55 protein-coding genes and 2 pseudogenes (2 of these 57 only partly in view) are annotated in these 54,898 nt (G+C 73.4%); 26 read left to right on the forward strand and 31 right to left on the reverse strand.

Translation table 11 applies throughout. The features are described 5' to 3' along the window. Positions 1-398, forward strand: partial view of a hypothetical protein gene (locus tag ACIPEQ_RS00520; RefSeq protein ID WP_402713411.1) — the 3' portion only. Its footprint begins 925 nt before the window's first position; the window shows 398 of its 1,323 coding nt (coding positions 926-1,323); its start codon lies off the left edge, out of view; the stop codon is at positions 396-398. Further along, positions 395-703: an MTH1187 family thiamine-binding protein gene (locus tag ACIPEQ_RS00525; RefSeq protein WP_209823493.1), complete on the forward strand. Its 309-nt coding sequence runs from the start codon at positions 395-397 to the stop codon at positions 701-703. Before ACIPEQ_RS00520 ends, ACIPEQ_RS00525 begins: the two co-directional genes overlap by 4 nt. Before the next feature lie 10 nt (positions 704-713). Here ACIPEQ_RS00525 and ACIPEQ_RS00530 read toward each other — a convergent pair whose 3' ends face one another. Continuing rightward, positions 714-893 carry a hypothetical protein gene (locus ACIPEQ_RS00530; protein WP_209823496.1) on the reverse strand — a complete coding sequence of 60 codons (180 nt, stop codon included), beginning with the start codon at positions 891-893 and terminating at the stop codon, positions 714-716. A 98-nt stretch (positions 894-991) separates the two neighbouring features. On the opposite strand from ACIPEQ_RS00530, the gene ACIPEQ_RS00535 reads away from it, so the two are divergent. Together ACIPEQ_RS00535 and ACIPEQ_RS00540 are read left to right on the forward strand one after the other, a co-directional pair. After that, the gene (locus ACIPEQ_RS00535; RefSeq protein WP_402713413.1) at positions 992-1,210 is read left to right on the forward strand and encodes a hypothetical protein; all 219 of its coding nucleotides are present in this window, start codon (positions 992-994) and stop codon (positions 1,208-1,210) included. A 372-nt stretch (positions 1,211-1,582) separates the two neighbouring features. After that, a complete protein-coding gene (locus ACIPEQ_RS00540) occupies positions 1,583-2,848 on the forward strand; it encodes an MFS transporter (protein ID WP_209823498.1) in 1,266 nt (421 codons plus the stop codon). 54 nt (positions 2,849-2,902) lie between these two features. On the opposite strand, the gene ACIPEQ_RS00545 is transcribed toward ACIPEQ_RS00540, so the two are convergent. The 6 genes from ACIPEQ_RS00545 to ACIPEQ_RS00570 form a co-directional block, all read right to left on the reverse strand. Beyond that, complete coding sequence (locus tag ACIPEQ_RS00545) at positions 2,903-3,382, reverse strand: hypothetical protein (protein ID WP_402713415.1); 480 nt, start codon at positions 3,380-3,382, stop codon at positions 2,903-2,905. Positions 3,383-3,700: 318 nt separating this feature from the next. Further along, complete coding sequence (locus tag ACIPEQ_RS00550) at positions 3,701-4,372, reverse strand: response regulator transcription factor (protein WP_069710716.1); 672 nt, start codon at positions 4,370-4,372, stop codon at positions 3,701-3,703. 96 nt (positions 4,373-4,468) lie between these two features. Continuing rightward, positions 4,469-5,791 (reverse strand): hypothetical protein, encoded by a 1,323-nt coding sequence (locus ACIPEQ_RS00555; RefSeq protein WP_402713417.1) that lies wholly within the window; start codon positions 5,789-5,791, stop codon positions 4,469-4,471. Continuing rightward, positions 5,788-6,945 (reverse strand): ATP-binding protein, encoded by a 1,158-nt coding sequence (locus ACIPEQ_RS00560; RefSeq protein ID WP_209677377.1) that lies wholly within the window; start codon positions 6,943-6,945, stop codon positions 5,788-5,790. The genes ACIPEQ_RS00555 and ACIPEQ_RS00560 overlap by 4 nt, the downstream gene beginning before the upstream one ends. A gap of 203 nt (positions 6,946-7,148) precedes the next feature. Further along, positions 7,149-8,348: a homoserine O-acetyltransferase gene (locus ACIPEQ_RS00565; protein ID WP_402713420.1), complete on the reverse strand. Its 1,200-nt coding sequence runs from the start codon at positions 8,346-8,348 to the stop codon at positions 7,149-7,151. An 85-nt stretch (positions 8,349-8,433) separates the two neighbouring features. Further along, a complete protein-coding gene (locus ACIPEQ_RS00570; RefSeq protein WP_402713421.1) occupies positions 8,434-9,765 on the reverse strand; it encodes a bifunctional o-acetylhomoserine/o-acetylserine sulfhydrylase in 1,332 nt (443 codons plus the stop codon). Positions 9,766-9,958: 193 nt separating this feature from the next. On the opposite strand from ACIPEQ_RS00570, the pseudogene ACIPEQ_RS00575 reads away from it, so the two are divergent. Together ACIPEQ_RS00575 and ACIPEQ_RS00580 are read left to right on the forward strand one after the other, a co-directional pair. Beyond that, positions 9,959-10,039 (forward strand): annotated as a pseudogene (locus ACIPEQ_RS00575) (DivIVA domain-containing protein); the annotation flags it as partial. 39 nt (positions 10,040-10,078) lie between these two features. Further along, a pseudogene (locus ACIPEQ_RS00580) lies at positions 10,079-10,219 on the forward strand (DivIVA domain-containing protein); the annotation flags it as partial. Positions 10,220-10,226: 7 nt separating this feature from the next. Here ACIPEQ_RS00580 and ACIPEQ_RS00585 read toward each other — a convergent pair. Beyond that, complete coding sequence (locus ACIPEQ_RS00585; RefSeq protein WP_402713423.1) at positions 10,227-11,324, reverse strand: acyltransferase family protein; 1,098 nt, start codon at positions 11,322-11,324, stop codon at positions 10,227-10,229. Positions 11,325-11,395: 71 nt separating this feature from the next. On the opposite strand from ACIPEQ_RS00585, the gene ACIPEQ_RS00590 reads away from it, so the two are divergent. The 5 genes from ACIPEQ_RS00590 to ACIPEQ_RS00610 all read left to right on the forward strand — a co-directional run bounded on the left by ACIPEQ_RS00590 (position 11,396) and on the right by ACIPEQ_RS00610 (position 14,886). After that, positions 11,396-12,223 (forward strand): SDR family oxidoreductase, encoded by an 828-nt coding sequence (locus tag ACIPEQ_RS00590; RefSeq protein ID WP_402713424.1) that lies wholly within the window; start codon positions 11,396-11,398, stop codon positions 12,221-12,223. A gap of 67 nt (positions 12,224-12,290) precedes the next feature. After that, a complete protein-coding gene (locus tag ACIPEQ_RS00595; RefSeq protein WP_402713425.1) occupies positions 12,291-12,824 on the forward strand; it encodes a phosphoribosyltransferase in 534 nt (177 codons plus the stop codon). Next, a complete protein-coding gene (locus tag ACIPEQ_RS00600; RefSeq protein ID WP_402713427.1) occupies positions 12,821-13,540 on the forward strand; it encodes a Type 1 glutamine amidotransferase-like domain-containing protein in 720 nt (239 codons plus the stop codon). Before ACIPEQ_RS00595 ends, ACIPEQ_RS00600 begins: the two co-directional genes overlap by 4 nt. Before the next feature lie 5 nt (positions 13,541-13,545). Beyond that, a complete protein-coding gene (locus ACIPEQ_RS00605; RefSeq protein WP_402713428.1) occupies positions 13,546-14,226 on the forward strand; it encodes a uracil-DNA glycosylase in 681 nt (226 codons plus the stop codon). 51 nt (positions 14,227-14,277) lie between these two features. Continuing rightward, positions 14,278-14,886, forward strand: a complete 609-nt coding sequence (locus ACIPEQ_RS00610; protein WP_402713430.1) for a GNAT family N-acetyltransferase — start codon at positions 14,278-14,280, stop codon at positions 14,884-14,886. Between the two features lie 352 nt (positions 14,887-15,238). Here ACIPEQ_RS00610 and ACIPEQ_RS00615 read toward each other — a convergent pair whose 3' ends face one another. Next, complete coding sequence (locus ACIPEQ_RS00615) at positions 15,239-15,961, reverse strand: FadR/GntR family transcriptional regulator (protein ID WP_402713432.1); 723 nt, start codon at positions 15,959-15,961, stop codon at positions 15,239-15,241. 299 nt (positions 15,962-16,260) lie between these two features. Between ACIPEQ_RS00615 and ACIPEQ_RS00620 the strand changes: the two genes are divergently transcribed. Continuing rightward, positions 16,261-17,826, forward strand: coding sequence for a GntP family permease (locus ACIPEQ_RS00620; RefSeq protein WP_402713434.1), 1,566 nt, complete (start codon positions 16,261-16,263; stop codon positions 17,824-17,826). Then, positions 17,826-18,344 (forward strand): gluconokinase, encoded by a 519-nt coding sequence (locus tag ACIPEQ_RS00625; protein ID WP_402713436.1) that lies wholly within the window; start codon positions 17,826-17,828, stop codon positions 18,342-18,344. Before ACIPEQ_RS00620 ends, ACIPEQ_RS00625 begins: the two co-directional genes overlap by 1 nt. 6 nt (positions 18,345-18,350) lie before the next feature. Here the strand turns inward: ACIPEQ_RS00625 and ACIPEQ_RS00630 are convergent, their stop codons facing one another. Then, positions 18,351-19,268 (reverse strand): L,D-transpeptidase, encoded by a 918-nt coding sequence (locus ACIPEQ_RS00630; RefSeq protein WP_402713438.1) that lies wholly within the window; start codon positions 19,266-19,268, stop codon positions 18,351-18,353. Positions 19,269-19,341: 73 nt separating this feature from the next. Here ACIPEQ_RS00630 and ACIPEQ_RS00635 point away from each other — a divergent pair, with 73 nt between their 5' ends. Continuing rightward, positions 19,342-20,658: a cytochrome P450 gene (locus tag ACIPEQ_RS00635; RefSeq protein ID WP_402713439.1), complete on the forward strand. Its 1,317-nt coding sequence runs from the start codon at positions 19,342-19,344 to the stop codon at positions 20,656-20,658. Positions 20,659-20,835: 177 nt separating this feature from the next. Here the strand turns inward: ACIPEQ_RS00635 and ACIPEQ_RS00640 are convergent, their stop codons facing one another. Continuing rightward, a complete protein-coding gene (locus ACIPEQ_RS00640) occupies positions 20,836-21,576 on the reverse strand; it encodes a hypothetical protein (RefSeq protein ID WP_402713440.1) in 741 nt (246 codons plus the stop codon). Positions 21,577-21,664: 88 nt separating this feature from the next. On the opposite strand from ACIPEQ_RS00640, the gene ACIPEQ_RS00645 reads away from it, so the two are divergent. Continuing rightward, a complete protein-coding gene (locus ACIPEQ_RS00645) occupies positions 21,665-22,381 on the forward strand; it encodes a hypothetical protein (protein WP_402713442.1) in 717 nt (238 codons plus the stop codon). A 61-nt stretch (positions 22,382-22,442) separates the two neighbouring features. Here the strand turns inward: ACIPEQ_RS00645 and ACIPEQ_RS00650 are convergent, their stop codons facing one another. From ACIPEQ_RS00650 to ACIPEQ_RS00660, 3 genes are read right to left on the reverse strand one after another with little or no spacing between them, the layout of a single operon-like run. Continuing rightward, positions 22,443-24,107, reverse strand: a complete 1,665-nt coding sequence (locus ACIPEQ_RS00650) for an ABC-F family ATP-binding cassette domain-containing protein (protein WP_402713444.1) — start codon at positions 24,105-24,107, stop codon at positions 22,443-22,445. Positions 24,108-24,158: 51 nt separating this feature from the next. Further along, entirely contained in the window at positions 24,159-24,800 is a 642-nt protein-coding gene (locus ACIPEQ_RS00655) for a TetR/AcrR family transcriptional regulator (RefSeq protein ID WP_402713446.1), read from the reverse strand. 9 nt (positions 24,801-24,809) lie between these two features. After that, positions 24,810-25,562 carry an acetoacetate decarboxylase gene (locus tag ACIPEQ_RS00660; RefSeq protein ID WP_402713448.1) on the reverse strand — a complete coding sequence of 251 codons (753 nt, stop codon included), beginning with the start codon at positions 25,560-25,562 and terminating at the stop codon, positions 24,810-24,812. 78 nt (positions 25,563-25,640) lie between these two features. Here ACIPEQ_RS00660 and ACIPEQ_RS00665 point away from each other — a divergent pair, with 78 nt between their 5' ends. From ACIPEQ_RS00665 to ACIPEQ_RS00680, 4 genes are all read left to right on the forward strand, one after another. After that, on the forward strand, positions 25,641-26,504 hold the full coding sequence (locus ACIPEQ_RS00665) for a 3-hydroxyacyl-CoA dehydrogenase family protein (protein WP_250367231.1): 864 nt from the start codon (positions 25,641-25,643) through the stop codon (positions 26,502-26,504). Positions 26,505-26,603: 99 nt separating this feature from the next. Then, on the forward strand, positions 26,604-27,200 hold the full coding sequence (locus ACIPEQ_RS00670; protein ID WP_402713450.1) for an NAD(P)H-dependent oxidoreductase: 597 nt from the start codon (positions 26,604-26,606) through the stop codon (positions 27,198-27,200). Further along, positions 27,197-27,898, forward strand: a complete 702-nt coding sequence (locus ACIPEQ_RS00675; protein ID WP_402713452.1) for an HAD family hydrolase — start codon at positions 27,197-27,199, stop codon at positions 27,896-27,898. The genes ACIPEQ_RS00670 and ACIPEQ_RS00675 overlap by 4 nt, the downstream gene beginning before the upstream one ends. A gap of 20 nt (positions 27,899-27,918) precedes the next feature. After that, on the forward strand, positions 27,919-28,266 hold the full coding sequence (locus tag ACIPEQ_RS00680; protein WP_402713453.1) for a hypothetical protein: 348 nt from the start codon (positions 27,919-27,921) through the stop codon (positions 28,264-28,266). A gap of 135 nt (positions 28,267-28,401) precedes the next feature. On the opposite strand, the gene ACIPEQ_RS00685 is transcribed toward ACIPEQ_RS00680, so the two are convergent. The 3 genes from ACIPEQ_RS00685 to ACIPEQ_RS00695 are packed head-to-tail and all read right to left on the reverse strand — an operon-like array spanning position 28,402 to position 31,404. Further along, positions 28,402-29,070, reverse strand: a complete 669-nt coding sequence (locus tag ACIPEQ_RS00685) for a response regulator transcription factor (protein ID WP_250367227.1) — start codon at positions 29,068-29,070, stop codon at positions 28,402-28,404. Further along, on the reverse strand, positions 29,067-30,446 hold the full coding sequence (locus tag ACIPEQ_RS00690) for a sensor histidine kinase (protein WP_402713454.1): 1,380 nt from the start codon (positions 30,444-30,446) through the stop codon (positions 29,067-29,069). The genes ACIPEQ_RS00685 and ACIPEQ_RS00690 overlap by 4 nt, the downstream gene beginning before the upstream one ends. Further along, a complete protein-coding gene (locus ACIPEQ_RS00695; protein WP_402713455.1) occupies positions 30,433-31,404 on the reverse strand; it encodes a type II CAAX prenyl endopeptidase Rce1 family protein in 972 nt (323 codons plus the stop codon). The genes ACIPEQ_RS00690 and ACIPEQ_RS00695 overlap by 14 nt, the downstream gene beginning before the upstream one ends. Positions 31,405-31,539: 135 nt before the next feature. Between ACIPEQ_RS00695 and ACIPEQ_RS00700 the strand changes: the two genes are divergently transcribed. Further along, complete coding sequence (locus tag ACIPEQ_RS00700; protein ID WP_402713457.1) at positions 31,540-32,454, forward strand: NmrA family NAD(P)-binding protein; 915 nt, start codon at positions 31,540-31,542, stop codon at positions 32,452-32,454. An 11-nt stretch (positions 32,455-32,465) separates the two neighbouring features. After that, complete coding sequence (locus ACIPEQ_RS00705) at positions 32,466-33,905, forward strand: amidase (protein ID WP_402713459.1); 1,440 nt, start codon at positions 32,466-32,468, stop codon at positions 33,903-33,905. Between the two features lie 126 nt (positions 33,906-34,031). Here ACIPEQ_RS00705 and ACIPEQ_RS00710 read toward each other — a convergent pair whose 3' ends face one another. From ACIPEQ_RS00710 to ACIPEQ_RS00735, 6 genes are all read right to left on the reverse strand, one after another. Then, positions 34,032-34,814, reverse strand: coding sequence for an ABC transporter ATP-binding protein (locus ACIPEQ_RS00710; RefSeq protein WP_402713461.1), 783 nt, complete (start codon positions 34,812-34,814; stop codon positions 34,032-34,034). Further along, a complete protein-coding gene (locus ACIPEQ_RS00715) occupies positions 34,811-35,623 on the reverse strand; it encodes an ABC transporter ATP-binding protein (protein WP_402713462.1) in 813 nt (270 codons plus the stop codon). The genes ACIPEQ_RS00710 and ACIPEQ_RS00715 overlap by 4 nt, the downstream gene beginning before the upstream one ends. Further along, positions 35,620-36,555 carry an ABC transporter permease gene (locus ACIPEQ_RS00720; RefSeq protein WP_402713464.1) on the reverse strand — a complete coding sequence of 312 codons (936 nt, stop codon included), beginning with the start codon at positions 36,553-36,555 and terminating at the stop codon, positions 35,620-35,622. The genes ACIPEQ_RS00715 and ACIPEQ_RS00720 overlap by 4 nt, the downstream gene beginning before the upstream one ends. Then, a complete protein-coding gene (locus ACIPEQ_RS00725; protein ID WP_209677332.1) occupies positions 36,552-37,505 on the reverse strand; it encodes an ABC transporter permease in 954 nt (317 codons plus the stop codon). The genes ACIPEQ_RS00720 and ACIPEQ_RS00725 overlap by 4 nt, the downstream gene beginning before the upstream one ends. Positions 37,506-37,620: 115 nt before the next feature. After that, positions 37,621-39,144, reverse strand: coding sequence for an ABC transporter substrate-binding protein (locus tag ACIPEQ_RS00730; protein ID WP_402713466.1), 1,524 nt, complete (start codon positions 39,142-39,144; stop codon positions 37,621-37,623). A 59-nt stretch (positions 39,145-39,203) separates the two neighbouring features. Beyond that, entirely contained in the window at positions 39,204-40,148 is a 945-nt protein-coding gene (locus ACIPEQ_RS00735) for an alpha/beta fold hydrolase (RefSeq protein WP_250367219.1), read from the reverse strand. Positions 40,149-40,208: 60 nt separating this feature from the next. On the opposite strand from ACIPEQ_RS00735, the gene ACIPEQ_RS00740 reads away from it, so the two are divergent. Both ACIPEQ_RS00740 and ACIPEQ_RS00745 read left to right on the forward strand, forming a co-directional pair. Next, the gene (locus ACIPEQ_RS00740) at positions 40,209-41,138 is read left to right on the forward strand and encodes a siderophore-interacting protein (protein ID WP_250367218.1); all 930 of its coding nucleotides are present in this window, start codon (positions 40,209-40,211) and stop codon (positions 41,136-41,138) included. Between the two features lie 47 nt (positions 41,139-41,185). After that, positions 41,186-41,959 (forward strand): ABC transporter ATP-binding protein, encoded by a 774-nt coding sequence (locus tag ACIPEQ_RS00745; RefSeq protein ID WP_402714191.1) that lies wholly within the window; start codon positions 41,186-41,188, stop codon positions 41,957-41,959. Positions 41,960-42,177: 218 nt separating this feature from the next. Here ACIPEQ_RS00745 and ACIPEQ_RS00750 read toward each other — a convergent pair whose 3' ends face one another. The 5 genes from ACIPEQ_RS00750 to ACIPEQ_RS00770 form a co-directional block, all read right to left on the reverse strand. Beyond that, positions 42,178-42,534, reverse strand: coding sequence for a Fe-S oxidoreductase (locus ACIPEQ_RS00750; protein WP_402713468.1), 357 nt, complete (start codon positions 42,532-42,534; stop codon positions 42,178-42,180). Positions 42,535-42,536: 2 nt separating this feature from the next. After that, complete coding sequence (locus tag ACIPEQ_RS00755) at positions 42,537-43,940, reverse strand: dihydrolipoyl dehydrogenase family protein (protein WP_402713470.1); 1,404 nt, start codon at positions 43,938-43,940, stop codon at positions 42,537-42,539. A 151-nt stretch (positions 43,941-44,091) separates the two neighbouring features. Further along, entirely contained in the window at positions 44,092-44,913 is an 822-nt protein-coding gene (locus ACIPEQ_RS00760; RefSeq protein ID WP_402713471.1) for an arginase family protein, read from the reverse strand. 45 nt (positions 44,914-44,958) lie between these two features. Then, the gene (locus ACIPEQ_RS00765) at positions 44,959-45,684 is read right to left on the reverse strand and encodes a PspA/IM30 family protein (protein ID WP_402713473.1); all 726 of its coding nucleotides are present in this window, start codon (positions 45,682-45,684) and stop codon (positions 44,959-44,961) included. A gap of 94 nt (positions 45,685-45,778) precedes the next feature. Next, complete coding sequence (locus ACIPEQ_RS00770; protein WP_402713475.1) at positions 45,779-47,734, reverse strand: TPM domain-containing protein; 1,956 nt, start codon at positions 47,732-47,734, stop codon at positions 45,779-45,781. Between the two features lie 290 nt (positions 47,735-48,024). Between ACIPEQ_RS00770 and ACIPEQ_RS00775 the strand changes: the two genes are divergently transcribed. Both ACIPEQ_RS00775 and ACIPEQ_RS00780 read left to right on the forward strand, forming a co-directional pair. Further along, on the forward strand, positions 48,025-48,228 hold the full coding sequence (locus tag ACIPEQ_RS00775) for a hypothetical protein (protein WP_058729997.1): 204 nt from the start codon (positions 48,025-48,027) through the stop codon (positions 48,226-48,228). Between the two features lie 43 nt (positions 48,229-48,271). Then, entirely contained in the window at positions 48,272-48,913 is a 642-nt protein-coding gene (locus ACIPEQ_RS00780) for a 4'-phosphopantetheinyl transferase family protein (RefSeq protein WP_402713477.1), read from the forward strand. Here ACIPEQ_RS00780 and map read toward each other — a convergent pair. Further along, entirely contained in the window at positions 48,894-49,664 is a 771-nt protein-coding gene (map, locus tag ACIPEQ_RS00785; RefSeq protein WP_402713479.1) for a type I methionyl aminopeptidase, read from the reverse strand. The genes ACIPEQ_RS00780 and map overlap by 20 nt on opposite strands. A gap of 47 nt (positions 49,665-49,711) precedes the next feature. Here map and ACIPEQ_RS00790 point away from each other — a divergent pair, with 47 nt between their 5' ends. After that, on the forward strand, positions 49,712-50,023 hold the full coding sequence (locus ACIPEQ_RS00790) for a helix-turn-helix domain-containing protein (RefSeq protein ID WP_402713481.1): 312 nt from the start codon (positions 49,712-49,714) through the stop codon (positions 50,021-50,023). Here the strand turns inward: ACIPEQ_RS00790 and ACIPEQ_RS00795 are convergent, their stop codons facing one another. Both ACIPEQ_RS00795 and ACIPEQ_RS00800 read right to left on the reverse strand, forming a co-directional pair. Beyond that, positions 50,024-51,349, reverse strand: a complete 1,326-nt coding sequence (locus ACIPEQ_RS00795; protein WP_402713482.1) for a M1 family metallopeptidase — start codon at positions 51,347-51,349, stop codon at positions 50,024-50,026. Further along, a protein-coding gene (locus ACIPEQ_RS00800; protein ID WP_402713483.1) for a Pls/PosA family non-ribosomal peptide synthetase crosses the window boundary here: on the reverse strand, positions 51,346-54,898 show its 3' portion. The gene runs 413 nt beyond the window's last position; 3,553 of the gene's 3,966 nt are visible here — the last part of the coding sequence; its start codon lies beyond the right edge, outside the window — the gene reads right to left on this strand; it ends in the stop codon at positions 51,346-51,348. The genes ACIPEQ_RS00795 and ACIPEQ_RS00800 overlap by 4 nt, the downstream gene beginning before the upstream one ends.

A 54,898-nucleotide genomic window follows, 5' to 3' on the forward strand; every position in this document is an offset into this window, starting at 1 on the left:
TCGCCGTGAACAAGGTCGGGTCGCCGCAGTACGTGGGGTGGTACGCGGTCCCCGTCGTCTGGGGGCTGGTGGCCGGGTACCCGAGCGCGCGGCGCTTCCTGCCGGTGGCGATCGGACTGCTGCCCCTGGCACTGCTGACGCAGGTGATCTACCCGGGGTTCTACGACCAGCTGCTCGCGGTGCGCCCGTGGATGGTGTCCGTGCTCACGGTTCGGAACGTGCTCGAGGTCGCCGTGCTGGTGTGGGCGGTGGTCGTGCTGGTGCGGCTGGCTCGGCGTCCGTCGGGGCGTCCGTCGGGGCATTCACCGGGGCGTGCGTCGGGCTCGACGTCGACGTCGACGCCGGCGTCGGAGTCGTCGGTGCACGGGGGAGTCGACCGGGGCAGGATGGACGCATGATCGTCGCGTTCTCCGTCGCACCGTCCGGTGGTCCCTCGGCATCCTCGGACGGGTCCGTGCACGACGCGGTCGCCGCAGCGGTGCGCATCGTCCGTGAGTCCGGGCTGCCGAACCGCACCTCGTCGATGTTCACCGAGGTCGAGGGGGAGTGGGACGAGGTGATGGACGTCGTCAAGCGCGCCACCGAGGCCGTCGGCGCCCACGGCACGCGGGTGTCCCTCGTCCTCAAGGCCGACATCCGCCCCGGGCACACGGGCGAGATCGACGGGAAGCTCGAGCGGCTCGAGGCGGCACTCGGGGAGTAGCCGGTCGTCGTCAGGGGTACATGCGGCCGTTGTTGCGGTCGCGCTCGGCCTGCCGCAGGGCCTCGGCGATCTCGGGGTCACTGCCCTCGTACTGCCGCGAGCGTGAGCCGAGGTCCGTCAGGTGGTGCATCCACAGCCACAGCCCCACTGCGACGAGCAGGACGACACCGGTCACGATCCACCACCCCATGCGCCGAGCGTACGCCCGCTGTGAGGCACAGGACACGCCGCGCGCCTCCCGGTGTTGTCGGTGGTCGGGTGTCTCATGGTCCGCATCGAGCCGCACCGGTGGCTCGGGTCGACCCCGACGACGACGAGGAGCGCGTGATGATGCACGACGGCTGGTGCCCCGACTGCGACCTGCAGACGGTCGTCATCGACAGCGACGAGCAGGGCGGTAACGCCTGGGCGAGCTGCACCGAGTGCGGGTCGGGGTGGGCCCATCGTGACGAGCTGCCCGAGCCGGTGTCGATGGGGTCCGTGAGCCAGGAGCGCCGCGCGGCCTGAGGCCCGTCGAGCAGCGACGGCACTTGCCGCGCTGGCGCCTCCGGCGGGAGCCGGTCCCGCTCCACAGCGGTGTTTCCGGCTGATGTCGAATCGATTCGGCCCGTCGTCTTCCGTCGGCCGTTTGGAGCGGTCTACACTGCTGGGACGGGCCGCTGCAGGCGTGCTCGGACCGTTCGACGCCGAACACGGACCGACCCCGCTGCCGACTCCGCCGCCACAGGGGTGCCGCACCGCTGCCGTGGGCACACCGGGAGCAGCGGGACGTCGTGGGCACACAGAGCGTGCGGCGTGGCGGTCCGGTCAGGTCACGGCACGCATCCGGGTCCCGGCCCCTCGTCCCACCTCCGTTCCTCCCCGATCCAGACAGGTCGCATGACGCTCACCACGCCGACGCAGCGCGCGTTCGCCCTCATCGCCCTCGCCCTCGGTGGTTTCGCCATCGGGTCCACCGAGTTCGTCGCGATGGGGCTGCTGCCGAACATCGCCGAGGCCCTGCTGCCCGCGCAGTACGCCGCCGACCCCGCCGCCGGTGTCGCGCACGCCGGCTGGCTCGTCAGCGCGTACGCCCTGGGCGTGGTGGTCGGTGCGCCGACGATCGCGGCGATCTCGGCGACGTTCCCGCGCAAGGGCCTGATCCTCGTGCTGCTCGTCGGCTTCGTGGTCGCGACGGTCGCGAGCGCGGTGCTGCCGAACTTCGGCCTCGTGCTCGTCGCTCGCTTCGTCGCCGGTCTGCCCCACGGTGCCTACTTCGGCATCGCCTCCATCGTCGCCGGCGAGATCATGGGCCCGGGCAAGCGCGGCAAGGGCATCGCGATGGTGATGCTCGGCCTGTCGATCGCCAACGTGGTCGGTGTGCCCGCGATCACCTGGATCGGGCAGAACGCCGGCTGGCGCATCGCGTACGGCGTCGTCTCGTTGCTGTTCGCCCTGACCTTCCTGGCCGTCGCAGCGTTCGTCCCGCGCAGCGCCGCCGACGAGCACGCGACCATCGGCCGTGAGCTCCGGGCGTTCCGGTCGCCGCAGCTCTGGATCGTCATGGGCCTCGGGGCCGTGGGCTTCGGCGGGTTCTTCGCCGTCTACTCGTACATCTCGCCGCTCGTGCAGAACGTCACCGGGCTGCCCGAGTCCGCCGTGCCGCTCGTGCTCGTGGTCGTCGGTCTCGGCATGGTCGTCGGCGGGGTGCTCGGCGGTCACCTGGCCGACCACAGCGTCAAGCGCACGATCTACATCGGGATGCTCGCGCTCATCGGTGCCCTGCTCGTGACCGTCTTCACGGCGCAGTGGGTCTGGGGTGTGTTCCTCGGCGCGTTCCTGCTCGGTGCGACCTCCTCCGCGATCCCGCCGGCGGTCCAGTCGCGTCTCATGGACGTCGCCGGTGACGCCCGGACCATCGCGGCGGCGCTGAACCACTCCGCGTTCAACATCGGCAACTCGCTCGGCGCCGCGCTCGGTGGTGCGGTCATCGCCGCCGGCTTCGGGTTCCTCGCACCGGCGTGGCTCGGCATCGTGCTCGCGCTGCTCGGCCTGCTCGTGACGATGGTGAGCTACGGCGTCGAACGGCGGACGGACCGTCGTGCCTCCCTGCGGTCGTCGTCGCCGTCGACCGGACCGATCACGGCACCGGTGCCCACGGTCTGACCCCCAGCGGAGCCGGGCGCGGCACCGGTCGGCTCCACCAGGCTCGCTGACCGGTCACCGTCCGGACGTCGCGCTGCGACGCCGCCACCACCGTCGCAGTCGTGATGCGTCCCCCCACTGGAACACCAGGAAGGTCAGGACCGCGAGTCCGATCGCAGCGAAGATCGCCGGGCTGACCCAGGTCGAGTCGATGTCGTCTCCGTTCCACACGGTGCCCGGCTCGGCGTCGAGCAGGTCGGCGTCGCGGTAGCCGGTCCGGACGTCCCCGACGGGAGCGTCCTTCGGGTCGGAGGATCCGTTGTCGTACTCGACGTCGCGAACCGGCCGTGACCCGTCGACCGGGGTCCACGTGCCGTACCAGAGGCAGGTCTCCCCGCTGTACCGATTCGTCGAACAGTCGCGCTCGGTCAGGCGGAAGGTGCCCCAGTGCACCGGCTGGTCCCGTCCGGCGTAGCGTGTCGCCGCGGCGCCGGCCGTCCCGATCACGAGCGCGAGCACGACGGCGTACGCCGCCAGTGCCAGGACGGTGAGCACGAGCGGACGTCGATCCGAGGAGCGTCCTGCGTGTCGTCCGACCCCACGTGCGCGACGGGCTGCTGAGCGAGGGCGGGTCAGGTCGGACACCTGGACATCTTCCCGTGCCGACGCCGGTCCGCGCGCCGACGCTCCGCTGCGCCCTCGGCGCCGACTTGGTGAGCTCCGCGGAAGCGACAGAACGCCGCGAACGTTCCGTGTGAGCCTGTCGCTTTCGCGGAAGAGTCGCGGCAACCGGCGGGCACACGCGCCCACACGACGGACGGGAGGCCCGTGGCGGCGTCGCCACGGGCCTCCCGTCCGTCGTGTGGGTGCCGACTAGAGCCCGACCGGGCTGCCGTCCTGCACGATGATGCCGTCGGTGATCGCGCGCTTCCGCAGCGCGACCTTCGTGCCGACGTCGAAGCCCGCGACGCGGTACTTCTCGCGGATGCGCTTGAGGTAGCTCTTCGCGGTCTCCTCGGAGATGCCGAGCTGGTAGGCAACGCTCTTGACGGGCTCGCCGCCGCCGTACAGCGCCATCACGCGCCGCTCCTGCGCGCTGAGCTTCGGCACACCACCGACGTCGCCGCTGTTGATCGCCAGGTCGAGCTCGGCGGAGACGTACTGCTCGCCGCGCTGCGCCGCACGGATCGCCTCGACGATCATGTCGGCGTCCTCGCTCTTCACGAGGTAGCCGAGGGCGCCGGAGGCGAGGGCCTCGCGGACGACGTTCGGCTCCGAGTACGTGCTCATCACGACGGTCTTCACACCGGCGGTCTTGAGCGTCGAGATCTTGAGCGACACCGGGATGGAGTCCTTGAGGTCCAGGTCGAGCAGCACCACGTCGACCGGGAACGCCGGGCTCGTGAGGAGCTCCGGCCAGGTGGTGACGGCGGCGACGAGCGTGATGTCGTCGGCGGCGCTGCGGATCCACTCCGTGAGCGCGCCGAGCAGCATGCGGTGGTCGTCGACCAGTGCGAGTCGGATCGGTTCCTCTGGAGTCGCCATCAGGCGTCCTTTCTCGAAGGCAGTGCACGCCGATCCTAGGTGTCGGGACCGTCCGGGCTGGGGAGGTGTGCCGGGTGTCCGGCAGTTCGGACCCGTCTACATCGACGGGTGTCGGTCGACGACGCAGTGCGACACGACGCGGAGCGTCCCGTCGCGGAACGACTCCGTGTACGGACCGATGCGCTGCAGCGCGCTCCACGTGGTCGGGCCGAGGCGGCGGCGGGGGATCCCGCGGGACTCGAACACGATCGGGACGTCCATGCGCTCGTCGGAGACCGGGTGGCCGTCGGAGCCGATCGGGCCGAGCGTCACGGAGACGACGGGGACACCGGGCTGCGCCGGACGCCCGTCGCCCACCATCTGCCACAGGGCCTGCAGCAGGCCGTCCCGCTGGGCGGGGCCCAGGTGGCCGGCGAGGGACTGCGGGTCGGCCACGCTGACCGAGCGGCCGAGGTGGTCGGACTCCGTGATCGCGTGGTAGAGCCACGTCTCGCGGCGGCCCTCGATGAGGTGCAGCCGGAGCTCGGTCGCCAGCGACGCGGCGACCGATGCCGAGGCATCCGAGAGCGGCAGCGGGTCCGAGCCGTTCGCGACGGCGTCGAGGAGCTTCTCGGCGGCCAGGTCGAGCCGGGCGAGTTCGTCGGACGCCAGCATGCCGACCGCGAACTGCGGCGCCTGGACGTTGCTCTGCACGAGTACCCGGTCGAGCTCGCGCTGCACGAGCTGCCGGAAACGGTGGACCACGAACAGGGCGACCGACGGCGGCACGACCACCAGCGCGAGCAGCGAGACGATGCCCGGCAGTGTCGCCGGGGTGATCGGGGTCGAGACTGCCGCCATCACCGCGAAGCCGGCGCCGAGCACCGCGATGGCGGCGGCGACTTCGCGGGCGGGTCGGAGCGTGGCGACCGGCAGCAGCGCGAACCCGGCCGCCACCGAGGCGCTGGCGGTGTGCGCGATGTCGTGCTCGGGGAAGATGCCGATGAAGTCGAGGGTCACGACGCACGCGAGCACGGTGCAGATCAGCGCGAACGCGGTCCCGGTGAGTCGTTCGCCGTAGGTCATCAGGCTGAGGCCGACGCCGATCGCGGCGACCAGGTACAGCGCCCAGGCGGCCGTGGGCAGCCAGGGCTCGGAGTAGCCCGGCAGCCGGACCAGGAAGAAGACGATGCCGACGACGGCCTCGATGGCGGTGAGCACCGCGGCGCCGAGGCCGAGGTACCCGGCACCGAGCGATGCGCCTGGCTTGGCCGCCTGGCGGAGCGACCGGGCGCCGGTCGAGGTCGACGGGAGCCCGCGGGCCTGCCGCCGTTCGCTGCCCCGGTAGCGCTCGCGCGCCTCACGGCGCGTGCGGGGTGCCGGCTGCACCGTCTCTCCGGGCAACCCGCGGCTGATGGTGTCCTCGGGGATGCGGGTCATCGCGGGGCCTCCAGGACGACGGTCGTGCCCGAGCCCGGGGCGGAGAACAGCTTGGCGTCGCCGCCGACCTCGCGGAGCCGGTTCACGACGCTCTCCTTGAAGCCGAGGCGTTCGGCGCTCACTGCGTCGAGGTCGAAGCCGACACCGGAGTCGGTCACCATGGCGCGGACGGTCTCCTGGTCGTGGACGATGGTGACGTGGGCCTCGCCGACGCCCGCGTGGCGGCGGACGTTCTCCAGGCACTCGCCGAGGGCCAGCAGGAACGCGTCGAGGACGTGTGAGGGGAGCAGGACCTGCCCGGTGCCGTGCCAGCTGACCTCGAGCCCCATCCGACCGAAGCGCTGCTTGACCGACTCGAGGGTCTGACCGAGCGGCGATTCCTCTTCGCGGGTGAGCGAGTAGTCGCCGGACTGCTGCGGCTGCGGGGTGGCCCCGAGACGGAGGTGACGGAGGAGCCTGGCGTCCTCGGCGGCCTGCTCGCGCATCGCCTGCTCGGACACCCCGACGCCGGAGTGGGCGAGGAGCGTGAGGGTCGCGAGCACGGTGTCGTGCAGCAGCCGGGCGCCCTGACGGCGCTGTGCCTCGGTCTCGCTGGCCTGCCGCTCCGCGCGGTGTGCCGTGCCGATGCTCTGGATGCGCCGGGCGACGCGAGGGATGCTCCGGGCGATCCACACCGACACCACGGCGACGAGCACCCAGCCGAGCACCACACCGGTGGTCGGACCGGAGAGCGGGCCGCCGGAGGCCCAGACGACGGCACCGACGGCCGCGACCCCGGCGACGATCGTCATCGCGAGCCCGACCGGGGCGCCCCGCTGGGCCATCAGCGGTGCGGACAACGATCCGGCGGCCAGTGGCACCACGGCGCTGGCGACCACGGACCGCACGTCGGGATCGGCGCCGAAGAGCAGCAGTGCGAGGGCGCCGAGGCCCGACGCGAGTGCGAGCGCGGTCCACCACACCGAGCCGTTCGTGCCGAAGACCAGCAGCGCGGCGATGAGCACGGCGATGCACGCGAGCGCGCCGAGCAGGGGGACGAGCGGTACCGCGAACGAGGACACGATGCCCACGACGGAGACCAGCGCGCAGGTGACGCCGACGACACGGGTCGTCGACCGCAGCAAGCGGTCGCGTTCCTGTGCGATGAAGTCCATCGGTGTCCTGGTGGTGACGTCGGTTCGGTCGGGCCCGGTGGTTCGCCGGACCCCGCGGGCGGGGTACCCGTCGACATCATTCCACGCGGCCCACCCGTTGTGGGGTGTTCGGCACGCGGACGTGGACAGATCGGTCCGCGGGCGTGCCGGGCGCGCCGCGCCGGGCGCGCCGCGCACGTGCCGCGGGGACGCCGACGGGCCGTTCAGTCGAGCAGCCGTCGCAGGTGCGCCCCGACCGCCTCGTGCTCGATGAGGAAGCCGTCGTGCCCGAACTCGCTGTCGAGCACCGCCGCTCGGTCCCCGTCGAGCGTGTCGGGGATCCCCGCCGCGATCCGGTGCTGGTCCTCGAGCGGGAACAGCCGGTCGCTCGACACCCCCACGACGAGCGTCCGGGCGGTCACCGACGCGAGCGCTGCGGACACCCCGCCGCGCCCGGCCCCGACGTCGTGCGAGTCCATCGCCTGCGTCAGCGCGACGTACGAGGAGGCGTCGAACCGTCGCGTGAACCGGTTGCCGTGGAAGTCGAGGTAGCTCTCCACCGAGAACCGCCCGTCGTCGCCGAGCGGGGAGACGTCGCTCTGCCACGACCGCGCGAACCGCCCGTTCAGCTCGTCCGGCGCCCGGTAGGTCATCAGCGCCATCCGCCGCGCGAGCGACAGGCCGCGGTGCGGTCCCTCGCCGGCCTCTGCCTCGTAGTAGTCGCCGCCGGCGTAGCCGGGGTCGGTCTGGATCGCGGCGCGCTGCAGCGAGTTCGCCGCGATCTGGTCGGCCGTCGTCTGCGCGGTCGACGCCAGGACGGCGAGCCGCTCGACCCGGGACGGGTGCGTGACCGCGAACTCGAGGGCGTGCATGCCGCCCATCGATCCGCCGACGACGGCCGCGAAGACGTCGATGCCGAGCGCGTCGGCGAGCTGCACCTGGACGGCGACCTGGTCGCGCACGGTCACGAACGGGAAGCGCGAGCCCCACTCGACGCCGTCCGGGGCGACCGACGAGGGGCCGGTCGTGCCCTGGCACCCGCCGAGCATGTTCGGCGCGACGACGAACCACCGGTCGGTGTTGATCGCCAGACCCGGTCCGACGACGTCACCCCACCAGCCCGCCGTCCGGTGGCCGGGCCCGGCGGGACCCGTGACGTGCGAGTCCCCGGTCATCGCGTGCAGGAGCAGCACGGCGTTGTCGCGCGCCCCGTTCAACTCGCCCCAGGTCTCGTAGGCCACGCGCACCGACGGGATCCGTCCGCCGCGGACCCACTGCTCGCCGAGTGCGGCGAACTGCCGGGAGCCGGGGTGGTCACCGGGACGCCAGGCACCGGTCACGGGCGGCTTGCCGAGCGTCCCCAGTTCGGTGCCGGGCACGAGGGTGGACGGGACCGAGTCCTCGGGGATCGTCTGCCAGTCCATCGGGTCCAGTCTGCCGGGAGGCGCGCCCCGCCCGCGCCGTGTTACGTCACCTCGGGCGCGTGGCGGGGTTCCGTCCCGCGTCGCGCTAGGCGCGCTGGCCCTCCTGCGAGACCGCCCGGGCCGCCGCGAGCCCCGCCTCGAGGTCCGCACGCAGGTCCTCGACGTTCTCGATGCCGACCGAGAGCCGCACGAGCCCCGGGGTGACCCCGGTCGTCAGCTGCTGCTCGGGCGTGAGCTGCGAGTGCGTGGTCGACGCCGGGTGGATCACGAGCGAGCGCACGTCGCCGATGTTCGCCAGGTGCGAGAACAGCCGCAGCTCGTCGACGAACGCCCTGCCGGCCGCCACCCCGCCCTTCAGCTCGAACGACAGCACCGCTCCGACCCCGCGCGGCGCGTACTTGTTCGCCGCCGCGTACCAGGGCGACGTCGGCAGCCCGGCGTACGACACGGTCGCGACCTCCGGGTGCCGGTCGAGCCACTCCGCGATCTCCTGGGCGTTCGACACGTGCCGCTCCATGCGCAGCGACAGCGTCTCGATGCCCTGGAGGAGCGCGAACGCCGTGTCCGCCGAGTTCGACGCGCCGAGGTCGCGGAGGAGCTGCACGCGGGCCTTCACGACGTAGGCGAGCTCGTTGCCGACGGCCTGCGCGAACACCGCGCCGTGGTACGACGGGTCGGGGGAGTTGAACTCCGGGAAGCGGTCGGCGTGCTCCGACCAGGCGAACCGGCCGCCGTCGACGATCACGCCGCCGATGACGGTGCCGTGACCCCCGAGGAACTTCGTCGCCGAGTGCACCACGACGTCGGCGCCGTGCTCGAACGGGCGGATCAGGAACGGCGTCGCGATCGTGTTGTCGACGATGAGCGGCAGGCCGGACTCGTGCGCGACGCTGCTGACGCCCGCGATGTCGAGCACGTTGATCCGCGGGTTGCCGATCGTCTCGGCGAAGAAGAGCTTCGTGTTCGGGCGGACGGCGCGGCGCCACTCCTCGAGGTCGTCCTGGTCCTCGACGAACGTGGTCTCGATGCCGAGCTTCGCCAGCGTGTACTTGAACAGGTTGTACGTGCCGCCGTAGATCGACGACGACGAGACGATGTGGTCGCCGGCACCGGCGATGTTGAGCACCGCGTAGGTCTCGGCCGCCTGGCCGCTCGACACCAGCAGCGCACCCGTGCCGCCCTCGAGCGCCGCGATGCGCTGTTCGACGACGTCGTTCGTCGGGTTCATGATCCGCGAGTAGATGTTGCCCGGCCGCGCCAGCGCGAAGAGGTCACGGGCGTGGTCCGAGTCCTCGAACACGTACGACGTCGTCTTGTAGATCGGCGTGGCGCGGGCCCCGGTGGTCGGGTCCGGCTGCGCGCCGGCGTGCACCTGCGTGGTCTCGAACCGCCAGGCGGCTGCGTCGTTCGTGCTCATCGGGGCTCCTGTCGGGTCCGGTCCGTCAACTGGTCGCCGCGCTCCGGCCGGGAGGCCCTGGGCGTCGTCGCGACGACGGTCACGCTACGCAGGTGGCGGGCCGGGCACCAGCGGTGTCGCCTCGCGACGTAATGCGCCCGCGACTGGCAGGATCGGACCGGACGAGAGGGGGAGCGTCGTGCGCGCTCAGGACGTGGCGGAGAAGCGGTTCCAGCCGACGAAGTTCCGCAGGGGGTACTCACAGGACGACGTCGACGACCTGCTGGACCGGGTGCAGGCGACGCTCGCCGCCGCGGAGCGGGGCGACCGTCCGGTGACCGGAGGTCGGACGGTCACACCGGAGGACGTGGTCGCCGTCCGCTTCCGCGCGACGAAGTGGCAGGAGGGCTACGACCAGGACGAGGTGGACGACTTCCTCGACGAGGTCGTGGTCGCGCTCCGGGCACTCGGCCGCTGAGCCGTCAGCGCTCGACGGGCTCCCGGCGGAACAACCAGTCGACCTTCGGCTCGAGCAGCCACCGCATGCCGCGCCGCACGAACGGCTGCGCGAGGAACAGGCTCACCGCGCAGGCCACGACGACCATGAGCAGCACGTACGGCCACGCCGAGTGCTCCCCGGCCAGGATCCCGGATTCGCGGATCGGGTAGAGCACGAACGTGTGGAGCAGGTAGACGTACATCGTCGCGGCACCGAACCGGGTGATCCACACCGTCCGGCGGGGCACGAGCAGCAGGAACGACGCCGTCAGCACGGTGGCGAGCAGCACCAGGCCGAGCCGGACGCCGCCGGCCCACCAGGCGTCCTCGCCGAGTCCCGAGTACGAGTCGTCGTAGAAGAACCAGTGGTGCAGGTCGAAGCCCTTGAACTGCGGGATGAACAGCACGCACGCGGCCGCCCACGCCGCGAAGACGACGACGGCGGCCGTGCGGAGACGGACCACCACGCGGCGGGGTGCCTCGTACCAGCGGTCGAACACGCCCCACCGCTCGACCTGCCACCCGAGCAGGAAGAACGGCAGCAGGCTGATCGCCCGGCCGAGGGAGAACGTCGAGTCGACGTTGTCGAGGTACCCGACGCCGATGCTGAGCACCACGGCCCAGACGAGCGGCCACCGCAGGATCGCCAGGTACGGCAGGATCAGCCGGAAGATCCCCAGGGCCAGCAGGAACCACAGCGTCCAGGTCGGCTTCGTCGGGTTGAACTCCTTGCCGCCCTCGACGACCGCCTGCACCACCGTCCAGATCGTCTGCATGACGACGTACGGCACCACGATGTCCGTGAAGGTCCGCCGCATCCGCTCGGCCGTCGGCGTCGCAGCCGACGAGAAGTACCCGCTGATGACGCCGAACGCCGGCATGTGGAACGCGTAGATGAACGTGTAGAGCGCCAGGGCGTGCTCGCTGCCGGCCGTCTGCCGCTGGATCGCGTGCCCGATCACGACGAGCGTGACGGCGACGAACCGGGCCGTGTCCCACAACGGGATCCGTCGCGGCGACCGGCCCGGCTCGAGCGGCGTCGCCGGCGCCGAGGGCGCGGGGGGAGCGGCGTCCGTCGTCATGACCGGTCACGGTACCGGATCGTGTCCTCCGCGGATCGGTACGGTTGTGCCGACACCACCTGGAGGCACCCATGGCAGCACGTCCCGACACCGAGCGAACCGGCACGACCGAGCTGCCCAGCACCGCCGAGCGGCTCGCCGTCGTCACCGGCGCGAGCTCGGGCATCGGCGCAGCCACCGTCCGGCTGTTCCGCGAGCACGGCTGGCAGGTCCTCGCCGTCGCCCGGCGGCAGGAGAAGCTCGAGGCGCTCGCCGCGGAGACCGGGGCGTCGTTCCTGGTCGCCGACGTGACCGACGCCGGCGCCGTCGCGGCGTTGGCGGCCCGCGTGGACGAGCTCGGCGGTGCGGACGTGCTCGTGAACAACGCCGGCGGTGCCCTCGGTTCGGCGAGCGTCGAGGAGTCCGACGTCGACGACTGGCGCGCGATGTTCGAGGTCAACGTCATCGGTACGAAGCGCGTGACGGCCGCCCTGCTCCCGCAGCTCCGACGTCGCGCGGCCACGCACGGGGTCGCCGACGTCGTCACGGTCACGAGCACCGCGGGGCACGTGGCCTACGAGAACGGCGGCGGGTACAACGCCGCGAAGTTCGCCGAGCACGCGCTGGTCGGTGCCTTGCGGCTGGAGCTGAACGGCGAGCCGCTGCGGGTCGTCGAGATCGCTCCCGGACTGGTGAAGACCGACGAGTTCGCCCTGACGCGCTTCCGGGGCGACCGCGCGAAGGCCGACGCGGTGTACGCCGACGTCCCGGAGCCGCTCGTCGCCGACGACGTCGCCGAGGCGATCGTGCACGCGGTCGAGCTGCCGGCGCACGTCAACCTCGACCTGGTGACGGTGCGGCCGGTCGCGCAGTCGGCGCAGCACAAGCTCGCCCGCGGGCCGCTGACGCCCCGGAGCTGACGTCCCGGCGCGCGCGGTGTCGGGGCGCGGGTCGCGGCGGGTGGCTCCCTGCCGGTACCGTGGGCGGATGCCGATCAGCAGCGAACCCGGGCACGCCGAGCAGGCGCCCTCGACCGTGACCGTGACGAACGGGCCCGAGGTGCTCGGTTGGCTGGAGTTCGGCGATGCGGCACGGCTGCTCGCCAAGGACGTCCTGTCCTCCGGCTTCGAGCCCGAGGTCGTCGTCGCGGTCGCGCGCGGCGGTCTCATCATCGCCGGTGCCGTCGCCTACGCGCTCGGCACCAAGGAGTGCGGCTCGATCAACGTCGAGTTCTACACCGACGTCGAGCAGCGCCTGGACGAGCCGGTCATCCTGTCGCCCGCCCTCGACGCGCCGAGCCTGGCGGGCAAGCGCGTCCTCGTGGTCGACGACGTCTCCGACTCCGGCCGGACCCTGCGCCTGGTCGTCGACATCATCCGGAACGCCGGTGCCGACGTGCGGAGCGCCTGCCTGTACTCGAAGCCCGGCACCGTGCTCGAGCCCGACCACGTGTGGCGTCGTGTCGACGGGTGGATCACCTTCCCGTGGAGCGCCCTCGCCCCGGTGACGGCCGAGTCGTGAGCATCCACCTCGTCGGCGGGGGTCCCCTCGTCGCGGCGGACGTCGCCGCCCCGTTCCTGGCCGAGGCCACCGCGCGTTCCGCCGCCGTCGGCCGGAGTGTGCCCCGGATCGCCCTGCTCTCCGTGTCCGGTCCGTCCGGTACCGCTCCGTCGTCGACGGCCGACATCGCCGAGGTCCTCGGCGGTGCTCGGCAGGCCGAGGTCCTGGTGACCGAGGTCGCCGCGGGCGAGGTGTTCGCAACGACCGTCCTCAGTGACGTCGACGCGCTGGTGGTCGGGGGCGGGGTGACCCCGGCGTACCTCGACGCGATCCAGCCCCTCGTCGACCAGATCCGGCTCCTGGTCTCCGACGGACTCCCGTACCTCGGCTACTCGGCCGGCGCGATGGTCGCGGCCGACCGGGCGCTCGTCGGCGGATGGCGCATCGGCGGCGTCGAGGTCTGCCCGCAGGCCGCATCCGAGGGCCTGGACGAGGTGGAGCTCCGCGAGGGACTCGGGCTCGTCGACCTGACCATCGACGTGCACGCCGTGCAGGCCGGCACCCTGGCCCGACTCGTCGCCGCGGCCGAGGCCGAGTTCGTCACGGCCGGGCTCGCGATCGACGAGGACACGGCGCTGGTCGTCGGCGAGGGTGCGCTCGAGGTCCGCGGGACGGGCAGTGTCTGGCGCGTGGTCGCCGGGGACGAGACCGTCTCCGTCGCGACCATGGGCGCCTGAGTCCCGTGCGGCCGCACCCCCTCCGCGACCTCGTCGACCCCGGGTGGGCCGAGGCCCTCGCGCCGGTCGAGGCCGACGTGCACCGGATGGGGGACTGGCTCCGCGACGAGGTCGCCGCGGGCCGCCACTACCTGCCCGACGGCGAGGTCGTCCTGCGTGCCTTCACGCAACCCTTCGACGACGTGAAGGTGCTCGTCGTCGGTCAGGACCCGTACCCGACACCCGGCCACCCGATCGGGCTGTCGTTCGCGGTCGACCCGCACGTGCGGCCGGTCCCGCGGAGCCTCGCGAACATCTACCGCGAGCTCCGCGACGACCTCGGCGTGACGCCGCCGGAGCACGGGGACCTGCGGGCGTGGTCGGAGCAGGGCGTGCTGCTGCTCAACCGGGTGCTGACCGTCGAGGCAGGTGCCGCCGGCAGTCACCGCGGCAAGGGCTGGGAGGCCGTCACCGACCAGGCGGTCCGTGCGCTCGTCGCCCGGGGGAAGCCCCTCGTCGCCGTGCTGTGGGGCGCCCAGGCCGCGTCGGTCCGCCCGCTGCTCGGCGACACCCCGGTGGTGGCGTCCGCGCACCCGTCGCCGCTCAGCGCGTCGCGAGGCTTCTTCGGCAGCCGGCCGTTCTCGCAGGTCGACGCACTCCTCCGGGAGCAGGGCGCCGACCCGGTCGACTGGACGCTCCCCGCCTGACCCTCCGCCGGCTGACGACCGCCGCCGGGTCGCACCCCGTAGGCTCGGACCGTGCTCGAGGAGGAATACCAGCGCCGTCGTGTCCTGCCGCGACACCTGCGCGCGCCCGTGCCCGCCGAGGCGACCTTCTCGTACACGATCCGGGCCGCCGAGCCGCGTGACCTCCCCGACGTCCGCGAGATCCACACGCACTACGTCCGCAACTCCTCGGTGACGTTCGACCCGTCGGCCTTCACCTTCGCCCGGTGGAAGCAGCGCTACGACGAGGTCCGGCGCCGGGGGCTGCCGTTCCTCGTGGCGGAGAACCCGTCGGGGCAGATCCTCGGCTACGCGCTGGTCGACCCCTGGAACCCGCGCGACCGGTCGAACCACGTCGTCGAGGACTCGATCTACCTCGGTGCCGCCTCGGGTGGGAAGGGCCTCGGGCGCGCGCTCATGGAGGCGCTGCTCGACGAGTGCCGCGCCGCCGGCGTCCGCGAGGTCATCGCCGTGATCGCCGACCGGCAGGCCGAGGCCTCGATCCGCCTGCACGAGCGGCTCGGCTTCGAGGAGGTCGGCCGCATGGGCAAGGTCGGCTTCAAGTACGACCGGTGGCTCGGCACCGTCACGATGCGGCTCCGCCTTCGCGGCCCGCGGCTCTTCGCGCGCTCCCGGCGCTGACGCGCAACGTCGAGACCCCGGCGTCGGCGCGGAGCGCCCTCGACCCGTGCAGGACGCCGCCGGGATCGAGGCGTCTCACCGCCCCTGCGGCGTCTCGCCCTGGCCCCGGCGTCCCGCCCGGGGCGAGCAGGGCAGTCGAGGCGGGGCGGGGCCGGACGGGAGGCGCGTGGCGGGGCCGCCGCGAGCCTCCCGTCCGCCCGTTCCTTCCCATGACGCGTGCGATGGCTGGTGGTTCCGGGCGTACCTGGTGCTCTGGGAACGTCAGGTACGCCCGGTTCTGCCAGGTACGCCCGGTTCTGCTCGGTACGCCCGGTTCCGCCCGGTACGCGCACCGCACCGCGCCGCGCGCCCGTCAGGCGTCCGGGGCCTCGGCGATGAACTCGTCGCGGGTGACGCGCAGCAGTGCCGTGGCTGCCGCGCCGGCCGCGGCGGCGTCCCCCGCGACGACCGCGAGCGCGACCGCCTCGTGCCGGACCGCGGCGTCGCGGGTCCAGCGGGAGATGGTGTCGCGCGACTCCGAGGTCCGGGTCCGCAGCAGTGCCTCGACGGTGCCGGCGAAGTGGGTGAACACGGCGTTGCCCGACCCGGTCAGCAGCGCACGGTGGAAGCGGACGTCGGCCTCGAGGTAGGCGCGGCTGTCCTCCCGCGCCCAGGCATCGAGCATGTCCCGCGCCGCGAGCAGGACCGCGTCGCCGGGGGACCCGGCGGCTCCGGACGCGTCGCCGGCACCGGCGACGAGCGCAGCCGCGACGGGTTCGACCCCGAGCCGGAGCTCGAGCAGTTCCCGCTGCTGCACGAAGTACGCGAGCGAGGCTCCGCGCCACCGGATGACGGTCGGCGCGAGGAGCTCCCACGACGTCACGGGGAGCACCAGCGTGCCGACGCGCTGGCGTGGCTCGACCAGGCCGAGGGACTGCAGGACGCGCAGGGCCTCGCGCACGACGGACCGGGACACGCCGGACTCCGAGGCGACGAGCTCCGGTCGGACGACGGTGCCCGCGGGCAGCACCCCGTCGACGATGCGCTGCCCGAGCGTCTCGAGCACGTGGGCGTGGAGCCCGCGGGCGGTGGTCATCGGTGCTCCTCACGTGCGCTGGGTCGGTCCGAGCGTGATCTGGGTTCGGCCGGGCGTGCACTGCGCTCCGGCCGGCGTCGGAGAGCGGTCCCCGTGACGCGGTCTCCATCGAAGCGGCAGACTGCGCCGCAGGGTGGATGCCGCGCGGCAGATCGTTGTACAGTCTGATTTATCAGATTATTGGGCGGTCGAGAAGCCGCCCGGGTGGCCGTTCGCGAACGGCCGCCTGCGCGTCACCACCCACGGACGCACACGAAGGCGACGGAGCCGCGAGGCAGCGGCTCCAGGAAGGGGCACAGATGCCTCACGCACCCACCGGAGGAACCGCGCCGGCCGACGCGTTGCACGGGCTCACGGTCCTGGCGGCCGAGGGCGGCTCGACGCAGACGGTCGACCCGTCCGGCCCGATCGGGCAGCTGATCGTCGCCGCACTGCTCGGGATCGTCGTGATCATCGTGCTCATCACCTGGCTCAAGGTGCACCCGTTCGTCGCGCTGACGATCGGCGCGCTCGGGGTCGGCATCGGCGCGGGGCTCGCTCCCGACAAGACGGTGACGAGCTTCGGCAACGGCTTCGGCGCGACGATGACGAGCGTCGGCATCCTGGTCGGCCTCGGCTCGATGTTCGGTCGCATGCTGGTCGACTCGGGGGCCGCGGACCGCGTGGTCGACACCCTGGTCCGTCGATCGTCGAAGGCCGCGCTGCCGTGGACGATGGCGCTCATCGGCGCACTGATCGGCCTGCCGATGTTCTTCGAGGTCGGCCTGGTGCTCCTCATCCCGATCATCGTGCTGGTCGCCAAGCGCAGCGATGTCCCGATCATGAAGATCGCGGTCCCGGCCCTGGTCGGCCTCTCCACCATGCACGCCTTCGTGCCGCCCCACCCCGGCCCGCTCGTCGCGGTCTCCACGGTCGGCGCGAACCTGGGCACGACGCTCGCGTTCGGCATCGTCCTGGCGATCCCGGTGATCATCCTGGCCGGCCCCCTGTTCGCGCGCTTCGCCGCGCGCTGGGTCGACATCCCGGCGCCCGACATGTTCGGCTCGCGCGGGTCCGGCACCGGCTCGTCCGACGGCTCCGGCCCGTCGGACCCCGCGCACGCCGGCCGGGAGGCACGCCGCGGCCCCGCAACGCAGGACACCGCGTCCCTGCCGAACGGCAAGAGCGACTTCACCCGCGTGATCAGCGAACCGCGCAGCCCGTCGTTCACGACCGCGCTCGTCGGCATCCTGCTGCCGGTCGTGCTCATGCTCGCCCAGGCGGTCCGCGAGGCGGTCGCACCCGACGCCGCCGGCGGCTGGGTGTCGCTGCTCGACTTCCTCGGCACCCCGATGATCGCGATCGGCATCGCCACCGTCTTCGCCATGGTGTTCTTCGCGATCGGCGGCGGGATGGACCGCAGCGCCGTCGCGAAGTCCCTCGAGGACGCCCTGCCCCCGGTCGCCGGCGTGTTGCTCATCGTCGGAGCGGGCGGCGGCTTCAAGCAGGTGCTCATCGACACCGGCATCGGCGGGGTCATCGCCGACGCGGTGCAGGAGTCCGGCATCTCGGTGCTGCTCGTCGCCTGGGTGGTGTCCGCCCTCGTGCGCGTCGCCACCGGTTCGGCCACGGTAGCGACGGTCACGGCCGCCGGCATCATGGCGCCGATCGCCGCCGACCTGTCCACCCCGGAGACCTCGCTCCTCGTGCTCGCGATCGGCGCCGGCTCGGTGTTCCTGTCGCACGTCAACGACGCCGGCTTCTGGCTCGTGAAGGGCTACCTCGGGACGACGGTCGGGCAGACGTTCAAGACGTGGACGGTGCTCGAGTGCCTCATCTCGGTGATCGGTCTCGTCGGCGTGCTCATCGCGGGGGTGTTCTTCTGATGGCGGTCACCGCTCCGCGCGTCCTCGTGGTGATGGGCGTCTCGGGCTCCGGCAAGTCGACGCTCGCCGCGACCGTGGCCGAGCGTCTCGGGTGGGAGTTCGCCGAGGGGGACGACATGCACCCGCCGGCGAACGTCGCGAAGATGGAGGCCGGCACCCCGCTCACCGACGAGGACCGCTGGCCGTGGCTCGGGACGATCGCCGACTGGATCCGGTCGCACCTGGCCGACGGGACCCCCGGAGTCGTCACGTGCTCGGCGCTGAAGCGCTCCTACCGGGACGTACTGCGGGCGCCCGGGGTGGTGTTCGTGCACGTCGCCGGGGACCCCGCGCTCGTCGAGCAGCGGATGGCCGCCCGGGCGGGGCACTTCATGCCGACGTCGTTGCTCGCCTCGCAGCTGGCGACGCTCGAGCCGCCGCAGCCCGACGAGGCACACCTGACCGTGTCGGCCGAACGCTCGCCCGACGAGGAGAGCGCCGACGTCGTGACGCGGCTGGGGCTCGGAGCCGACCGCTGACGGCCGTCAGCTGAACCAGATCGCGGTCCCGACCGGCAGCTCGGACAGGGTCTTCGTCATCGCCGCGGAGATCCGGACGCACCCGTGCGAGCTGCCGTTCGGGTCCGGGTAGTAGTGCAGGGCCGTCAGGGCCGCGTTCCCGCCGTACTGCGGGATGCGCGACGAGTGTGCGCCGGTCAGGATGATCGGGTTCCCCTGCGTGTAGGTCACGCGGGCGTCGATGTAGGCGGCCTCCACGTAGGTCGCGGTCGAGGTGGGGGTCGGGTCGTCCGGGGTCCCGAGCCGTGCGGGCTCGGAGGCGGACACCGATCCGTCCTTCCCCACGACGGACACCGTCGACGCGGCGACGTCGACCTGGATCATCCGGTCGGTCGCCGCGATGGTGAAGTCGGCGGCGCGGGCCCAGGCGAAGGTCGCGCTCGGCGCGGTCGGGTCACCGCCGTCGCCGGGCGTGCGGTTCCGCGCCGGGGTCGCGACGAGGACCATGCCGCCGTCCTCCCCGTCCGACCGGCCCCACACCGCCGTCGCGGCGGGCGTCTCGATCGTGGAGACCGTCGAGGCGAGGGTGGCCACCGGCCGGGCGTCCGGCGAGGGGTCGGCGTAGAGCGCGACGAGGCGCTGCTTCGGTGTGGCGATCTCCCACCGGTTGTCCGGCCGGACGTGGCTGCCGTCGAGCAGCTCCGGGACGACGGCGTCGTGGTACGCCAGGGGAAGTGCGGCGAGTTCCGCTTCGGACGCCGCCGCCGGGATCGCGGGCAGCGTCGGCACCGGCGTCGGCGTGGCCGTCCGCACCGGTGTCGGCGTCGTCCGCGCGGCGGTCGTGGCCGCCGGCTCGGGCTGCTGCACGGCCGCGCCGATCCCCACCGCAGCCAGCGCCGCTGCCGCCACGGCGGCGATCGTGATGCCCCAGGTCCTGCGTCGCATGTCCCCTCCTGTGCACAGTCCACCAGATCCCGGCCGTGAGGGCACCTCGGGACGTGCTGGCACCATGGCGGGCATGGCGATCGACGACTCCCTCGGACTCCTCACCCGCGGCTACGGCTTCGGCGCCCACCTGTGGCGTCGGACCGCACCCGGCGCCCGCGCGGTGCCGTTCCGGCTGCTCGGTCGGCCGGCGCTGCTCGTACGCGGCAGGGAGGGCGTCGACCTGTTCTACGACGGTGACCGGACCAGGCGGCACGGTGCGATGCCCGCCCTGGTGCAGCGGACCCTGTTCGGTGCGGGGTCGGTGCACTCGCTCGACGGGGCGGAGCACCGACACCGCAAGGCGACCTTCGTCGACGTGGCGTACGAGGACGAGCAGGTCCGACGTCTCACGCCGTTCCTCGCCGAGGAGTGGGCACGCGAGCTCGACGCCTGGCTCGCCGGCGGCCGGCGGTCGGCGTACGACGCAGCGGTCGGCGCGATCGGACGGGCGGTCATGCGGTGGGCCGGGCTCCCGGGCACCCCGGCAGCGAAGACCCGGTGGTCGGCGAAGCTCGCGCAGGTCGTCGACGGCTTCGGGGTGCCGTACTCGCCCGAGTACCTGCTCGCCGTCCTGAACCGGCACTGGTCGGACCGGCACGCCGCCCGACTCGTCGAGGCGGTCCGCGGCGGACGGCTGCACCCCGCCGAGGGCACGGCACTGCACGAGTGGGCGTGGCACCGCGACCAGGAGGGCGCCCTGCTCCCGCCGCGGACGGCGGGCATCGAGCTGCAGAACTCGATCCGGCCGGCGATCGCCGTCGCCCGGTTCGTCGCCTTCGCCGCGAAGGAGCTCCACGATCGGCCGGAGTGGCGTGGTCGGATCGCCGAGGAGACCCTGACCCGCGGCTCGCTCGTCGACGGGCCCGTCGCGGTCGCCTTCGCGCAGGAGGTCCGCCGCACCGCGCCCTTCGTCCCGGTGCTCCCGGCGTGGGCGACCGAGGACGTCGAACTCGACGGCGAGCGCCTCCGCGCGGGCGGACGGGTGGTGCTCGACATCCTGGGCACGGACACCGACGACCGCTCCTGGCCGGACGCCGACCGGTTCGATCCCGCCCGCTGGCTGGACGTCACCAGCTGGGACGACGTCGAGGCCGTGGCGACCTTCGTGCCGCACGGCGGAGCGGACGTCGCGACCGGGCACCGGTGCCCGGGGGAGAAGGTCGCCGTCGCGGCCCTCGCCACCGCCGTCGCCGTGCTGAGCGACCCGCGGATCGAGGTGCTCGACGAGGGACTCGACGTCGACCGGCGGCGGATGCCGACGAAGCCCGCCTCGGGCGGTCGGGTGACGCGCCGCGGCGCGGGCACCGCGCGGGCCGGCGGGTGCCCGTTCCACCGGGCGGCGCACTGACCGACCAGTCGCTGTCCGTGAGCGCAGCCCCCGGGAAGCCCTCCGCGCTGGCCTCACGTCCTCATCGATCTCGGTGTCGGCGCTGCCGGATCGGACAGCCGCTCCGATGCTCCCCCTCAGCGCTCGTGAGGGACGACGGTCATGTCCGGAGGAGTCGAGCGAGCCGTCCGTTCGGGTTCATTCGTCGGGACCGCCCTCGACCCAGTGGTGGCTCTCGTCCCAGTCGTGTTGCTCGGTGATCACCATGGCGACACCAGGGACCGCCCATTCGAGGTCCAACAGTCTCGGGCGCATGTCGGCAGCAGTCGCGATGCGGATGCGATCGACGTGCTGCAGGCGGAGGATCGGTGACCAGTCGCGGTCGTCGGGCTCGACGCCGAAGTGCAGTTCGCGCAGCAGCGGCAGTTCCGCGAGGAAGTCCAGGTCCGGGGTGGTCGACCTTCCACGCTCGGTACCCGGGAGGACGGCGAGGTCTTCAAGGCGTTTGCAGGCGCCGATGGCGCTGTAGTCCCGCACGCGGAACGTGCCGGTCAGCACGAGCCTCCGGAGCGAGGGGATCTCGGCAAGGGGCGCCAAGTCGACCAGAGCTGGTGCGCTGTGGAGCTCCAGCGTGTCGAGCGATCGCATGCCGATCAACGGGCGGAGGTCGTCGTAGTCGCCCCACTTGGTGACGAGGGTCTCGAGTTGTGTCTGCCCCTCGAGGGACGCGAAGAGCCGCTTGGGGGTCCTGCTCGTGAACTCCAACTCGCGGATCTGGCTCGGACCCGCACCGAAGAAGTCGCACCACTCTGCGACGATCCGGGTGGCCATCGATCGCGGAACGTCGAGCTGGGTGGCCTGCACCGAGACGGCGAGATCGTCGTCGTAGTCCTCGGGCCGTTGCAGGACCACCCTCCCGTCGTAGCCGATCGATCGCATTTCGTCATCTTGGCAGAGCGGCGACCGGACGTGCTGACGGCGGACGACGTGGACGACATCACGCGCGTCGGTGCTCCAGGATGAACGGGTGCAGGATCACGAGGTCATCGACAGGGCCGCTGAACGATGGGCGAGCGGCGCCCGCGCTGATGCGCTGATGTCGTTGCGCACCCGTGTCCGGGCCGCGCCGGCAGCGCTCGAGGTGCGGCTCGCGTTGGTCGAGCGGTACCGCGAACTCGGCGCACCCGACCAGGCCGGCCGCTGGGGTCTCGCTGTCCCCGGTCTCACGACGTCCGAGGAGCAGGACCGAGCCGCCCGGCTGTTCGCTGCCTCCGGCGTCGACGAGTCCGGACTGGCGACCTTCCTGGTGCTGCCTGCGGGATCGGCCCTGCCGGCGGAGGTCGTCGCGCTGCTGCCGGAGATCGACCGCTACCGGCAGGTCTTCCAGCAGAAGGCGTACGAGCGGTGGCGCGGTGCGGATCGGTCCACGGACCGTCTCGGCGACGCGCTGGAGGGCGTGCTCATCACCCTCGTGTGCTCGTGGCTCGCGACGCTGGCGATCGTCTGGGGCGGCAGCATCCTCGGCGCGCAGATGACGAACGTCGCACGGTGGGCGTCCCTGCTGTCCCTGACGCTCTGCGGGTTGTTCAGCGGGATGATGGCCTTCCGGCGGGGCGCTGCACGGCGCCCGTGGGCGGCAGTCGGTTGGGGTGCGGCGTGTCTTGCGCTGTTCGTCGGCGTGCTCCGACTCCTCGCGCTCGCGACCGAGCACGACGGCGTGATCCGGTTCGCCTGGGAGCACTGACCGCGCCAGAGACGGACGGGAGGCCCGTGGCGGGCCCGCCACGAGCCTCCCGTCCGTCCCGTCACACCTCGGTGACGCGACCCGCCTCGACCCGCCAGCGGCGGTCGAGCCGGACGGTGTCGAGCATCCGCCGGTCGTGCGTGACGAGCAGCAGGGTGCCGTCGTAGGACTCCAGCGCCTGTTCGAGCTGCTCGATCGCCACGAGGTCGAGGTGGTTCGTCGGCTCGTCGAGCACGAGCACGTTCACCCCGCGGGCCTGCAGCAGCGCGAGCCCGGCACGGGTCCGCTCACCCGGTGAGAGCGCGGCGGACGGGCGGCCGACGTGGTCCGCCTTCAGCCCGAACTTCGCGAGCAGGGTCCGGACGTCGGCCGTGGTCATCTCGGGCACGAGCTCCTCGAACGCCGCGGCGAGGGGCTGCTCGCCCGTGAAGGCCGCTCGGGCCTGGTCGACCTCGCCGATCGCGACGCTGGAACCCAGCGACGCGGAACCGCTCGTCGGCTCCGTCCGGCCGAGCAGGGCGCGGAGCAGGGTCGACTTGCCGGCGCCGTTCGGGCCGGTGATGCCGATGCGGTCGCCGCCGGACACCTGCAGCGACACCGGGCCGAGCGTGAAGTCGCCCTGTTCGTACACGGCGTCGGACAGCGTCGCGACGACCGTGGACGAGCGCGGGGCGCTGCCGATGGTGAAGGCGAGCTGCCACTCCTTGCGGGGCTCCTCGACCTCGTCGAGCCGGGCGATCCGCGACTCCATCTGCCGCACCTTCTGCGCCTGCTTCTCGCTCGACTCGCTCGCGGCCTTCCGGCGGATCTTGTCGTTGTCCGGGTTCTTCTTCATCGCGTTCCGCACGCCCTGGCTCGACCACTCGCGCTGCGTCCGCGCGCGGGAGACCAGGTCGGCCTTCGTCGCGGCGTACTCGTCGTACGCGTCGCGCTTGTGCTGCCGGGCGATCTCGCGTTCCTCGAGGTACGCCTCGTAGCCGCCGCCGAACAGCCGGTGCGACGACTGCGCCAGGTCGAGCTCGAGGACGGCCGTCACCGAGTGGGCGAGGAACTCGCGGTCGTGGCTGACGAGCACCGCACCGCCACGCAGACCCCGGACGAACTGCTCGAGCCGGTCGAGGCCGTCCAGGTCGAGGTCGTTCGTCGGCTCGTCGAGCAGCACGACGTCGAAGCGGGAGAGCAGCAGTGCGGCGAGCCCGACGCGGGCCGCCTGCCCACCGGACAGCGCCGTCATCAGCGAGTCCGGGCCGACGCCGGAGCCGTCCGGGGTGGTCTCGAGCCCGAGCTCGGCGAGCACGACCGGCAGGCGCTCCTCGAGGTCGGCGGCACCGGACGCCAGCCAGCGCTCGAGCGCGGCGGAGTAGCGGTCGGCCGCGGCGTCACCGCCGGCCGGGTCGCCCAGGGCCTCGGCAGCGCGGTCCATGTCGGCCGTCGCGTCCGCGCAGCCCGTGCGTCGGGCGACGTACGCCGCGACGGTCTCGCCGGCGATCCGCTCGTGCTCTTGGGGGAGCCAACCGACGAAGGCGTCCGGCGGGTTCGTCGACACCGTGCCGGCGAGGGGCTCGTCGACGCCGGCGAGCAGGCGGAGGAGCGTCGACTTGCCCGCACCGTTCACGCCGACCAGGCCGATCACGTCGCCCGGGGCCACGGTGAGGTCGAGGCCCTCGAAGAGCGTGCGGGCGGCGTAGCCGCCGGCGAGGTCCTTGGCGACGAGCGTGGCGGTCATCCGGCAATCGTCCCACGGGCGGGACCCCGCTCAGGCCGCGCCGACGACGGCTCAAGCCCCGTCAGCAGCGCCGGCCGCGTCGTCCACCGGACGCGTGAGCCCGAGGATGCACCCCTCGACGGCCGCGACCCGCACCGCGTCGGTCCCGTCGAACAGCACGCTCTGGCTGACCGCGCCGACGTGCGCCGCGACCACCGCCCGCGTGTAGAGCGCCGGGTCGACGGTGGGGACACGGCCGGCCCGCTCGAGCGCGGCGACGAGGAGTGGCTGGAGCGTGGCGTGGAACCGGTCGGTGTGCGCGCGGAGCAGGGCGTTCACCTCGGGGTCGTGTCGGGCCCGCGTGGTGAGCACCGAGCGGATCGCGTACCAGCGGTCCTCGGGCGGCAGGCCGTGCACGACGCCCTGCACGACACCGTCGACCGTCGGGTGCCCGTCGAGCGCGGCGCCGAGCTCGTGTTCGAGCACGGCGAAGACGGCCTCGGCCTGCTGCTCGTAGACCGCGAAGAACAGCTCGTCGACGGTCCGGAAGTTCGAGTAGAACGCTCCCCGGGTGTAGCCGGCGCGAGCGACGACCGCCTCGACGCTGACCGAGGTCGACCCGGTCTCCTGGAAGATCGCCTCGGCCGCCGCGATGAGCGTCGCCCGGGTGCTGCTCCGCCGTCGGACGGCGCGCGGTGCGGCTGGTTCGGTCACGGCTACAGGCTAGGCCGAGGGCCGGTCGGCCAGGTAGTCGTGCACGGTGCGGACCGGGGCGAGGGTCAGGTCCGTCAGGACGTGCGACGCCCGGACGACCTCGAGCACCGGCAGGTCGGCCATCGGCGCGAGCGCGTGCGCGAACAGCTGCAGCCGGGCGGGTCCGGTCCAGGCCTGCTTGACGGTCACGTCGGTGATCTCGGTGCGGACGAGGTCGGCCACCAGGTGGCGCTGGGTCCGCAGGTCCGGGACGAGCTTCACCATGAAGGTCGGCACGGTGATCTCGGCCAGGGCGGCGTCGTGGTCGAGCGGCTCCCACTCGTACGCCATGGTGGCGGTGGCCACGCGCTCGGTCCCGCGGTCGAGGGTGCCGACGAGCGCGCCCTGGTCGACGCGGAGCGCCGGGGTGCCGAGCACCTTCGGGTAGGCGCTGAGCTCGCGGCCGGCGAGGGTCGCGGCCGAGTTGTCGAGGTACATCGCGTGCAGGTACTCGCCGCGCTCGCCGTCGTGCTCGACCTGGATCGCCTGGCCCGACTCGACGTACGGGCCGTACCCGTCGACCTCGCCCATCCTCATGACCTCGAAGCGGACGAGCGGCTCGGTGACCTCGAGCGGTTCCGGGACCACGGCCCGCAGTGCGTCGGGGTCGGTGCGGTACACGACGTTGAAGTACTCGCGGTCGGTGAACCGCGTCGGCCGGAGCGGGTAGACCGGCGCGGCGAGCGGGGTGGTCAGGTGCTGCAGGACGTCGTCGGCGCGCATGCGCATCTCCTCTCAGAACTCCGATACGATCTGTATCGAGTACGAAGTGTACCGAAACAGACCGAGAGCAGGGACCCCGTGCCGTACCAGCCGCCCCGAGACACCGCCGACCGCCCCGTGACCGTGATCGGCGGTGGAACGCTCGGACGCCGCATAGCCCTGATGTTCGCCAGCGGCGGGGCCGAGGTCCGGATCCACGACCTGTCGGACGAGGTCCGGGCCGCCGCCGTCGGGTACGTCGAGGAGACCCTGCCCGGGGTCGTGGCCGCGCGCGACGGTGCGACCGCGGGGACGGTCCGCGGCGAGGCGGACCTCGAGGCCGCGGTGGCCGACGCGTGGCTCGTCGTCGAGGCCGTCCCCGAGCGGCTCGACCTGAAGACCCCGCTGTTCGGACGGCTCGACGCGCTGGTCGCGGCGGACACGATCCTCGCCACGAACTCGTCCTCGTACGCCAGTCGTCTGGTCATCGACGAGGTCGAGCACCCCGAGCGCGTCCTCAACGTGCACTTCTACATGCCCCCGCAGCAGAACGCCGTCGACCTGATGAGCGACGGCCAGACCGACCCGGCCGTGATCGACCTGTTGCTCGAGGTGCTGCCCCGCTACGGCGTGCACCCGTTCCTGGCCCGCCGTGAGTCGACCGGGTTCATCTTCAACCGCATCTGGGCCGCCATCAAGCGTGAGGCGCTCGCGGTCGTCGCCGACGGTGTCTCGACGCCCGAGGACGTCGACGCGATGTGGCAGGTGAACAGCGGCGCACCGGCCGGGCCCTTCCGGATGATGGACCAGGTCGGCCTCGACGTGGTCCTCGACATCGAGGAGCACTACGCGGCCGAGGACCCGAACCTGCCGGAGGGGCCGCGCCGCCTGCTGCGCGAACACGTCGACGCCGGCCACCTGGGCGTGAAGACCGGACAGGGCTTCTACCGCTACGACGACTGACGTCGTCACCACCCACCGGACGGGAGGCACGGTGCCGGCCCGCACCGTGCCTCCCGTCCGGCGGGGCGTCCGTGCACCCGCTGCTGGCAGGATCGAGGCGTGTCGACGCTCATCGTGACCGCCCACCCGGACCCCGACTCGCTGACGCTCGCCGTCGCCCACCGCATCGAGGCGGCGCTCGACGCCGCCGGCGCGGGCCCCGTCACGGTCGCCGACCTCGCCGCCGAGGGCTTCGACCCCCGCTTCACCGCCACGGACCGGCACACCTACCGGACGGGGACCGACCCGGCGCCCGACGTCGCGGCCGAACAGGCGCGCCTCGACGGAGCGGACCACCTCGTGCTTGTGTTCCCGGTGTGGTGGTGGTCGGTGCCGGCACTCGTCAAGGGCTGGCTCGACCGGGTGTTCGTGAACGGGTGGGCCTTCGGCGTCGGCGAGGACGGGCGCATCGACCGACGGCTCGGCCGGCTGACGGTGCACCTCGTGCCGATCGCCGGCGACGACGCCGGAGTGTACGAGCGGCACGGGTACGAGCAGGCACTCCGGACGCAGCTCGAGCACGGCGTGGTGGACTTCTGCGGCGCGGTCCGCGGGGCGACGGTGTTCGTGCACGAGTCCGAGCACGAGGACCCGGCGGTGCGCGAGCGGGCCGTGGCGGTCGCGGTCGAGCGGGTCGTCGCCGCGGTGCGCGGATGACCAGCGACGTCCGTGCGGTGGTCTTCGACCTCGACGGCACCCTGTTCGACCACGCGGGAGCAGCAGCTCGAGCGGTAGACGACTTCCTCGGCGAGCTCGGTGTCGACCCGTCCGATGCCCTGCGGGACGCATGGGCGGAGGCGGAGGAGTGGCACTTCGACCGGTGGCGACGTGGAGAGGTCGACTTCGCCGAGCAGCGTCGGGCCCGGCTCGTCGAGGTGCTGCCCCTCGCCGGGCTCCGACCACGGCACGACCCGTACGAGCTCGACGCACTGTTCGGCCGCTACCTCGTCGCGTACCGGGCCGCCTGGCGTCCGTTCGCGGGGAGCGCGGCGCTCCTCCAGGAGATCCGGGACTCCGGCAGAGCGATCGCTGTCCTGACCAACGGGACCGAGGAGCAGCAGCGCGACAAGCTCGTCACGACCGGCCTCGGAGACCTCGTCGACGTGGTCTGCACGTCGGAGGGGATCGGGGTCGCCAAGCCGGACCGACGCGCGTTCGAGCGTGTCGCGGACGACCTCGGCGTCCCGACCGAGGCGTGCCTGATGGTCGGCGACGACCCCGAACGTGACGTCGCCGGGGCACGTGCCGCGGGGATGCGCGCGGTCCTGGTCGATCCGGCTCGTGACGGCGGTGCCGCCGTCCGGTCCTCCGTGCTCTCCGTCCTGCGCGGGGAGTCGGGCACGGTACGGCGGTGACGGCCCCCTAGCGTGGCGAGGTGCGTCACCTCCTGCGACTCGACGACTGGACCACCGACGACACCGACGCGGTGTTCGCACTCGCCCGCGCGTACGAGCAGGGCGACCTCGGCGGAGCGATGGCGGACGCGGACGTCGTCGTGACCGACGGACCCGGTCGCCACGCCGCTGCCCTCGAGCCCTACCGGATCACAGCGGACGTCCTGGCGCTCGCCCCCGACGGGGTGCGCTTCGCTCCGTGTCCGCCGTTCGTCCGTGGGCGCGAGGTCAGCGCGGACGCGATCGCGAGTCCGGCCTTCGTGGGACACGGGGCGAAACGTGCGCTGTTGCCGGTCCAGCAGGCGGTCCTGGCACACTGCCTCACCTGATCTCGCGCGCCCGTTCCTTCCCAGAACGCGTGCGATGCCAGGTGGAACCGGGCGTACCTGGCGGAACTGGAGGACCAGGTACGCCCGGAAGCGCCAGGTACGCCCGGAAAGGCCGAGCACCACCCTCACGGCCGCCTAGCCCTCGGGGATCGCCACGACGCGGTTCTGGTACGCCCAGACGACGGCCTGCAGGCGCGAGCGCACCCCGAGCTTCGGCAGCATCCGCGCCAGGTGCGACTTCACGGTGGAGACCTCGACGACGAGCTCCGCCGCGATCTCCTCGTTCGACATGCCCTGCGCCAGGAGCAGCAGCACGTCCCGCTCCCGGGCGGTCAGCAGCTCGGACGCCCGGTCACCCGTCACCGGCTGCAGGCTCCGCCGTGAGACGAACTCCCGCAGCACCCGCCGCGTCAGGCTCTGGTCGATCGTGCCGTTCCCGGCCGCGACCTGCCGCACCGCGTCGACGATCACGTCCGGTTCCGCGTCCTTGAGCAGGAACCCCGACGCCCCCGCCTCGAGCGCCCCGAACACCAGGTCGTCGAGGTCGAAGGTCGTCAGCATCAACACCGGCACCGCAGGGTCGGCGTCCGGCGCGCAGAGCTCCCGGGCCACCTCGATGCCGTTCCGGACCGGCATCCGGATGTCGAGCACCGCCACGTCCGGCCGCGTGCTCCGTGCCAGTGCGAGGGCCTCGCCGCCGTCGGCCGCGACCGCCACCACGTCGACGTCCGGCTCGGCCGCCAGCAGCGCCGACACCCCCGCGCGGACGAGCGGCTGGTCGTCCGCCACCAGCACCCGGATCACCGCGCCACCTCGGGCGTCTCACGTCCGAGTCGCAACGTCACGACCCAGCCACCGCTCGCCGTCGGACCGGTCTGGAGGCGCGCCCCCACCAGGTCCGCCCGCTCGCGCATGCCGCGCAGGCCGTTCCCGCCCGCTGCCGTGCTCCCCGGGGTCGGGTCGCCCGGTGCGTCCGCCGTGCCGGGTGCCGGGGGTGCCGTGTTCTCCACGCGGAGCTCCAGGTGGTCGGGGGCGCGGTCGTCGAGCGTCACCGTGACGACGGCACCCGGGGCGTGCAGGGCGGCGTTCGCCAGTGCCTCCTGCGCGGTGCGGTAGGCAGCGAGCTGCGCCAGGGGTCCGACGCCCTCGGCGACCTCGTGCGCACCGCGGAGGACCTCGAGCCGCACGTCGGACCGGTACCGGGCACGCTCGGCCAGGTCGACGATCCCGGCGACGGTCTCGACGGCGCGTTCGGCGGGGGCGTCGTCCCGCAGCAGTCCGACCAGGCGACGCAGGTCCTCGAGCACCGCGGTGCTCTGCTCCCGCACCTGGCGGACACCCTCGTGCGCGGCGGTCGGGTCGGTGTCGATCTGCCGGTCGATGACGGCCGACATGAGCGCGATCCCGGACAGGTGGTGCGCTGCGATGTCGTGCAGCTCCCGGGCCATCGCGGCCCGTTCGCGCGACACGGCGGCGTCGACCCGGGCGTCCTGCTCCCGCACCGCTGCGGAGGCCTCGGCGGTCCGTGCGGCGACCTCGGCGTCCCGCGCTGCCCGGACCTCGCGCCGGGACCGCACCACGAGCGCCACGACGAGCGGGAGCCCGACGGCCCCGACGGCCTGCGTGACGCCCTGCGGGAGTGCTTCGACGAGTGCATCGGCGAGCGACCGGTCGGACAGCGCGCCGTTCAGCCTGACCCAGTTGCCCGCGGTGCCGGCGGACACGAGCGCCGCCGCCCCGACGACCGACGGCCAGAGCACGGTGAGCGGTACCCGCACGCCGGCGAGTACCACCGCCACCACGACGGGGAGCGCGGTGAGGCCGAACAGGTCACCGCCGGAGGTGACGGCGACGAGGAGGACGGGGACGGCAGCGACCGCGAGCACGACCGTCCGGGGAGCCCGACGAGCTGCGAGCAGGACCGCGGACTGCACCAGGAGTCCGAGCGCGGTCGCCGCCCAGTCGGCACTGCCGACCTCGGGCGCCGAGAGCGGGTGTCCGAGCGTGTCCGGATCGACGGCGTCGAGGAAGGGCAGCCCGAGCAGCAGCCCGAGCGAGACGACGGCGGTCGCGACGGCGACCAGGACGTCGGTGCGGCGCAGGCGGCGGCCACCGTCGACCTCCCGCGCGGAGCGGGGGTCGGCGGCGACGCGAGCCGCACGCGCTTCAGCGGGTGCCATCGTCCGATCCTACGAGGCGGGCGGAGGGCGACGCGGGGAGGCGATCCGTGCCTCCCGGCCGACGGTCGTACCCGAGCCGACCCCGGGTGGCGACCAGCAGGACGACGGCGGCCATCGTCGAGACGATCGCGAGCCCGTGCATCATCGTGCCCGCCGACATCCCCGGGTACATGTCCGCCCACAGGGTGGAGATGGTGTTGTTCACCCCGACGTGCAGCAGCAGTGCGATCGGCAGGCTCTCGCCGGTGCGGTTGAACACCCACGTCATCACGACGTTGAACGTGATCGTGAAGAGCGCGAAGACGACCGGCTCGGACCAGTGCGCGTCCGGCCACCCGCCCCAGTCGGACAGGTAGAGCGGCATGTGCCACAGCGCCCACAGCGGACCGAGCACCGCGGCGGCACCGAGCGGCCCGAAGCGGTCCTGCAGCCGGGGCAGGGCGAAGTCACGCCAGCCGGGCTCCTCCGACAGTCCGGTGGTGAACAGCTGCACGACGAGCCCCGGCACGAGGGCGAGCAGGGCGAGGGCGGTCGGTGCCTGCACGTTGCCGCCGGAGAACGGCAGGCCCGTCAGGACGATGAGCGCCGGGACGCCGACCAGTGCGAGTGCGTACCAGTACCAGGACACCCGCCAGCGCCAGAGCCGACCGACCCACCGCCGCAGCCCCGGACGGCCGTCGGCGAGGGCGGTCACCACGAACGCGCCGCCGAGCGGACCGAGGAGCGCGCCGGGCAGGACCCCGGTGAACTGGGCCGTGCCGAGGAACTCCGGGAAGTGCAGGTCCCAGACGCCCAGGCCGTGCGGGCTCAGGATGTAGGGGATCCACGCGAGCCAGCTCAGGCCGAGGGCGAGGGTGGCGAAGGAGGCGAGCGGGTGCCGGGACACCACGCCCCGGACCCCCGTCGCACGGGAGGCAGCGGTGCCGGCACCGGGCCGGACTTCGGTCGTGTTCGTCATGACACCGACGCTAGGAACGTCTGCTGCCCGGAACGACCGGCGGAGGGACGCACCACCGGGAGTTCCACCGAAGGATGCAAGCGCCGTACGGTGCCCGACGCGCGGTGTCGGTCGCCCGTGCGTAGCGTCGGGTGCATGACCAGCAGCACCGTCCTCGTTGCCGGCGCCACGGGGGACCTCGGTTCCCGCATCGTCGACGCCCTCCTCGCGGCCGATCCCGACGTCCGCGTCCGCGCACTCAGCCGCTCGGCCACCGGGCCCGCCGCCGACCGGCTCACCACACGGTCCGACCGTGTCTCCGTCGTCAGCGCCGCCTACGACGACCACGACGGACTCGTGGCGGCGCTCGCCGGGGTCGACGTCGTCGTCTCCGTGCTGAGCGGCACCCGCTCCGTGGTCGTCGACGCACAGACCGCGCTGCTCGCCGCAGCGGTCGACGCCGGCGTGCCCCGGTTCGTGCCGTCCGACTACTCGGCCGACTACCGTGCGATCACCCCCGGGACGAACCGGAACTTCGAGCTGCGCCGCGAGTTCGCCGCAGCGCTCGACGCCGCACCGATCCGGGCGACCTCGGTGCTGAACGGCGCCTTCACCGACATGCTCACCGGGCAGGCGCCGATGATCCTGTTCGACCGCCGCACGGTCCTGTACTGGTCGTCCCCGGACCAGCTGCTCGACTTCACCACGAAGGACGACACCGCCTGGGTCACCGCACGCGTCGCCCTCGACCCGGACGCCCCACGCGTCGTCGAGGTCGCTGGTGACCGGGTGACCGCCCGGAGCGTTGCCGACACCCTGTCGCGGCTCACCGGCACGCGGTTCCGCACGCAGTGGGCCGGGACCGCGGGGACCCTCTCGGCGATGGCCCGCGTCGGTCGGCGTTTGTCGAGCGCGGGGGACGACGAGCCCTTCCCCGCCTGGCAGGGGATGCAGTACTTCGTCAGCATGTTCAGCGGCGAGGCCGAACTCCACCACGTCGCGAACGACCGCTACGGGCCGCACGACTGGACGACGGTGCGGGACGTGCTCGCCGCGCACCTGCAGGCCTAGGCTCGGGGACCGTGTTCGAACTCCACCACCTCTCGGCGCAGGAACTCTGGGACTGGATCCGACGGGGGGACGCGACCGCGCTCGAGGTGACCGAGCACTACCTCGCCCGCATCGAACGACTCGACCCCGCACTCGGGGCCTTCGTCACCGTCACCGCCGACGCAGCACGCGCCCGGGCGTCGCAGCTCGGGTCCCTGGTGCCGACCTCTCGTCCGCTGTGGGGGCTGCCGACCGCGGACAAGGACCTGTACGACCGAGCCGGCGTCCCGACCCGGCACGGCTCCGCAGCACTTCCCGCGACGCCTGCGACCGCTGACCACCCACTGGTGGCGGCGCTCGCCGCAGCGGGGACGGTGAGCCTCGGCAAGACGACCTCTCCGGAGTTCGGCATGTCGTCGTCGTCGGAGACCCGGATCGGCACGACCCGGAACCCGTACGACACCACTCGGGCACCCGGCGGGTCGTCGAGCGGCACCGCTGTCGCCGTCGCCGCCGGACTCGTGCCCGCGGCCGTCGGGACGGACGGCGGGGGATCGGTCCGGATCCCGGCCGCAGCGACCGGTCTCGTCGGGCTGAAGCCGAGCCGCGGCCGGGTGCCGTCGATGCCCGGTCGGACGGGCCTCGGCGGACTGAGCGTCGCCGGTCCGATCACGCGGAACGTCGCCGACGCCGGGATGCTCCTCGACGCCCTGGTGGCCCCGACCGGGCTGGCGGAGCCTTCACCGTACGCGCTCGTCACACCCGAGGTCGGCGACGGGCCGTTCACCGCTGCGGCCGTCCGTGGCGAGGGGCGCTTCGTCGTCGGGCTGCTCGACGGGTCGCCGTGGGACGACACCGTCGACGTCGTGGTCGATCCGGCCGCCCGAGCCGCCGTCGAGACCGCCGTGCGGGTGCTCGGCGAGGTCGGCCACGGGGTCGAGGACGTCGCGATGCCCCGGCTGCCGTACGCCGACGCGTTCCGGGTGGCGTGGGAGTCCGGCGCTGCGGGGCTGCCCCGCGTACCCGGCATCGACCTGTCCGAGCTCACCCCGCTGGTGTCCTGGCTGGTCGACCGCGGGCGGGCGCTCACCGCGACGCAGGTGCTCGACGCGATGACGACGCTCGATGCCTTCTCGGCCGGGCTCATCCGGGCGTTCGACCGGTTCGACGCCGTGCTGACGCCGACCCTGGCGCTGACGCCTCGGCCGCTCGGTTGGTACGGGGACGACCCCGAGGAGGACTTCCGACGGCAGTGCGCGTACTCGCCGTGGACCTCGATGGCGAACGTGTCGGGGCTCCCTGCGATCACGTTGCCGGTGGGCGTGACGGAAGAGGACCACCCGGACGGCGCGGGCCTGCCGATGGGTGTGCAGCTCATCGGGCGGCCGGGCGGGGAGCGCGTGCTGCTGGCCATCGGGGCGCAGCTCGAGCGACGGCTGCGGTGGCAGCGGCGACACCCGGCGATGTGGTGACGCTCGACTGACGCCGGCGCGGTGTCGTGCGCGACTGACGCCGGCGCGGTGTCGCGGCTCGTGGACTGGCGCGACATCGTGGTCGTCGTACGACAGCGGAAGTGTCGCGTCGCCCGCGGCCCCGCCCTACGGCAGCGTCGGCGCCGCCGCCACCAGCGCTCGAGTCACCGGGTGCCGCGGGTCGTCGAGCAGCGACACCGGCCCCTGCTCCACGATCCGCCCCTCGGAGAGCACCGCCACGGTGTCGCACAGCCGCTGCACCACGCCGATGTCGTGCGACACGAGCACGAGGGTCAGGCCGAGGTCGTCGGCGAGCGAGCGGAACAGGTCGATCACCCGGGCACGGACCACCACGTCGAGGGCGCTCATCGGCTCGTCCCCGAACAGGATCCGCGGCGAGTGCACCACCGCGCGGGCGATCGCGATGCGTTGCCGCTGTCCGCCGGAGAACTCGTGCGGGTACCGGCTGGCGGCGTCTGCGGGCAGGTCGACGCGCTCCAGCACCGCGGCCACGAGTGCGCGGTGGTCGCCCGGCACCCGCAGTGCGCGGAGCGGTTCGGTCACGATCGACCCGACGCGCATCCTCGGGTCGAGGGACGCGTACGGGTCCTGGAACACCACCCCGGTCTCGCGACGGAACCAGCGCATCGCGGCCGCGGAGGCCGACGCCACCACGGGACGACCGCCGGCCGAGACGGTGCCGGCGGTGGGAGCCTCCAGGCCGGCGAGCAGGCGCACCAGCGTCGACTTGCCGGAACCGGACTCGCCGACGATGCCGAGCCGCGCACCGGAGGCGACCGTCAGGTCGACGCCGTCGACCGCGGTCCGTACCGGACCCGGTTCGAAGGGGCCGCGGCGCGGCAGACGGTACGTGCGGTGGAGGCCGCTGGCGTGCAGCGCGTCGGTCATGCGGGGCCTCCGGTGCGGCGGGCGGTGGCGCGTGCGGCGGCGACGAGGGCCGCCGTCGTCGGGTGCTGCGGGGCGTCGAGCAGCGCGCGCACGGACCCCTGTTCGACGACCCGGCCGTGGTCGAGCACGACGGCGGTGTCGGCGATGCGGGCGAGCACCGCGAGGTCGTGCGTCACGAAGAGCATCCCGGTGCCGCGCTCGGTCGAGAGCCGCTCGAACAGTTCGAGGATCCGAGCCTCGGTCGTGACGTCGAGCGCCGTCGTCGGTTCGTCGGCCACGAGGTAGGCGGGGGAGCCGGCCATCGCCATCGCGATGCAGATGCGCTGCCGCTGCCCGCCGGACAGCTGGTGCGGGTACTGCCGGAGCAGCGCAGCGGGGTCGGGCAGCCCGACGGCATCCGCCAGCGCGACCGCGGCGGTGGCGGCAGCCCGGCGGTCCAGCCCGCGGTGCAGCCGGAGCGGTTCCGCCACCTGCGCGCCGACCCGCCGGAGCGGGTCGAGGGCGGTCGCGGGCTCCTGGAACACCATGCCGATCCCCGAGCCGCGGTGCCGTGCGCGGTCCCGGTCCCGCATGCCGACGAGCTCGGTGCCGTCGAGGCGGATGCTCCCGCGCACCTCGGCCCCCGCCGGCTCGAGACCCATCAGGGCGAGCGAGGTCATCGACTTGCCGGACCCGGACGCGCCGATCACGCCGACGCGTCGGCCGGGAGGCACGGTGAACGTCACGTCGTCGAGCACCGTCCGCCCCGCGATGCGGACCGACAGTCCGGTCACCTCGAGTCCGTCGCGTCCGGTCCGTCGGTCGCTCACGCCGTCACCCCCGGGGTCGTCGTCGTGCCGTCCGGTGCGGGTCGGTCCGCAGCCCGGCCCGTGCTCGGACGGTCGTCCGGGTCCGTTCCGTCGCCTGCGGCCGTCCGGTCGCCTGTCGTCAGGCGCGGGTCGGCCGCGTCGCGCACCGCGTCACCGAGCAGCGAGAGCGCGGCCACGACCAGGGCGATCGCGGCGCCCGGCCAGGTCGCGCTCCACGGGTGCACGCCGATGTACGTCTGCAGGTCGGCGAGCAGGTTGCCCCACGACGCCGTGTCCGACCCCGCGCCGTAGCCGAGGTAGGACAGGCCGGCCTCAGCGAGGACCGCCGTCGCCATCGCGAGCGACAGCTGCACGGTGAACAGCGGCGCCGCGTTGGGCACCAGGTGGCGGGTGAGCACGCCCAGGGGGCCGACGCCGGAGGCCCGCGCCGCGACGACGTAGTCGCTCCGGGCGATGCGGCGGATCTCCCCGCGGGCGACGCGGGCGATCGTCACGCCGAACGACAGCCCGACGCTCACCACGACGATGCCGAGCGACCCGCCGAACACCGCCGTCAGGAGCATGGCGGTGAGCAGCGTGGGGAACGCGACGAGGATGTCGAGGAGGACGGCGGTGCCCTCGCGGACCCACCGCGTGGTCAGCGAGCCGATCGCCGTCAGGAGGATGCCGACGACGCTCGCGACGATGCCGGAGCCGACCGCGACGAGCACGGTCGTCCGGGTACCGGCGAGCAGGTAGCTCGCGATGTCCCGCCCTGCGGCGTCGGTGCCGAACCAGTGCGCGAGGCTCGGTGCCGCCCACTGCTGGAACGGGTCGGCGCGGAACGGGTCCTGCGGCGTCCACACGAGGGACACCGCGGCGAGCACGACGAGGAGCGCGAGGACCACGACGGCGAAGCACCCGGTGGGTCGGGCGAGCAGACGGCGGATCACTCGCCCACCTCCCGCTGCCGGGGGTCGAGTGCCCGGTGCACGACGTCGACCGCGAAGCCGACGACCAGCACGAGGCCGGTGAGCACGAGGAGCTCCGACTGCACCTTCGTGACGTCGCGCCGTCCCACGTCGGTGACGAGCATGCGGCCGACCCCCGGGAGCGAGAAGAGCTGCTCGACGACGACGGCCCCGACCAGGAGCCCGGCGATCTGCACGCCGAGGACGGCCAGCACCGTGAGGGCCACCGACGGCAGGCCGTGCCGCAGGAGCGCCCGCGTCCGCGTGAGGCCGATCGCCGCCGCGGTCCGGACGTGGTCGGCGTCGAGCACGGCGAGCGTCGCGGAGCGGGTGAAGCGCAGGATCACGGCACCCTCGACGGCGCCGATGGTGAGCGCGGGGAGCACGAGCGACGAGAACGCGCGACCGGGTTCGTCCCACCCGTCGAGCGGGAAGCCCTGCGTCGGCAGCCAGTGCAACGTGACGGCGAACAGCGCGATGAGGAGCATGCCCGCCCAGACCACGGGGACGGCCGCGACCGCCTGTGCGACGAAGCCGATCACCGCACCGCCGGCCCGACGGCGCAGCACCGCGGCGAGCACCCCGAGCGGGACGCCGAGCACGAGGGCGGCCACCAGGGACATCCCCGCGAGCGGCAGCGTGACGGCGAGCTTCTGCGCGATCTCCGGACCGACGGCGCCGTTCGTCACGAGCGACCGGCCGAGGTCACCGCGGAGCACACCGCCGATCCAGTCGAGGTACTGCACGACGACCGGCCGGTCGAGGCCGAGCTGCTGCCGGAGCTGCTCGACCTGGGCCGGCGTCGACTGGGTGCCGGCGACGATCTGTGCGACGTCGCCGGGCAGCACGCGCAGCGTGGCGAACACGATGATGCTCGCCACGAGCAGGCCGACGACGAGCAGCAGCAGTCGCCCGACGAGGAACCGGGTCACGCGTCCGATGCTACGGGGGCGGCGGCACGAGCCCGGACCGCAGCGCCGGACGGGCGACCGGCGACCGGCCGGTCCGTGTCGCCGGACGAGCGCCCGACGACCGGCAGGGCAGCGGTCACCTTACCGCCAGCCCGGCCAGGTCGAGGCGCGAGTTGCCGCCGTCGACGGGGAAGCCGGTCACGCCCTTCCGGACGGCGGTGATCTCCGTCGCGGTGTACAGCCACTCGCCGGCGGCGTCCTCGCTGACGATCCGGGCGGCCTTGCGGAGGGCCTGCTCCTTCTCGGTCTGCGAGGTCGCGGCGATCGACTCGGCGTAGAGGCGCTGCACCTCGGGGTTGTCGTACCCGAAGTAGTAGTCCGGGTTCGCCCAGTTGCCGAAGTCCCGCGCTTCGACGTGGTCGACCATCGAGAGCTGGAAGTCCTTCTTCGTGAAGACCTGGTCGAGCCAGGTGGCGAAGTCGACCCGCTGGACTTTCAGGGTGATGCCCACGTCGGCGAGCTGCGACTTCAGCACGTCGCCGATCGTGGCCGGGTAGACGTTGGCGTAGGTCAGGGTCAGGTCGAGGTCGGACTGCCCGGCCTCGGCCAGGAGCTGCTTGGCCTTGTCGGGGTCGTACGCGTCGATCGACGTCAGGTCCTCGTACCCGGGATCGAGCTCGGGGATCGGCCCGCCCTGCTCGACGCCCGTGCCGCCGATGGCCTTGATGAGCGCCTTCGGGTCGATCGCCTGCCGGATGGCCTGGCGCACCCGCTTGTCCGTGAACGGTGCCTGCGCGTCGTTGAACGCGAGCGTGTACTTGTCGGTCGTCCTGCCGCGGTGGAGCTCGATGTCCGGGTTGCCCTGGAGCTGGCCCTGCAGCGTGCCGTCGACGGGGTTCAGCACGTCGAGGTCGCCGTTCGCCATCGCGTTCACGGCCGTCGACGGGTCCGTGATGTAGCGGAACACGATCTTCGCGACCTTCGGCTCGCTGCCCCAGTAGTCGTCGTTACGGCTGAACGTGAGCGAGTCGCCCTGCTTCCAGGACGACACCTCGTACGGTCCGGTGCCGTTGGCGCTGTCGGTCAGGTCGTTCCTCGCGGCCTGCTCGAGCACGAGTCCGGCGCGCCCGGTCAGGGTGAAGAGCAGGTCGGAGTCCGGCGCGGCCAGGCGCAGCTCGACGACTCCGTCCGACGGGGAGCTGATCGACGAGACGCCCGCGAGCTTGGCGGAGTCGACGTAGGACGGGTTGTCCTTCGCCTGCTGCAGCGACCAGACGACGTCGGCCGCGGTGACGGGCTTGCCGTCCTGGAACGTCGTGCCCTCGCGCAGCGTGAACGTGTAGGTCAACCCGTCCGCCGACACCTCGTGCTTCGACGCCAGCACGTCGCGGATCTCGCCGTCCGCCGTGCGCCCGACGAGTCCCTGGTACACGTTGTCGATGAGCACCTGGTCGAGTGCGGCGCCGGACTGCGTGCGGATGTCGAGGCTCGTCGGCTCGAGGACGAGCCCGACGCGCACGGTGGCGTCGTCGCCCGTGCGGTCAGCGCCGTCGGAGCCCGAGCATGCGGTGAGCGTCAGGGCCGCGGCGACGGCGACCGCGGTGGCGGTCAGGGCGACGCGTGCTGCACGGCCGCCGCGACGGGGGAGGAGCGGACTCATGGGTGTGGGTTCCTTCCGGGCGCGTGGTGGCGACGGTCGTCGCATCGCGCGGGACGAGGTTACCGGCGATCGGTGCCGGACGACGGTTGTTGGACCTCGTGCAACAACCGGTGCCGTGCTCCCCATGCCCGGATGGCCGACGCCAGTTCGAGGGGGGCCTGGTTCTGCACCGCGTGTCGGGCGGTCACCGTGACCACGTCGGCCTCGGGCAGTCGCTCGGTGAAGCCGGCGTGCAGCTTCGGGGAGACGTAGCCGCGGTCGCCGCGGACGAGCAGGAGCGGCACGTCGAGGGCCTCGAGGTCCGGCCACGCGTCGGCGAACCGGCCGACCGACGCCGTCCGACCTGCGGGCAGGTGCGGGAAGTGGTGCCGGCGGACGAGTCGGCCGTCCGCACCGAGGCGGGTGGTGTGCCGGGCTTCGCGGAGGAGCACCGCGCGGTCGTCGCCGACGCGGGCCTCGACGGCGCGGTCGACGACCTCCTCGAGCGACGCGAACGGTGTCTCGTCCTCGAGCGCCCGGGCGATGCGGTCCACCGCGCGCTGCGCGAAGTCCGGGGACATGTCGACGAGCACCAGGCCGGTGACGCGCTCCGGGGCCGTCGCCGCCAGTCGGGCGGCGAGGATGGCGCCGAGCGAGTGCCCGACGACCACGCCCGGCGGAACCCCGAGGGCGTCGAGCGCGGCCAGCACCTGGGGGGCCGTCGTGCTCGCGCCGTAGTCGGCGTCGTCGCGCCAGGACGACCGGCCGTGCCCGGGCAGGTCGAGGGCGACCGCCGGTTCCCCGACCGCGATCGCCGTCTGGTCGAAGCTGTGCGCGTCGATGCCGAGCCCGTGCAGGTAGGTGATCCGTGCCTCCCGGCCGTCCGCCGTGTCCCAGCGGATTGCCGCGGTCTCGCGCCCGTCGTCGGCGCGGACCACCTGACGGGAGGCGCGGAGCGGCTCCGTCACGCCGCTCGCGGCTGCCAGCGCGGCCAGGTCCGAGAATTCGTCGTCGGGTTCGTGCACGGGTCCGATCCTCGCACCCTCGAGGGTACCCCGTTGCACCCTGGAAGCCTTAGGTAAGGCATGCCATACTCGTACCTCGTGGCAGCCCGGTACCGAGTCTTCTCCGTCCGCGTCGCGGCCGTGTCGGCGCTCACCCCGTCGTTCGTCCGGGTGACGCTCACCGGTGACGCGCTCGCGGACTTCTCCGCGGTCGGGCTCGACCAGCGCATCAAGGTCGTCCTGCCGATCCCCGGACACGGGTTCACCGACCTGCCCGACGGCGACGACTGGTACGGCGCGTGGCGGGCACTGCCCGACGCGGAGCGCAACCCGCTCCGCACCTACACCGTGCGGTCCTTCCGTCCGGACGCGCGCGAGCTCGACATCGACTTCGTGGCGCACGGGGACACCGGTCCGGCCTCGCGGTGGGTGTCCTCCTGCCGGGTCGGCGACGAGCTCCGCATCGTCGGACCCGCCGTGCCGTCCTCGCCCGCCGAGCTGCCGAGCGGCGCGGCGGAGTTCGCACCGGGGAGCGCGACCCGGATCCTGCTCGCCGGTGACGAGACCGCCGCTCCCGCGATCTGCGCCATCCTCGAGGCGCTCGACGTCGCGACCGTCGGACACGTCTTCATCGAGGTGCCCACCGACGCTGACCGGCTGCCGGTCACCGCGCCCGCCGGTGTCGAGGTGCGCTGGATCGCCCGGAACGGCGCCTCCCACGGGGTCCGGATGACCGACCAGGTGTACGCGTGGGCCTCCGAGGCCGTGTCGGTCCCGGCCGATGTCGCGGGTGCGTCGCGCGCCGCCGTCGAGCTGGCCGACGTGGACGTCGACGAGCAGGTCCTCTGGGACGTGCCTACGGTCGCCGAGGAGCGTCCCGTCTACGCCTGGATCGCGGGTGAGGCCGGCTGCGTGAAGGAGCTCCGTCGTCACCTCGTGCGCGGCGTCGGGCTCGACCGCCGGCAGGTCGCGTTCATGGGCTACTGGCGGCACGGCAAGGCCGAGCACTGAGCGCGGCAGCGTCCCTCCCCGGCGGCGCGACCGTCCCGACGACGGCCCTGGGCGCACGCGGGCTGACCCTGGCGTACGACGACCGGGTCGTGGTCTCGTCGCTCGACGTCGACGTGCCCGACGGTGAACTCACCGTGATCGTCGGCCCGAACGCGTGCGGCAAGTCCACGCTGCTGAAGGCGTTCGCCCGGACCCTGAAGCCGAGCGCCGGGACGGTGTACCTCGACGGCGCCCCGATCGACTCGCTGCGCCCGAAGGCCGTCGCCCGGCGGGTGGGCATGCTGCCCCAGACCCCGATCGCGCCCGAGGGCATCACCGTCCGTGACCTCGTGTCCCGCGGGCGCTTCCCGCACCAGGACCTGCTGCACCCGTCGTCGGGGTCCGACCGCACCGCCGTGCAGGCCGCGCTCGAGCAGACCGACACCGTGGCCCTCGCCGACCGCGGCGTGGGGGAGCTCTCCGGCGGGCAGCGGCAGCGAGTCTGGATCGCGATGGTCCTGGCGCAGGAGACCGACATCGTGCTCCTCGACGAACCGACGACGTTCCTCGACATCGCACACCAGTACGACGTGCTCGAGCTCGCCTCGACCCTGCACGCGTCGGGGCGCACCGTGGTCGCGGTGCTGCACGACCTGAACCAGGCGGCCCGGTACGCGACGCACCTCGTGGCGATGCGCGACGGGGCGATCGTGGCGCAGGGGGCGCCGGCTGCGGTGCTGACGTCGGGACTCGTCGAGGACGTCTTCGGGCTGCCCTGCGTGGTCGTCCCCGACCCCGAGACCGGGACGCCGCTGGTGGTGCCGCGGCGTCGCGCGGCCTGAGGTTCCCGCTGCCCGGTGCTCTGGTCGCGTTCGCCGAGGGGGCAGGACGCGCCGTGCGCGTTCGCCGAGCGGGCGCGATCGGTCGGTGCGCGGCGGCGAGCGTGACGGATCTGGCCCGCTCGGGGCGGTTGGGTGAAGCGGCAGAGTGAGACGAGTTGCGGACGGGAGGCACATGGCGGGACCGCCCCGCGCCTCCCGTCCGGCGGGTGGTCTCCCGGTCAGCGGTAGCCGCCGTCCTCCAGTCCGGCCTCGACCTCGAAGCGGTTCCGCATGGCGTCGCGACCCGCGAGCGCGTAGAGCAGCGGCATGAGCATGCCGTACCGGCGCCACTGCGTCACGTGCACCCGCTCGTGCCGCAGCACGCGGGGCCCGTCGTTGTCCCGCGTCAGGTAGACCGACCCGACGCACGTACCGCCGCGCCGGAACGCCCAGCGCGGCAGGCCCGTGCACACGATCAACCCGTCCTCGACCCGGACGCGTCCGGTCGAGAACGGCACGCCGACCGCCAGCCCGACGGCCGTGGCGAACAGCCAGCCCGCCCGCGAGACGGGGGAGTCGAGGAGCGGGTTGCGCACCCCTACTCCGGCCGGCCGTAGGTCTCGAGCAGGCGCAGCCAGATCTCGTTCATCGTCGGGTAGGCCGGGACCGCGTGCCAGAGCCGGTCGACGGGGACCTCGCCGACGACCGCGACGGTCGCCGCGTGCAGCATCTCGGCCACGTCCTGTCCGACGAAGGTCACGCCGACGACGACGCCGCGGGACTCGTCGACGACCATCTTCGCCCGGCCCGTGTAGCCGTCCGCCTGCAGCGCCGACCCGGCGACCGCGCCGAGGTCGTACTCGACCGCCCGGACGTCGATGCCCTGCTCGCGGGCAGCGGCCTCGGTCAGGCCGATGCTCGCGACCTCGGGGTCGGTGAAGGTGACCTGCGGGACGGCAGCGTGGTCGGCCGTCGCGACGTGGGCACCCCACGGTTCGGCGTGCACCGGTCGGCCCTGCGCGCGGGCCGCGATCGCCTCGCCGGCGGCGCGTGCCTGGTACTTGCCCTGGTGGGTGAGGAGCGCGCGGTGGTTGACGTCGCCGACGGCGTAGAGCCAGTCGGTGCCCTGCACGAGCATCGTGTCGTCGACCTGCAGCCAGTCGCCCGGGGTGAGCCCGACGGACTCGAGGCCGAGGTCGGCGGTGTGTGCCTTCCGCCCCGTCGCGGCGAGGACCTCGCTGGTGACGACCGTCGTGCCGTCGTCGAGGGTCGTGGTGACGAGACCGTGCTCGTCGCGGTCGACCCGCGTGGGGTTCACACCGGTGCGGACGTCGATACCCAACTCGCGCATCGCATCGGTGACGAGCTCGCCCGCGAAGGGCTCCATGCCGCCGAGCAGCCCGTGCCGCGCGACCAGGGTGACCTTCGATCCGAGGGACGCCCACGCGGTCGCGAGCTCGGAGCCGGCGACGCCGCCGCCGATGACGAGCAGGCTCTCCGGGACCTGCTGCGCGCTGGTGCCCTCGCGGGTGCCCCACGGCTTCGCGTCGGCGAGGCCGGGGACGTCGGGCAGCTGGTGCAGCGAGCCGGTCACGACGGCGACGGCAGCGCGGGCGGTGTGCGTCTCGCCGCCGACCTCGATGGTCTTCTCGCCGGTGATGCGTGCGTGGCCGCGGATGAGGGCGATGTCCGCGGACTCGAGCCAGGCGACCTGGCTGTCGTCCTGGTAGTCGGAGGTGAACGAGTTGCGGCGGGCCAGGACCTTCGCGGCGTCGACGTGTCCGGTCACGGCCTGGGCAGCCCCGTCCACGCGCTTCGCGGCCGCGACCGCGTGGCCGCTGCGGAGCAGTGCCTTCGACGGCATGCACGCCCAGTAGGAGCACTCGCCGCCGACCAGTTCGGCCTCGACCACGGCGACCGACAGGCCGCGCTTGTGGGCGTAGTCCGCCACGTTCTCGCCGACTGCGCCGGCGCCGATCACGATGAGGTCGTAGTCCGTCATGCTCATGAACGTACGCGGAGCGGCGGGGCGTCGGCCGTGCGCCGTCGCCCGGCGGCTCGGCGCGGTGCGCGTCGCCGTCGCCCGGCGGCTCGGTGCGCCGTCCGTCAGGCGGTGCGCGTCGCCGTCGCCCGGCGGCTCGGTGCGCCGACCGTCAGGCGGTGCGCGACGCCGTCGTCAGGGCGCCGACCGCGCGCAGGATCACGCCCAGGTCGTCGACCGCACGGTCGGGGTCCACCGGCGCGAACCCGGTCAGTGCGGCCCCGACGAGCCGCCGTCCGCGGGTCGCGGCCTGGATGCGCTCGACGAGCCCGGAGGCGTCGAGCCCGAACGGCACCGGTTCGAGCAGGCCGTCCACCTCTGCGGGGTCGAGCACGTCGAGGTCGACGTGCACGAAGACAAGCTCGGCCCCGGTGGCCTCGACCGCGGCGGAGAGCGCCTCCGGCGTCGCTGCGTCGACGTCGAGGTGGGTGATCCCGACGCGGTCGAGGGCGGCGACCTCGGCCTCCTCGGCACCGCGGACGCCGGCCAGGACGACGGCGGCCGGGTCGAGGACCGGCAGGTCGGGGAACAGGTCGTCCGGCCGGTCGACCAGCAGGCGCAGCACGGCGGTCTCGGCCGCGACGGGTTGTGCGCGGTTCAGCGACCGGTAGCCGGTCGACCCGGCGATGCGCACGAACGCGGTGTCCGGGCGCACGAGCACGGTGGCGCCCAGCACACTCGATCCGTCGCCGCCGACCACGAGCACGGGTGCGCTCGCCACGCCGGCCTCCTCGGCGACGCGCTCGGCGACGGCGCGGACGGAGGTGTACCGGGCGACGGCGGTCTCGAGGCGGTCGCCGGCACCGGCCGGGACGTCGACCACGGTGGTGGCGGCGCGGGGGAGGTCGGCTGCGATGGCCTGGGCTCCGTCGCCGAGGCGCATCGCGCGCGACGACGCCGAACCCTGCCACTGACCGACGACGAGGAACTGCATCGTCTCAGTCTGTCAGCACGGTCCGGCGTCGTCCGCAGTTCCGCGTCAGATGCTCGACGAGTCGCCGTTCTTCAGCGCGGCGAGGCGGGCCTCGACCTCGGTGTCGCGACCGACGTCCTCGAGGCTCTCGAACTGCGCGTCGAGGCTCGACGACTGCAGCTCCTGCTGTCCGAGGACCTTTGCCTCCTCGCGGCGGACCTTCTCCTCGAAGCGGGCGAGGTCGCTGGTCGGGTCGGTGATGTCGATGTTGCCGATGGCGTCGTTGACCTTCGACTGCGCCTCGGCGGTCTTCTGGCGCGCGACGAGCGAGTTGCGCTTGGCCTTGAGCTGCTCGAGCTTCTGCTCCATGCCGGCCAGTCCGGACTTCAACTTCTCGACCTGCTCGTTCTGCGTCGCGAGCGGTGCCTCGTTGTCCTTGACCTCCTGCTCGGCTGCGATCTGCTTGCCGATCGCGATCTTCGCCAGGTTGTCGAACTTGTCCGCGTCGGCGGTCTTGCCCTCGGCGCGGTACTTGTCGGCCGCGGCCGAGGCGTTCGCGGCCTTCTGCCCCCACTCGGTGGCGGCGCGCTTGTCCTCCTCGTTGTCCTGCTCGAGCAGGCGGAGGTTGCCGATGGTCTGCGCGATCGCCGTCTTGGCGTCCGCGATGTTGTTCGTGTAGTCGCGGACGAGCTGGTCCAGCATCTTCTGCGGGTCCTCGGCGTCGTCTATGAGCTGGTTCACGTTCGCCCGGATGAGCGAGGAGATCCGGCCGAAGATCGTCTGCTTTGCCATTGCTTTCCCTTTCGTGGAACGTCTCTGGTGGTGCTGCTGGTCGAGCGTCGTCGTGCGGGTCGTGCGTGCGCGGTGCTGGTCGTGGTCCGTGGTGTCAGAAGCGGCCGCCACCGGAGAAGCCACCGCCACCGCCGCCCCCGCCGAAGCCCCCGCCCCCGCCGAAGCCCCCGCCTCCGCCGAAACCGCCGCCGCCGAAGCCACCGCCGCCGAACGAGCCGCCACCGTAGCTGCCGCCGCGTCCGCCCAGCAGTCCGCCGAGCACGATGCCGGTCACGAGACCGCCGAGCTGTGCGCCGTTGCCGCCGCCGCCCTGGCCAGGCCACCCGCCCATGTCGTCGTTCGCGGCGTCCATCGCAGCGGCTGCGTACTGCTCCGCGGCGCGTGCGGCGCCCAGCGCGCGAGCGGGGTCGCTCGTGGCGAGGTCGACCGCGTCGTCGAGCGCGCGCTCGGCCTCGGACAGACGCGTCCGGGCCGTGGTCCCGACGGCGCCACGGCGCATCGAGATGAAGTCGCGGGCCTGGCTGATGCGCGCCCGGGCGTCGCGCAGGGCGTCGTCGAGGGCTCGTTGCGCGCGCTGCTGCTGCTCCTGGGCCCCGCGTGCGGCGGCCAGCGCTGCGTCGATCTCGCTGTTCGCCTTCGTCAGGGCGTCCACCGCGGCGATCGGGTCGCGCGGGTCGGTGCCCTGGCGGAGGACGGTGTCGGCCCGGGTGACCGCAGCGGCGAGGGCCGGGTCGCCCGATCGCATCGCCCGCGCGGCGGCGACGTCGCCCGCGATGTCGGCACGCATCGCCTCGGCCCGGGCTGCCGCCTCGGTGAAGGCCCGCTCGGCGCCCGTCGCGCTCCCGGTGAGCTGCTGCACCTGCGCGAGCGCGTGCTGGGCGTCGCGCACGGCGATCACCGCCTGGCCCTTGTCGCCCGACGCGATGGCCGCGGTCGCCGCCTGCGACCGTTCCGTCGCGTACCCGAGCACCCGCTCGGCCTGGTCGACGTTGTCGGCGACCGTCGCCAGGGTCCGTCCGCCGTACGACCCGCGCACCCGTTCGAGCGCGCGGCGCGCGGCGTCGAGTTCCATCGGCGCCGCGGCGACCGCGGAGGTGAGGGCGGTGGCGGCGTCCTCGACCCCGTCCTCGAGCGACCGCAACCGGTCGAAGGCCTCGGTCTGCTCGTCGATCGACGTGTGCGCCTGCTCGCAGATCGCGATGATCTGGTTCGCCCACTGCGCGCGCTGCTGCGGCGAGTCCGGGACCTCGTCGTCGAGCTGCTGTTGGTACGAGAAGGCCTGCCGCACGGTGCGCTTCGCGTTCGCCACGGCATCGGCGAAGGGCTTCGCCGCGTCCTCCCCGAACTGCGCCGTGGCGAAACCGACCTCTTGTTCGGCGGTGCGGAGCTCGTCGTCGATCGTGACGAGCGCACCGCCGGCCTTGCGTTCCAGGCCTGCGAGCGACTCCTGCTGTGCCCGTTCGGCCTCGGCGGTCCGGCGCTTGTTGCGGGTGCGGACCACCAGCAGGGCGACGACCGCGCCGACCACGACCACGAGCAGGAGCACCCACAGCCAGGTCAGGTCCGGCGGCGCCTGCGATGCGACGAGACCGTCCGCCATGGCGACGGCGGCACCCGCCCAGTCGCCGTCCCGCAGCTGCGGCACCGCGTCCTGCTGGTACGCGGACTCGACGTCACCGCGGGAGAGCGCCGTCTCGTTCGTCTGCTGGATGTCGGCGATGCGGTCGTCGACCGCCACGGACAGCACGATGGCGTCTGAGTCGATCTGGTTGCGTTCCATCACGGCGTCGCCCCACGCCGCGTGGTCGCTCGGGTTCGTGAACGTCGGCACGTAGACCACGTAGAGCTGCGTCTGCGTCTTGTCGTACAGCTCCTGGACCGCCTGTTCGACCTGCGCGCGCTGCGCACTGCTCAGCGCGTCGGCCTCGTCGACCACGTACGCACCGCCGAGGTCCACCGGATCCGTGGCGTGGGCTGCGGCAGCGGGCGCGAGCACCAGACCGGCGGCGAGGAGCAGCGCACCCAGGCGACCCAGGGACCTGGTCGTCACCGATGCTGCCCGACCGCGGCGTCGACGGCGCGGCCTGCCGGCCGCCCGGTCGCCCGTGCCCGAACCGTCGTGGACCGCTCGCATCCGTCCTCCATCCGTCGCCCCGGGGGCCGTCGTGCGACCCCCGACGGCCCCCGCACGGGTGCCGACGTCCCGATGCTATCCAGACGACGCACACAGCGGGTGGATGCTCGGACAACCCCCGGTGACGTCGGTCATCTGGAGGACTTGTACCCCGGACCGGGGTATCGTGGTGGCCATCGTTCGACGACGAACGGAAGGGGAAAGCGATGGAGCGTACGACGAGCACCGAGGTCGTCCCACTGGAGGACGGCTACCACCGCGTCTCGACACCGGCGAGCGGTGTCATCGGCTTCGTCCGGGAGCAGGACGGCCGCTACGAGGTCCTCCGCGGGCGGGTCCGACAGGCCACCCGGTCCGAGGGCGCCTACAGCACCATGAACGTCGCGCTCATCGCGCTCACGCACGCCTGACACGACCACCGGCCCCGAGCCGGACCGACGCTAGGCTCGTCGCGTGGTCCGTCCGTCAGGCGTCGTCCGGGTGACGATCGTGCCCTCCGGCGCCGACCGGGAGGCCCTGGTCACCGCCGTCGCGTCGGCCCACCACGTCGACGCGGTCGCCGTGCACACGGGGCGCCGCTGTCCGCACTGCGGTTCGACCGAGCACGGACGCCCCTGGGCGACGATCGCGGACCGCGCCGTCCCGGTGAGCCTCGCCCGGACACCCGGCCGCCAGCCCGGAGCACCGGGTGCCACCGCGATCGCCGTCGTGACCGGCCCCGCCCGTGGCGCCGCGGTCGGCATCGACCTCGAGCGGGTCGACCGGGTCGCGGCCGCCCCACTCGACGTCTCGACGCCGGTCGAGGCCGCGCGGCTGCTGGACGACCACGACCGCACGGCCGCCTGGGCCGTCAAGGAAGCGGTGCTGAAGCGGGACGGTCGAGGGCTGCGGGTCGACCCGGCCGCCGTCGAGGTCGACCTGGCCCGGGGCACCGCCCGCTTCGCCCGCCGCGACCACGCCGTGACGGTCCGCTGGCCCGGACCGGACACGGTGCTCGCCGTGGCGGCCGGCGGTCTGCCCGTGATCGTCGAGCACCGGATCGTCGACGGGCTCGGCGACGGGCTCGGTGTCGGTGTCAGCGGCCCGGTCGGGTGAGCACCTCGACGCCGTCCTCGGTGATCGCGACGGTGTGCTCGGTGTGGGCGGTCCTCGCTCCGGTCGCGCTCCGCAGCGTCCACCCGTCCGGATCGGTGACCAGTTCGTCGGTGTCCGCCATGACCCAGGGCTCGAGCGCGAGGAGGAGACCCGGGCGTAGGGTGTAGCCCCGCCCGGGTCGACCGGTGTTCGCCACGTGCGGGTCCTGGTGCATCGTCGAGCCGATGCCGTGACCGCCGAACTCGGTGTTCACGGGGTACCCGGCGGCGGTCAGCACGCTGCCGATGGCGTGCGACACGTCCCCGGTCCGGACTCCCGGCCCCGCTGCGGCGATCCCGGCGCCGAGTGCTCGTTCGGTGGCCTCGATCAGGGCGGTGTCCGCGGGGTCGGCCCGCCCGACGACGAAGCTGATCGCGGCATCGGCGGCGATCCCGTCCAGGGTCACCGCGAGGTCGAGGGTGAGCAGGTCGCCGTCCGCGAGCGAGCGGTCGTGCGGCAGACCGTGCAGCACCGCGTCGTTCACCGCGGTGCAGACGTGGTGACCGAAGGGCCCGCGACCGAACGACGGGGCGTAGTCGACGTAGCAGGAGACCGCGCCGGCGTCCTCGATCATGGTCCGTGCCCACCGGTCGACGTCGAGCAGGTTCGTGCCGACCGTCGTCCGTTCGCGGAGGGTCTGCAGGATCGTGCCGACGAGGGCGCCCGTGCGTCGGGCCCGGTCGACCTCGGCGGGGGAGAGGATCTCGATCATGCGGATGATCGTACCGGTACTGGTAGCCCGGTACTAGTATCGGCAGCATGGTCCGACTCCCGCTCAGCCCCGACGAGCTCGAACGCGGTCGCCGTCTCGGCGCGCTGCTCCGGAGTGCACGTGGCGACCGCTCGATCCTCGACGTGGCACTGGCCGCCGGCATCTCACCGGAGACCCTCCGCAAGGTCGAGACCGGCCGGATCGCGACCCCCTCCTTCGCGAGCATCGCCGCCGTCGCCGGGGTCGTCGGGCTGTCCCTCGACGCGCTCTGGGCCGAGGTGCACCCGCCGTCGCCCGAGGGGCCGACGGGGGGTGACGCGCCGGGTCCCCGCGTCGGGGCTGCACGCGTCTGGTCGTGACTACCCCGCGTCGGTCGCCGCGGCTCCGGGGACGCCCGGCTCGTCGATCCAGGGTCCGGTGACCCGACGCACCGCGAGCTCGGTGGTGCCGGCAGCGGCGGCGAAGGCGGCGTACACGTCCGTCGGCGCGACCGAGCCGTGCCGGTGCGCGGCGCCGAGGTCGCGGAGCGCGGCGGTGAAGGCCGTGTCCCCGAAGGCCCGTCGGAGTGCGTGCAGGGCGAGGGCCCCGCGCTTGTAGACCCGGTCGTCGAACATGTCGCGCGCGCCCGGGTCGGCGACCACCAGGTCCTGCGGACCGGCGAGGAGCGCCTGCCGGTGCCGTTCCGCCAGCACGTCGGCGGAGTCACCCCCGCGGTGCTCCGACCACAGCCACTCGGCGTAGCAGGCGAAGCCCTCGTGCAGCCAGATGTCCCGCCACCGGGCGGCCGTCACCGAGTTGCCCCACCACTGGTGTGCGAGCTCGTGCGCGATGAGCCGGTCGGTCCCGTGCTCGCCGTCGACGTGGTTCCGCCCGAACACCGCGAGGCCGTGGGCCTCGAGCGGGATCTCGAGCTCGTCGTCGGTGACCACGATGCCGTAGGACGAGAACGGGTACGGTCCGAACACGTCGCCGAACAGGGCGATCATGTCCGGGACCCGGCCGAAGTCCGTCCGGACCGCCGTGGCCAGGTCGGCGGGGTGGTGCACGGTCACCGCCGGGGTCCCGCGCAGGGTCGTCGTGCGGTACCGCCCGATCTGCACGGTGGCGAGGTACGTCGCCATCGGCTCGGTCACGGCGTAGGTCCAGGTCGTCCCGGCCCGAGCCCGCTCGCTGCCGAGCAGGTCGCCGTTCGCCACGACGTCGTAGCCGCTCTCGGCGGTGACCTCGAAGCGGTACGTGGCCTTGTCGTCCGGCCGGTCGTTGCACGGGAACCAGGAGGGTGCGCCGGTGGGCTGGGCGGCGACGATCACGCCGTCTGTCAGCTCCTCCCAGCCGATCTGCCCCCACGGACTCCGGAGCGGACGGGGTGCGCCGCGGTACCGGACGTGCACCGAGAACTCGGCCCCGGCGGCGATCGGAGCGGCCGGCGTCACGGTGACCTTGTGGGTGCCGGTGGAGACCTTCGCCGCACGGGTGCCGTCGACGTCGACGCGGTCCACCCGCAGCCCGTGCAGGTCGAGCACGATGCGGTCGAGCGCGACGACGGCACGGCCGGTGACGGTGGCGGTGGCGTCGAGGCGGTTCGTCGCGACGCGGTAGCCGAGGCGCAGGTCGTAGTGCTGCGCGCTCCACCGCCGGTCGCCGCTGTGCGGGGTGTACGGGTCGGCGTCGGGGTTCGGCTTCACGGTGTCGTCGAGTCTGCCACGGCGGCGGACCAGACGGCGGTGCCGGTGCGGTCCCGCTCCGCTCCCGTGGGCTCGGCCGGTGCCGTCGGCGCGGACGTCCACGGGGCGATCGGGTTCCCTGCCCAGCGGGTGCCACCAGGGACCTGCTCGCCGCGCATCACGAGCGAGCCCGCCCCGACGGTCGCACTCCTCCCGATCCCGGAGGCGGGCAACGCGACGCTGTGCGGGCCGAGGGTCGCACCGTCGTCGAGCCGCACCGTGTCGAGCTGCATGACCCGGTCGTGGAACAGGTGCGTCTGCACGACCGTGCCACGCGCGACCGCGGCACCGTCGCCGATCGCCACGAGGTCGGCCTCCGGCAGCCAGTACGTCTCGATCCAGGTGCCGCGACCGATCCGTGCGCCCAGGCTCCGCAACCACGCGGCGAGTGCGGGCGTGCCGGGGGCCTGCTCGGCGAACCACGGGCGCGCCACCGTCTCGACGAAGGTGTCCTGCACCTCGTTGCGCCAGACGAAGGAGGACCACAGCGGGTGCTCCCGGGCGTCGATCCGTCCGACGAACACCCACTTCGCGAGCGTGGAGACCACGGCCGCCACCGCACCGGCCACGATGAGCACCGGGCCGGCGAGCAGCACCGTCCAGCCGATGCCGACGGCCGCCCAGAGCGCGAGCAGGGTCCCGGCGACGCCGAGGGCGATCGCCGCGGACACCATCGGGGCGAGCAGGCGGAGCAGCTCCCAGCACCCGCGCGCGACCTTGAGCCGCCGGGACGGGCGGAACGTCCGAGCCTCGTCGAACTCCGTGGTGGCACGGCGCAGCCGGACGGGCGGCGATCCGAGCCACGACGACCCGCGCTTCGCCTTCCTCGGCACGGCGGAGAGGACGGCCACGAGCGCCTCGCGCGGGACCGACCGTCCCGCGCCGGTCATCCCGGAGTTCCCGAGGAACGCCCGGCGACCGACCTTCGACCGGCCGATCCGGACGTACCCGCCACCGAGCTCGTAGGTGGCGACCATGGTGTCGTCGGCCAGGAACGCCCCGGACGCGATCTGCGTCAGCGACGGGATGAGCAGCACCGTCGAGATCTCGGTGTCCCGCCCGACGCGTGCGCCGAGGAGCCGCAGCCAGAGCGGGGTGACGAGCGAGGCGTACAGCGGGAAGAGCAGCGTCCGGGCGGCGTCGAGCACCCGCTCGGTGCACCAGGCCTGCCAGCCCGGGCGCGACCGCACGGGGTGCCGTCCCTCGTGCAGCCCGAGCGCGAGGAGCCGCACCGCTGCCACCACGAGCACGGCGTACACGAGCCCCGCGACGATCGTGGCCAGCGGGACCGCCGCCAGCGCACGCAGCACGGCCGCACCCAGGGTGTCGGCGGGCCCGACGAGCGTGATCGCGACGGCCAGCCCCGCGGTGACGCCGACGACGGGCAGACCGGCCACGACGACCGACCCGACCCCGTACGCGACGAGCCACCGACGTCGCGCCGGGGGACGTGCCTCCCGGCCGTGGCGCGCCGAGCCGACGCGCTCGGCGGGCGAGCCCGCCCATCGTTCCCCGTCGGGGACCCGGTCGGTGACGGCGGAGCCGGGCTCGACCTCGGCACCCGCGCCGACGTGGGCTCCGGGGAGCAGCGTGGAGCGGCTGTGCACCACCGCGTCGGCGTCGACGCGCACGTGACCCAGGCGGAAGACGTCCCCGTCGACCCAGTGCCCGGCGAGGTCCACCTCGGGTTCGATCGACGCACGCTTGCCGACGCTGAGCATCCCGGTGACGGGCGGCAGGGTGTGCAGGTCGACGTCGCGGCCGATGCGGGCACCGAGCGCGCGGGCGTAGTAGCTGATCCACGGGGCACCCGCGGTGGACGGGCCGTCGACGGCCTCGGCGATCCGTTCGGCGAGCCAGACCCGGACGTGCACCGACCCGCCCCGCGGGTGGTCGCCGGGGCGGACGCCGACGAGCAGCAGGCGTGCGAGCACCACCGTGACCGCCATCTTGCCGATCGGCGTGACGAAGAGGAGCAGCGCGACGACGAGGGCCCACCACGGCAGGACCGGCAGCACCGGCAGGGTCGTTGCGTGCAGGACCGCCGCGACCAGCGCCGTCCAGGTCAGGACGCGCAGGCCCCGCAGCACCTGGACGGGCAGCCCGAGCAGCGTGAGCAGCAGGCCGGTCGTCGGTGGGACCGGGCGCACGGGAGGCCGCGCGGCCGCAGCGGGACCGGCGTCGTCGAGCGCGTCGGCGAGGGCGCCGATGCGGGGATGGTCGTACACGTCCGACACGGTCGTGGTGGGGAAGCGCTCGCGGATCGCCGACACGAGCTGTGCGGCGGTGAGTGAACCGCCGCCGTGCGCGAAGAAGTCGTCGTCGACGCTCGTGACCGGGACCCCGAGGATCGCGGACCAGCGCTCAGCGATCCACGCCACGGTGTCGGGCAGCAGCGCCGCGTCCGTCGCCCCGGGCAACGGCCAGGGGAGCGCTGCGCGGTCGACCTTGCCCGAGGTCCGCGTGGGCAGGGCGTCGACGACGGCCAGGAGCGGTACGAGGGCGGCGGGCAGTTCCTCGCGCAGGCGGGCGTTCGCCGCGGCGGTGTCGATCTCGGTGCCGGAGACGGGAGCGACGTACCCGACGAGCACCTGGTTGCCGGCCGGTGTGCGCTGGACGACCGCCGCGCCGCCGGCGACCCCGTCGAGGCCCTGCAACGCCGCGTCGACCTCCCCGAGCTCGATCCGGCGACCGCCGAGCTTCACCTGGTCGTCGGCGCGGCCCTGGAAGACGAGACCCTCCGGTTCGTAGCGGACGAGGTCACCGCTCCGGTACGCCCGGTCCCACCCGAGCGCGGGGAACGGGGCGTACTTCTCGGCGTCCTTCGCCGGGTCGAGGTACCGGCCGAGTCCGACCCCGCCGATCACGAGCTCGCCGACACCGCCGGGCGCGACGCGCTGCCCCTGCTCGTCGACGACCGCGAGGTCCCACCCGTCGAGCGGCAGCCCGATCCGCACCGGCTGGCTGCCGTCCATCAGGGACCCGCAGGCGACGACGGTCGCCTCGGTCGGGCCGTAGGTGTTCCAGAGCTCCCGGTCGCGCGAGGCGATGCGGGCGGCCAGCTCGGGCGGGCAGGCCTCGCCGCCGAAGACCACCAGGCGCACCTGCTCCAACGCGTCGTCGGGCCACAGTGCGGCGAGCGTCGGGACCGTCGACACGACGGTGATCGTGTGCGCGATGAGCCACGGGCCGAGGTCGACCCCGGTACGGACGAGCGACCGTGGTGCCGGCACGAGGCACGCACCGTGCGCCCACGCGAGCCACATCTCCTCGCACGAGGCGTCGAACGCGACGCTGAGACCGGCGAGCACGCGGTCGCCCGGGCCGATGGGGGCGTCCTGCAGGAACATCCGCGCCTCGGCGTCGACGAACGCCGCGGCGGAGCGGTGCGTCACGGCGACGCCCTTCGGCACGCCCGTCGACCCGGAGGTGAAGATCACCCACGCGTCGTCGTCGGTGGTCGGGGTCACGGCCCGCGCGTCGCGGTCGACGACGGGTGCGGGGGCGGCG

Origin of the sequence: Curtobacterium sp. NPDC087080, from assembly GCF_044745105.1 — a bacterium.
Lineage (GTDB): Bacteria > Actinomycetota > Actinomycetes > Actinomycetales > Microbacteriaceae > Curtobacterium.

Bases quoted from the DNA above. Each gene is read 5' to 3' on its own strand.
- ACIPEQ_RS00555 (WP_402713417.1), bottom strand. From the start codon at position 5,791: ATGACCCGCATCCCCGAGGACACCATCAGCCGCGGGTTGCCCGGAGAG.
- ACIPEQ_RS00775 (WP_058729997.1), top strand. From the start codon at position 48,025: ATGGAGCGTACGACGAGCACCGAGGTCGTCCCACTGGAGGACGGCTAC.
- ACIPEQ_RS00700 (WP_402713457.1), top strand. From the start codon at position 31,540: ATGACCAGCAGCACCGTCCTCGTTGCCGGCGCCACGGGGGACCTCGGT.
- ACIPEQ_RS00640 (WP_402713440.1), bottom strand. From the start codon at position 21,576: ATGCGATCGATCGGCTACGACGGGAGGGTGGTCCTGCAACGGCCCGAG.
- ACIPEQ_RS00650 (WP_402713444.1), bottom strand. From the start codon at position 24,107: ATGACCGCCACGCTCGTCGCCAAGGACCTCGCCGGCGGCTACGCCGCC.
- ACIPEQ_RS00755 (WP_402713470.1), bottom strand. From the start codon at position 43,940: ATGACGGACTACGACCTCATCGTGATCGGCGCCGGCGCAGTCGGCGAG.
- ACIPEQ_RS00570 (WP_402713421.1), bottom strand. From the start codon at position 9,765: ATGAGCACGAACGACGCAGCCGCCTGGCGGTTCGAGACCACGCAGGTG.
- ACIPEQ_RS00765 (WP_402713473.1), bottom strand. From the start codon at position 45,684: ATGGCAAAGCAGACGATCTTCGGCCGGATCTCCTCGCTCATCCGGGCG.
- ACIPEQ_RS00635 (WP_402713439.1), top strand. From the start codon at position 19,342: ATGGCGATCGACGACTCCCTCGGACTCCTCACCCGCGGCTACGGCTTC.
- map (WP_402713479.1), bottom strand. From the start codon at position 49,664: ATGATCGAGATCCTCTCCCCCGCCGAGGTCGACCGGGCCCGACGCACG.
- ACIPEQ_RS00530 (WP_209823496.1), bottom strand. From the start codon at position 893: ATGGGGTGGTGGATCGTGACCGGTGTCGTCCTGCTCGTCGCAGTGGGG.
- ACIPEQ_RS00540 (WP_209823498.1), top strand. From the start codon at position 1,583: ATGACGCTCACCACGCCGACGCAGCGCGCGTTCGCCCTCATCGCCCTC.
- ACIPEQ_RS00585 (WP_402713423.1), bottom strand. From the start codon at position 11,324: ATGACGACGGACGCCGCTCCCCCCGCGCCCTCGGCGCCGGCGACGCCG.
- ACIPEQ_RS00525 (WP_209823493.1), top strand. From the start codon at position 395: ATGATCGTCGCGTTCTCCGTCGCACCGTCCGGTGGTCCCTCGGCATCC.
- ACIPEQ_RS00595 (WP_402713425.1), top strand. From the start codon at position 12,291: ATGCCGATCAGCAGCGAACCCGGGCACGCCGAGCAGGCGCCCTCGACC.
- ACIPEQ_RS00760 (WP_402713471.1), bottom strand. From the start codon at position 44,913: ATGCAGTTCCTCGTCGTCGGTCAGTGGCAGGGTTCGGCGTCGTCGCGC.
- ACIPEQ_RS00660 (WP_402713448.1), bottom strand. From the start codon at position 25,562: ATGCGCGCCGACGACGTCCTGCAGCACCTGACCACCCCGCTCGCCGCG.
- ACIPEQ_RS00730 (WP_402713466.1), bottom strand. From the start codon at position 39,144: ATGAGTCCGCTCCTCCCCCGTCGCGGCGGCCGTGCAGCACGCGTCGCC.
- ACIPEQ_RS00620 (WP_402713434.1), top strand. From the start codon at position 16,261: ATGCCTCACGCACCCACCGGAGGAACCGCGCCGGCCGACGCGTTGCAC.
- ACIPEQ_RS00710 (WP_402713461.1), bottom strand. From the start codon at position 34,814: ATGACCGACGCGCTGCACGCCAGCGGCCTCCACCGCACGTACCGTCTG.
- ACIPEQ_RS00675 (WP_402713452.1), top strand. From the start codon at position 27,197: ATGACCAGCGACGTCCGTGCGGTGGTCTTCGACCTCGACGGCACCCTG.
- ACIPEQ_RS00740 (WP_250367218.1), top strand. From the start codon at position 40,209: ATGCCATACTCGTACCTCGTGGCAGCCCGGTACCGAGTCTTCTCCGTC.
- ACIPEQ_RS00560 (WP_209677377.1), bottom strand. From the start codon at position 6,945: ATGGACTTCATCGCACAGGAACGCGACCGCTTGCTGCGGTCGACGACC.
- ACIPEQ_RS00550 (WP_069710716.1), bottom strand. From the start codon at position 4,372: ATGGCGACTCCAGAGGAACCGATCCGACTCGCACTGGTCGACGACCAC.
- ACIPEQ_RS00690 (WP_402713454.1), bottom strand. From the start codon at position 30,446: ATGGCACCCGCTGAAGCGCGTGCGGCTCGCGTCGCCGCCGACCCCCGC.
- ACIPEQ_RS00615 (WP_402713432.1), bottom strand. From the start codon at position 15,961: ATGACCACCGCCCGCGGGCTCCACGCCCACGTGCTCGAGACGCTCGGG.
- ACIPEQ_RS00625 (WP_402713436.1), top strand. From the start codon at position 17,826: ATGGCGGTCACCGCTCCGCGCGTCCTCGTGGTGATGGGCGTCTCGGGC.
- ACIPEQ_RS00630 (WP_402713438.1), bottom strand. From the start codon at position 19,268: ATGCGACGCAGGACCTGGGGCATCACGATCGCCGCCGTGGCGGCAGCG.
- ACIPEQ_RS00695 (WP_402713455.1), bottom strand. From the start codon at position 31,404: ATGACGAACACGACCGAAGTCCGGCCCGGTGCCGGCACCGCTGCCTCC.
- ACIPEQ_RS00565 (WP_402713420.1), bottom strand. From the start codon at position 8,348: ATGGACTGGCAGACGATCCCCGAGGACTCGGTCCCGTCCACCCTCGTG.
- ACIPEQ_RS00590 (WP_402713424.1), top strand. From the start codon at position 11,396: ATGGCAGCACGTCCCGACACCGAGCGAACCGGCACGACCGAGCTGCCC.
- ACIPEQ_RS00790 (WP_402713481.1), top strand. From the start codon at position 49,712: ATGGTCCGACTCCCGCTCAGCCCCGACGAGCTCGAACGCGGTCGCCGT.